Raw genomic sequence first — 56,183 nt, forward strand, 5'->3', positions numbered from 1 at the left:
GACTCGCCGACCCTCTCGGGTACCTCGGCTCCGCCGCCTCGCTCATCGACCGCGCGCTCGCCCGCCACCCTCACCGGGGCCTCTGATGACTCTTCACCACCGAGCCGAGGGACCCCTCGACGCACCCTCGCTCTACCTCGGGCCGTCGTTGGGCACATCGCTCGCCGTCTGGGACAAGCAGGCCCCCGCGCTCGCCCGGCAGTATCGAGTCGTCCGCTGGGACCTGCCGGGCCACGGGGCCTCGCCGACCGGCCTGCTTCCCACTCCTGCCGCCATGGCAGACCTGGGACGTCTGGTGCTCGACCTCGCCGATTCCCTGGGCCATGACTCCTTCGCGTACGCGGGCATCTCGCTCGGCGGAGCGGTCGGCACATGGCTGGCCGCGCACCATCCGTCCCGGATCACCTCGCTCACCCTCGTGTGCTCATCGGCACGGTTCGGCGAACCCCAACCCTGGCTGGACCGAGCCGAGTTGATGAGGACGAAGGGGGCGGAGCCGCTCGCCGCGACCGCGCGCGACCGCTGGTTCACGCCCGCCTTCGCGGCCTCGGGCGATCTCGCCGTCGACTCGCTGCCCGCCGACCTTCGATCCGTTGATCCGGAGAGCTACGCGGGCTGCTGCGAAGTGCTCGCCGGCCTCGATCTGCGGCCCGACCTTGCCCGTATCACCGCGCCGACCCTTGTCGTCGCCGGCCGCGACGACAAAGCCACGCCGCCACCCCACGCACGGGCCCTCGCCGACGGCATCCGCGACACCCACCTCGTCGAACTGCCGCGCGCCGCCCATCTGGCCAATGTCGAGCAGCCCCGCGCTGTACTCGACGCCCTGCTCACCCGACTCGGATCCGCCCCGGACGGCATCGGCCCGGACCGCGGCGGCGACGGGATGGCAGTGCGCAGGGCGGTGCTCAGGGAAGAGCTCGCGATGCACGTCCGCGCCGCCCTGCGCAACGGCCTGACTCCGGACGAGATTGCCGACGTCCTGCGCGAACACGATGTGAACCACCCCTGGGAAGAGGATCGCTGATGCACACCACCGTCGGCATCATCGGCGGCGGCCCCGCCGGACTGCTGCTCGCCCGGCTGCTGCGCAACGCCGGCATCGACAGCGTGACCCTGGAGTCGCGCGACCGCGCGTACGTCGAGAACCGCCAGCGTGCAGGCATCCTCGAACAGGGCACGGTGGACGCCCTGCGCTCCGCCGGAGTCGCGGAGCGCATGGACCGCGAGGGGATGGTCCACGACGGTATCGAGCTGCGCTTCGACCGAGGCGCCCACCGGCTCGACTTCCCCGCTCTCACCGGCGGCAGGAGCGTGATGGTGTATGCGCAGACCGAAGTGGTGAAGGATTTGATAGCCCGCCAGCTCATCGACGGCGGACCGCTGTTGTTCGAGGCGGAGGTGCGCTCGGTGGAGGGCGCCGAAGGCGACCGGCCGGTCGTCCACTACGTGCACGAGGGACGGGAGCAGACCCTCACCTGTGACTATGTCGTGGGCTGCGACGGCTTCCACGGGGTGACGCGCAACGCGGTCCCCGAGTCGGTCCGGACGACGTACGAGCGTATCCACCCCTACTCCTGGCTGGGGATTCTCGCCCAAGCACCCCCGGTCTACGACGAGTTGATCTACGCCCACTCGGCGCGTGGCTTCGCCCTGGCCAGCATGCGGTCGCCCGCCGTCAGCCGGCTCTACCTCCAGGTCCCCAACGACACCGATCCCGCCGACTGGCCGGACGAGCGCGTCTGGGACGAACTGGACGCCCGCTTCGCCATCGGCACCGACCCCGGCTGGAAGCTCGAGCGAGGTCCCGTCTCCTCCAAGGCGGTTCTCCCGATGCGCAGTTCGGTGACCGAGCCGATGCGCTTCGGCCGTGTCTTCCTGGCCGGGGACGCGGCGCACATTGTCCCGCCGACGGGCGCGAAGGGCCTCAACCTGGCGGCATCCGACGTGATCGTCCTCGCCCGCGCATTGATCCACGAGCAGAAGTCGGGCTCGCCGGAGTTGCTCGACGCCTACTCCGACACCTGCCTGCGCCGGGTCTGGCGGGCGGAGCACTTCTCGTACTTCATGACGACGATGCTCCACACGGACCCGTCCCAGTCTGCCTTCGACACCCGTCTGCAGCTGTCCCAGCTGCAGCGCGTGGCGAACTCGCCGCACGCGGCAGCGGAGTTGGCGGCCAACTACACCGGGCTGCCGATCGCGTGAGGCAGGGCGACAGCCGGGCCCGGGCGCACGGAAAATGCCGAGCAGGCTTCCCTCGCCGATGACTAGGGTGCATGCGTGATCAACAGCGAGGGGGCCCTGCTCGGGGCCGAAGCGGCACGTCGCCTGGCTGAGGCCGACTGCTGCGAGATCGAACCAGGCCTCAGCGACGACGAGTTCCACCGCATCGAGACGACATACGGCTTCCGTTTCTCCGACGACCACCGCGCCTTCCTGGCAGCCGGCCTGCCGGTCAGCCAACCGCCTGACGAGGCAGCGACGTGGGAGAAGCCCTGGCCGGACTGGCGCAGCGGCGACGAGGACGATCTGCGGTATCGCCTCGCCTGGCCCACCGACGGAGTCCTGCGAAGCGTCGAACACGGCTACTGGCATCCGGCGTGGGGCACCCGTCCCTCTGTACTCGAGGACGCTCTTACTGAGGCGCGGAACCATCTGGCCTTGGTGCCGCAGCTGGTTCCGGTCTATGCGCACCGGTTCCTGCCCGCGGGACAGGGGACCTTCGGGCGGCCTGTCCTCTCGATGTGGGGCACGGACATCATCTACTACGGCGTCGACCTGGCCGACTACATCAGCCATGAGTTCGTCGAAGACGAAGACGAAGACGAAGACGAAGATGAAGACGAACACGAGGGTGAACACGAGGATGCCCCCGCCAATCCGCCGGCGTCGGTGACGTTCTGGGAGCATTTCATCCAGTGAAAGACCAGAGGCCGGCCGGATGCGGGATTGCTTTCGGCCGACCCTGGTCTGTCCGGGGGCGGGGAGAGGTCAGCCGTCGGCGGCCGTCACCGGCGACGCCTTCACCGCCCGTGCGGACGCGCCCGCGCCATGGCTGCCCAGCCGGGCCGCCAGCGGGACGAGGGACACCGCGATCGCCCCGAGCAGGCCTGCCAGAGCGAATGCAGTGAAGCCCCAGCTCTCGTTGCCGCCCTGGGCCAGCGCGCCGCCCATCCACGGGCCGAGCACGGCACCCGTACGCCCGACGCCCGTCACCCAGCCGAGGCCCGCTGCGCGTTCGCTGCCCCGGTAGACCGTGTTGGTGGCCGCGTACACCATCACCTGAGCGCTGAACAGCCAGACCCCGGTGAAGGCCACGACGACGTAGGTGATCCCCAGCGGCAGGTGCGACTTCAGCAGGAGTGCGCCCGTCGCGGTGAGGAGGAACCAGATCGCCGAGACCTTGACCGCGCCGAACCGGTCCGCCGTACGCCCGGCGATCAGCATGCCGACGATGCCGCCGGCGTTGATGACAAGCAGGAAGCTGACGGAGGAGGTGAGTCCGTAGCCGGAAGCCCGCATCAGCTGCGGCAGCCAGGTGGACACGCCGTACACGAGGAGCAGACCGCAGAACGAGGCCAGCCAGAGGAGGGGCGTCGCCCAGCGGGACTCCGGCCGGAACAGGGCCAGTACGGCGTCGAAGCGGCCCTTCGCTCCGGAGGCCGGGGCCTCGACGGGGGTAGGGCGAGGAAGACCGAACCGGTCGGCGACCGCGTCGGCCCTGTCCGGCTCGCCGCGGGCGAGCAGCACACCGGGGGACTCGGGCAGCACCTTGTACAGCAGGGGCACGACGATCGCCGCGGGGAGCACGCCCGCCCAGAACACCCAGCGCCAGCCGACCGAGGGTGCCACCGTCAGTCCGAGCCCCGTGGCTGCCATGCCACCGAAGTGGTACGAGGTCATCAGCAGCCCGGTGGTCAGTGCGGCGCGACGCGGCGGCGCGAACTCCATCACCATGGCCAGACAGAGCGGCATGAGTCCGCCGAGGCCGAGGCCCGCGATGAAGCGGCCGGTTCCGAACAGCGCGGGGGAGCCGGCCGTCGCACAGACGGCGGAGGCGATGGAGAAGAGCGTCACGCTCACGATGAGCACGGGCCGGCGGCCGAGCCAGTCGGTGATGTTTCCGGCGACGAGTGCGCCGATGAGCATGCCGAAGGTGGTCCAGCTTCCGATGGTGCCCGCACTGGCCGGGGTCAGCCCGAGGCCGGGGTCGTCGAGCATGTGCGGCATGACGGCGCCGTAGATGTTGACATCCATGCCGTCGAAGAAGACGGCGAGCCAGCAGAGGGCGAGGACGGGGAGCACGCTGCGGAATGTGTGCGTCGGTCGTTCAGGGGCCGGGTTCCGCGCGCCCGGTGTACCGGTGGAAGTCATATGTGTCCCTGGAAGCGAGCGAGAGCGACTGTGTTCGTCTGGTGAACTTCATTTCACTATTCGATTGCGATGAGTGTCGGGGCGAGGCGGGCGGGTGTCAATGCGCCGGTGGCGGGAGTTTGCCGTCCACTGGGCGAAGGGAGCTGAACACACGGCTGGGGCCCCCGAGTCCCGGGCTTCAGCCCGCGCGGGAGTGCTGGAAGCCTCGTAGATTGATCAGTGGGCAGGGCCATGGACCGCAGGAACGGGCAGGCGCGTGATGGCATGACTCTCGACTACGCAGCGCTGTTTGCCGCCACACCCAGCCCCTACCTGGTGCTCGACACAGACTTCTTCATCGTCGACGTCAACGACGCATATCTTCAGGCCACGCTCCGCACGAGAGAAGAACTGGTCGGGCAGTACGTCTTCGATGCCTTTCCCGACAATCCCGCGGACCCCGAAGCCGACGGGGTGCCGAATCTCGAGTCGTCGCTCCACCGCGTTCTGAACTCCCGTAAGCCCGACTCGATGGCCCTGCAGAGGTACGACATCCCACTCACCGACAGGCCCGGTCGGTTCGAGGAGCGGTGGTGGTCCACGATCAACACCCCGGTCCTGAAGCCGAACGGCACCGTCGCATGGGTCATTCACCGGGTCGAGGACGTAACCGCCTTCATCCACGCGCGTCGCCCGGGCACAACCCACAGCACGGGGGGCGAGGAGATGGAAGCCGAGCTCTACGCGCGGGCACGCGAACTGCAGCGACTCAACGAAGAACTGCGCCAGGCACACGCCCGTGAACGCCACGTCGCGCTCGCACTGCAGGAGGCCATGCTCCATGTACCCGATCTGAGCAAGCACACGGACATCGCGGTGCGCTATCTGCCCGCCATCGGATCGCTGAACGTGTGCGGCGATTGGTACGACATCGTCGATCTTCCCGACGGCTGCTTCGCCGTAGCGGTCGGTGACGTGGTGGGCCACGGGCTGCAAGCCGCCACCGTCATGGGAATGCTTCGCAGCGCGTTGAGCGCCGCGGCCCGGGCAGTCGAAGGTCCGGCCAAAGCACTGGAAGTGCTGGGTCTCTACGCCCGTTCCGTCGACGGGGCGCTGGCCGCCACCGCCGCCCAGGTACTGATCGACACCGGTCGCCGTCTGATCACCTACAGCAGCGCCGGCCACCCACCGCCCATCCTGCTGCATCCGGACGGTGCCTGCGAGCTCCTGGACCGGGCCACCGACCCGCCGCTGGGCGCCCGACCCGCACATGCTCCCCGCCCCGAGAGCAGCCGCGCCTACATCCCCGACTCCACCCTCGTGCTCTACACCGACGGACTTGTCGAGCGCCGAGGCGAAGATATCGACATCGGCCTCACCCGCCTCACCGATGCCCTGACCCACCACCGGCGACTCGGAGCGGAAGGCCTCGCTGACGCCGTACTGGCCCGTCTCGACGTGAGTGGCGGGGCCCGCGACGACATCGCCCTCGTCATCGTTCGACTGTGACGCCGCCCGTCTCGATCCCTTCCGGAGCTCCGCGCTCCGGCCTCCGGAGATCGCTGCCGGAGCCGAACCCGGTGATGTTGGGTTTCCGCATCGCAATGGTCATCGGTGCGGCGCATGATGGTGGGCATGGCGAAGCCGACCATCCTGACCGTCGACGACGATCCGGGAGTGTCCCGAGCCATCGCCCGCGACCTCCGGCGCCGGTACGGCGAGCGGTATCGCGTGCTCCGCGCACCTTCGGGTGAAGAGGCATTGGAAGCTTTGCGGGAGGTCAAACTGCGAGGCGAGCCGCTCGCGGTGATGATCGCCGACTACCGCATGCCGACGATGAACGGGGTGCAGTTCCTGGAAGCGGCCATGGACCTCTTCCCGCTGGCCAGACGGGTGCTTCTGACGGCGTACGCCGACACCGGCGCAGCCATTGATGCGATCAACATCGTCGATCTCGATCACTACCTGCTCAAGCCGTGGAGCCCGCCGGAGGAGAATCTCTATCCGGTGCTGGACGCGCTGCTGGAAGTGTGGGCGAGCGCGCCCGACCCGGAGGCGGGGGAGACACGGATCGTCGGCCACCGTTGGTCGGCGCCGTCTTTCGCGGTGCGGGAATTCCTTGCCCGCAATCTTGTGCCCTACATCTGGATCGCCGCGGACGACCCCGAAGGCGGGCGGCTGCTGGATGCGGCCGGGCTCAGCGCCGACGACGTGCCGCTGGTGATCACGGCCGACGGCAAAACCCTGCAGGCGCCGAGCGAGGCCGAGCTTGCCGCCCAGGTGGGGCTGAGCACCACCCCGGCCTCCGACTTCTACGACGTTGTCGTCATCGGCGCGGGCCCCGCAGGTCTCGGCGCCGCCGTATACGCGGCCTCCGAGGGGCTGCGCACGGTACTGGTGGAGCGGAGCGCAACCGGAGGGCAGGCCGGCCAGAGCAGCCGTATCGAGAACTACCTGGGTTTCCCCGACGGAGTGTCCGGGGCGCAGCTGACGGAACGCGCACGTCGGCAGGCCACCCGTTTCGGCGCCGAGATCCTCAGCGCCCGAGAAGTGGTGTCGCTCGAGGCGGCCGGGGCAGGCCGGGTGCTGCACTTCAGCGACGGGACCTCGATCGGGGCGCATACCGTGGTGCTGGCCACGGGGGTGTCGTACCGGCGGCTGGCGGGGCCGGGCCTTGATGAGTTCACCGGAGCGGGCGTCTTCTACGGCTCGGCCTCCTTCGAAGCGGCCAGCTGCACGGGGGAAGACGTGTACATCGTCGGCGGGGCCAACTCCGCCGGCCAGGCCGCCGTCTACTTCTCCCGCTACGCCGACCGCGTCCATCTCCTGGTCCGGGGAACCGACTTGACGCGGTCGATGTCGCACTACCTGGTACAGCAGATCGACGACATCGCCAGTATCCAGGTTCACCCGCACACCGAAGTGGCGGGCGGAGAGGGCGACAGGCATCTTCAGCGCCTGATACTGCGTGACAACCGCACGGGTGCCGTCACCACGACCGATGCCTCATGGCTCTTCGTCTTCATCGGCGCGGAACCGCCCACGCAATGGCTCGACGGTGTCGTCGACCGTGACGAACGGGGTTTCGTGCTGACCGGTCCCGACCTGCTGTCCGGGGGAGCGCGTCCCGCGCGCTGGCCGCTGTCACGGGACCCCTACCACCTCGAGACCAGCGTGCCCGGTGTCTTCGCCGCCGGCGACGTACGGGCCGAATCGGTCAAACGGGTCGCATCCGCGGTGGGGGAGGGCGCCATGGCCGTCTCCCTGGTGCACCGTTACCTGGAGGCGCAATGAATGCCCCGAGCCCGCGCGACAGGCTCAGCCCGGCCGAACTGCAGACCCTGTTCCTCTTCGAGGCCCTCGACGACGAGCAACTGGCCTGGCTCGCCGAGCGCGGCCGCGTCGAGGCGCGACCCGGTGGAGCGCCCGTCTACTCCCAGGGCGAGGCCGCCACCTGCTTCTTCGTACTTCTCAGTGGCACGGTCGCCCTCGTCCGCCGCCTCCACGGCGACGACATAGAGTTCGGCCGCACCGATCAAGTAGGCGTCTACAGCGGAGCCACTCAGGCCTACCTCGGGGACCGGGTGGACCAGGCCTACCCCAACACGCTGCAAGCCATCACGGACGTCGAACTCTTCGTGCTGCCCGCCGAAGAGTTCGCCTACGCGGTACGCACCTGGTTCCCCATGGCCCTGCATCTGCTCGAAGGCCTCTTCTTCGGCACCCGTGCCAGTAACACCATCATCGGCGAACGCGAACGCCTGGAGGCCCTCGGCTCGCTCACCGCCGGACTCACCCACGAGCTCAACAACCCCGCGGCGGCAGCCGTACGCGCCACCGACTCGCTGCGCGACCGGGTCACCAAAATGCGCCACAAGCTCGCCCTCATCGCCGACGGCCGTGTGGACGGCACCCGTCTGCACCACCTGGTCGAGATGCAGGACGCAGCCGTCCAGCGCGCCTCCAACGCCCCCAAGCTGTCGGCGATCGAGGCCTCCGACGCCGAGGACGAAGTCACCGACTGGCTGGAGGACCACGACGTCGGCCGGCCCTGGGACATCGCCCCCACCCTGGTCGCCGGCGGCGTCGACGCCTCATGGCTGTCCGAGGCGACCGACAGCCTGGGCGACGAGAACCGGCAGGCCGCGGTGGGATGGCTGACGTACACGATCGACACCGAGCTCCTGATGGGAGAGATCGAGGATGCCGTCAACCGCATCTCGGGTCTGGTGGATGCGGCACGCCAGTACTCCCAGCTCGACCGTGCCGCTCAGCAGCCCGTCGACGTCCATGAACTCCTCGACGCCACCGTGGTGATGCTGCAGGCCAAAATCCCCCCGGACGTGCGGGTGGTGAAGGAGTACGACCGCGGCTTGCCGCCCATTCCGGCGTACGGCGCGGAGCTCAACCAGGTCTGGACGAACCTCATCGACAACGCACTCGGCGCGATGAACGGCAGCGGTACCCTCACGATTGCCACCTGGCGCGACGGCGATCGACTCTTCGTCGAGGTCCGCGACACCGGCTCCGGCATCCCCGCCGACATTCGCCCGCGGATCTTCGAGCCCTTCTTCACTACGAAGCCGGTGGGCGAGGGCACCGGTCTGGGCCTCGACATCTCCTACCGCATCGTGGTCAACAAGCACCATGGCGACATCAGAGTGGACTCGCGGCCGGGCGACACGAGATTCCGCGTCTGCCTGCCGATCACACCGCCCTCGAACCCCGAGGAACCGCCGCACGGTGCTGCCGAGAACTCCCGAACCGAACCTGCCGTCCCGACAGGAGAGGTGCCCGCAGGAGAGGTGCCCGCATGAGAAAGGAATCCCCTGCCGGAACGGTCCTGCCCCGGACGCCCCGTCGTGTCGCCGTCACTTGCTTCGGCGACGTTGGGGGTGCGGTGAGTCGCCGGGAGATCCAGAGTGGAGGTCGAGATGGCACGAGTTCTTTACACGGCGGAGGCAACCGTGACAGGCGGTCGCACAAGCGGCCATGGGCGCACAAATGACGGAGTCTTGGACGTCCAGCTCCGTGCGCCGAAAGAGATGGGCGGCGATGGGGGTGGCACGAACCCGGAGCAGCTCTTCGCAGTGGGTTATGCGGCCTGCTTCGAGAGTGCACTCGGCGTGGTGGGGCGTCGCGAACGCGTCGAGGCGGGCGACGTTTCGATCGACAGTCGTGTCAGCCTCCTTCCCACCGCGGATCGTGGTTTCAAGATCGCGGTGGAGCTCCATGCAACCCTGCCGCAGATTCAGGATCCTGAGCAGGCAGCGCGGATCGTCGCTGCCGCACATCAGGTGTGTCCTTACTCGAATGCCACACGGGGCAACATCGACGTCACGCTGACCGCCAACGGTCACGACGTCGGCTCGCTCGGGGGCGGGTGAGCCGACGTCGCAGAAGGTCCATCACCGCGCATTCACCCTCGCCGGGTGGATGCGCGGCGATCTGTGACGGTTATCGGTCCGTCTCCCCAGCGGGAATCGGCGCGCCGTCAGATGGTCGCCAGGCGCAGCGTGAGCGCGGCAATGGCGAGGACGAGGGGAATGGCCGCGTTCGTAGCGGGGTCCCGGACGCGCAGATGGGAGCCGACCGCGCCGATGAAATAGAGGATGACGCCGATGGCGGCGGCGACGCCGAGCGGCCACCAGAAGAGACCGATGAGGAGGCCGGCGGCGCCGGCGATCTCGGCGGTGGCCAGGAGCCACAGTTTGTCGACGGGGAACCCGACGGTCTGCATGACCTTGAGCTGGGCGGGGTCGCTGCGGAGTTTGCCCGTGGCCGAGAGCACCAGGAGCGCGGCGAGCACGGCGGAGACGACGGTGGTGGCGATGAACATGCGAGGGTCCTTAGAGCTGGTCGGGAGCGGTGTTGAAGCTGGGCAGCACGCAATGTCACCCGACTGTTCAGGCGGTCGACCGGCTCACTGTGAGCGTGGCCGTTGGTGGGCGCGGCGGCTGGTGGCTGCGGCGGACGACCGGCTCGCCGGGGCGGGCTGCGGACCATTCGGCTTCCACCAGGTCGGCGAGCTCGGCGCTGGTCGAGGTGGCGGGCAGGATGCTCGCGTCCAGACGGAACAGGCTCATCAGTGTTTCTCCAGGTCAGTGCGTTGCGCTCCGGGATGGTCCCGGTGGCGTGTCGGCGGGTTCGCCGGACGCAAGCGTAAACGGACTTTACCCCGCTTGTTATTCCGGCCGTAGAGTGAGTCCTGTGGATCGACCCGTTCTGCCCCTGGGAGCGCCGCGCGTCGAGCGCGCAGACGCCGTACGCAACCGGCTGCATCTGCTGGCCACCGCCCGCGAGATGCTCGCCGAACAGGGTGCGGACACACTGACCATGGACGGACTGGCCGAACGAGCGGGCCTGGGCAAAGGGACAGTGTTCCGCCGGTTCGGCACCCGTGCGGGGATCTTCCAGGCGCTGCTGGACGACGACGAGCGGGCCTTCCAGGAGCAGGTGCTGTCCGGGCCGCCGCCGCTGGGCCCGGGCGCCGCGCCGCTGGACCGCCTGATCGCCTACGGCCGGGCCCGAGTCGGCTTCCTGATCCGGCACCGCGAGATCGCCCGCGCCGCCCTGGACGGCAGCCAGCCCGTACCGGCCGGATCGGAGACGCCCTTCTCCCGGATGCACATCCGCATGCTGCTGGGGCGGATGCACCTCGGCGCCGCCGACCTCGATGTGCTGGCCGTACAGCTCACCGCCGCTCTGGACGGCCCCCTCCTGCTCTACCTGTCGGCGTCCGACCTCACCGAAACCCCGGTCCGGACCGAGGAACGGCTCGCACAGGGCTGGCAGGATCTCGTACAGCGCGTCTGCCGACCTTGATCAACAAGCCCGACCCGACCCGACTCCAGCCTCGGACGGGGTGTGGGTACGGCCTAAGTCGCTCTGTGGGACGGCGAGTTCATACCTCGGTCGCCTGTGTGTAGACCATGGACGACGACCGATGTGGTCCCGCCGGCAAGACTGGACACCGTGTCGCGGAACGGTGGGACAGCGAGCGGTGGACGAACACATGGGGAGACGTAGTGCGCGGCCACGGGATCAGCAGGGCGCAGTTTCTGGCCAAGGCCGCACGCCTCGAGCAGCCGCAGCCGCAGCCGCAGCCGCAGCCGCAGCCCCGCCGGCTCCGCGACTCCGGCGGCGTCCGGCGTGACCTCTGCTGTCCCTCGGCCGGCCGACGCGGTCGAGCAACCCCGGGTCAAGCACGTCATCCCCCACCCCGGTCCGAGCCGATCAGGGCTTGCTGAAGAGCTGTTCGAGGACGACAGCCACCCCGTCTTTCTCGTTCGACACGGTGTGCCGCCGCACCGCGGAGAGCACCGCGGGATGGGCGTTGGCCATGGCGAAGCCGGTGCCTGCCCATTGCAGGATGGCCAGGTCGTTCGGCATGTCGCCGAACGCGACCACCTCCGAGGAGTCGATTCCGCGCGCGGCGCACAGGGCAGCGAGGGTGCTTGCCTTACTGACACCCGGCGCGCTGATCTCCAGCAGACCCACCCCGCCCGAGTGGGTGAACTGCGCCACCCCGGCGGCCGACGCTTCCGCGGCTGCGAGCAGGAAGTCCGCATCGAGCTGCGCCGACCAGGCGAGCAGCTTGGTGATGGGTACATCGGTCAGCCACAGGTCCAGCAGGGACGCCACTGCCACCTCGGTGTCGGCGCCCCCGGGGAACCGAAGTCCGAACCCCGGCTCGTACAGAACCTGATGGCCGGTCTCTACGGCGTAGCCCAGTCCGGGTGCGGCTTCCGAGAGCACGGTGGCCACCTGGCGGGCGGCGGCCACCGGCAGGGCCCGAGTTTCGACGACGGTGCGCACCGCGACGTCGTAGACGAGGGCACCGTTGCTGCACACCGCCGTTCCGACCAGGCCGGTCGCGGTGGTGAGCATGTCGACGAACCGGGGTGGCCGGGCGGTGACGAGGACGATCTCCGCACCGGCGTCGACGGCGCTGCGCAGGGCGCGCGCGGTGCGCTCCGAGAGAACGCCGCCGCGGCGCAGGAGTGTGCCGTCGAGATCGGTGGCGATCAACCGAGGAGGTTTCATCGCCCGATGTTACTGAACCGCCCGCTACTCGGAACCGGAACTGGGATAGAAAGATGGGTATGGAACTCACCCAGATACGCCTTCTGGTGGCCGACTTCCCCGCCGTCTATCGCTTCTACCGGGATGTGCTGGGACTCAAGCCGCAGTTCGAGGCCGAGAGCGGCCCGTACGCCAAGCTCAGTCCCGATACCGGACATGCCGCGATCGCACTGCAGGACCGAGCGCAAATGGCCGGTGTGCTGCCGGGATTGGAGGGTGATCCGAACGGATACCGGGCTCTGGTGGTGCTGCGGGTGGACGACCTGGATGCCGCGCACGCCGAGCTCGCCTCGCGGGGGGCGGAGTTCACCCGGGACCCGGGACCGATGGGCGACCGGATGCGGGTCGCGTATCTGAAGGACCCGGAAGGGAATCTGATCGAGCTTCAGGAGTGGCTGGCGTTACGTGAGCGGACCCACAGCGCGCCGGCGTAGGAGGTGCAGCAGCTGGTGGTCACCTCAGGCAGCCCAGTTTGCCGGGCGCGCCGTCGGCGCGTTGAGCCGCACCGGGACGTATCGTGCTCTGCCGACAGGCCAAACGCCCCCGCAGGAGGCCGAAGTGGATCGAAGAGAACAAGCAGATGGTCCGAATCACCGTTACCCCCGAGTGGGCGAAGCTACTGGATTTCGAAACCACCGTCCCTAGTGCTGTGGAGCGGTTGGTGCGTGAACGTGCCCAGGAACAGCGGAGCTGAGCGGTTGCAGCAATGGAGGCCCCCACCAGTCCTGGACTACGACAGTGCCCTGAAGCAGCGTCCGTTCGCCTCACGGGTCCTTCTCTGTTCACCCAGGGCGGCGGCGGCCGACGGGCAGCGCGCCGGCTGAGAGATCAAGAGCGGGCAGGAGAGTGATGACGGTGCCCCAGAGTCCAGTGGTTACATCCGCCTGGGTTGTCGAGCACCCCGGGCCGATCACGTCCGCCCCGCTGCGGCTTGTGGAGCGCGAGACTTCCGCGCCCGGCCCAAGCGAGCTGTTGCTGCGCGTGCGCACCTGCGGGGTGTGCCGGACCGACCTGCATCTGGCCGAGGGTGACCTGGCACCCCACAGGCCACGCTGCACGCCGGGCCACGAGGTCGTGGGCGAGGTGATCGCCGCGGGGTCCGCCGTTCAGAACTTCCGCGTCGGTGACCGGGCAGGGGCTGCCTGGCTGGCGGAAACCTGCGGGCAGTGCCACTACTGCCGTACCGGGCGGGAGAACCTGTGCCCCGATTCCCGCTATACCGGCTGGGACATCCACGGTGGCTTCGCCGACTACATGGTCGTGGACGCTCGATTTGCCTACGTCCTGCCGGAAGGGTGGGGTGACGAGGAAGCCGCGCCACTGCTGTGCGCGGGGATCATCGGCTATCGGGCGCTTCAACGGGCAGACCTGCCGCGCGGCGGTCGCCTCGGTATCTACGGGTTCGGAGCCTCCGCGCATCTGACCGCCCAGCTCGCCGTCGCGCGGGGTGCTGAGGTCCATGTCGTCACTCGGTCGCCACTTGCGCAACGGCTGGCGCTGGAGCTCGGGGCGGCGTCCGCCGGAGAGGGCGCACCCCCGCGGCCGCTGGATGCCGCGATCCTGTTCGCCCCGGCCGGGCGCCTTGTGCCGGTGGCGCTCGAGGCGCTGGACCGCGGCGGCACACTCGCGATCGCCGGTATCCACCTGAGTGCCATACCTCCGCTCGACTACGACCAGCATCTCTTTCAGGAGCGGACCGTGCGCAGCGTCACCGCCAACACCCGCGAGGACGGCCGTGCCTTCCTCGCCGAAGCAGCCCGGCTGCGGCCTACGGTGCGGGTCACGCGCTACCCGATGCGCAGGGCCGACCAAGCCCTGGAAGATCTGGCGGTCGGTCGCGTCACCGGGGTCGCGGTACTCGTCACGTCATGATCCACTGCCGCGTGGCCCGCCCGCTCGGGCCCCGCCCAGTGGTCAGTGCAGCAGCATCTCGTCGTCCGGAGGAAAGGGGGCTCCCGAGTCGGGGCCGGAGTCGCACAGCCTGACGGGTCCTCACCGATGCTGCGAGATACTCCGGGTTGGCGGCGCCGGGGTGTGGCCGGGCTGTGGGCCGTATGCGGTCAGGAAGCGGTCGCGGAAGGAATCCATCCGCCAGACCGGGGCCTTCGGGCCGGGTTTCAGGCCGTCCTGCCAGCCCCAGCCGGAGATCCGGTCCATGACGGCCGGGTCGTGGGCGACGATCGCGATGGGTACGTCCCGGCTGGCGTGGGCGCCGGTGACGATCGAGGCGGGCTGGTGGTCGCCGAGGAAGACCAGCACCGTGTTGTCGTTTCCGTACTTCTCCACGTAGGAGACGAGGCTGCTCACCGAGTATTCGATGGAACGCCGGTACTCGGTGCGCACCTGGTCGGCGTCCTTCCACACCTCTTTGGGGTCCTTGCCCTCCTTCTTGATGGCGTTGTAGACGGAGCCGTCACCGAGCTTGTCCCAGCCGATCGTCTTGGGGATGGGCGCCCAGGGGTTGTGGCTGGAGACGAGGATGATCTCGCTCATCAACGGCTTGTTGCCCGGTTTGCCGTGCTCGAGGCGCTCGAAGGCCGAAAGGCTGTACTGGTCGGGGACGGGTGCCCAGCTGAACTTCGGGCCCTTGTACCCGAGCTCCCGGGAGTCGTAGACGTTGTCGAGGCCGTAGAACTGTCCCTCCGGCCAGGACCGCGTGACGCCCGGCATGATGCCCACCGTTCGCCAGGCGTTGGCGCGCTGGAAGGCGCCGGTGAGGGTCAAATGGTCGCTCGAGGTGACGCTGCGGTAGCGCTGCTGGTTTTTGATCCACAGGCCCGACATGAAAGTGGAGTGCGCCAGCCAACTGCCACTGCCGAAAGTCGGCGAGGTGAGGAAGGCGCTCCGGGAGGAGAACCCGGCCGCGCGCAGCCGACTGGTCCCGTTGGCGAGCACCGTGCCGACCTGCGACGCCATTGCCGGGTCCTCGACCGCGCTGCGGCCGTAGCTCTCGATGAAGGCGAAGATGACGTCCTTGCCGCGCAGTCCGGTCAACAGCTGGTCGGCCGGGGTGTCGCTGAACTTGTCGACGCCGGCTTCCTTGGCGAACTCCCGCTCGTCCTCGATGCCGGCACGTACCGCCTGCGCGCGGTGCTGGGCGAGCTCGGCCGTGTTCCTGGAAGCGACCGGCACGCCGGCAATCTGCACGCCCAGCGCCACACAGGTGATCCAGGCGGTCCCGAGTATCACGGTGGTGCGGGTCGCCACGGCACTGTGCCGCGCTATGAGGCGGCTCAGCCGGACGACCGCCAGCGTCATGAGGAGGAGCAGGGCGAGGACGAGGACCACGACCCCGATCACGGCACCGATTGCGCCGGCCGGGCCGACGGAGTCCTTGAGGAACGACTCGGCGTCGTCGAACAGGATCCAGTCGAGCACCAGGTCGAACGGCCGGTCGAGAACCCAGTAGAAGCCCATGTCCAGGAGGTTCAGGATGGTCACCAGGCCGAGGCCGACCCCGGCGATGACCGCTCCCACCCTTCTCGCTTTCGGCGGCAGGACGAGCAGCACGGCAGCGCCGAAGATCCCCTCCACCGGGATGCGCGCGAACGCGGCGGGCGTGAGGCGGCCGAGTTCGTTCGGCACGAGGAGGGCGAAGAGCACAAGCACGGCGGCCAGGGCGGTGGTCACCCACCCCACGGCCTGTGCCGCGGCCGGGTGCTTGCCCCGCCGGCCGCCGTCTGTGACAGCCTCGTCCGGGTCGGCCCGGTCGGCCCGGTCGTCACTGGCGGCGTCACTGACGGTGGCGTCCTCACGATCGCCGGTGCCGTCACTCACGGCGGCGTTCTGACCCGCGACGGCATCGTCCGGCGTGGGGCCCTCCGCCATCTTGTCCGTATTCGGACGCCGACGAGGGCGCGTGAAGAGTGACAACCCGAAGGTCCTTCCATGCGAAGCCCGGTGGTGGCACGGCGGACCAGGCCTGGGAGCTCGGGCCGCCCCTATCTGTACGGCCTGTCGGCGGCTTCCGTTCAATCACCGGTTCGCCCAAGCGGGGAGCGTACGCACCGGCGAGGGTGAACTGGTTGGCGGGGGCAGCCTGCAGGCCGGGCAAAGCCCGGCAGGCGGTCGTGGCCCCCCTGGGCGACGATTCCCGCATCACCTTCGAGATCGCGGACGCGGACACATGGCTCGACACCTACAGTGGCCCTCGCCTCTCCCTCGCGTACGTCGCCTGCCGCCCGGGGCATGTTCCACCGCCTCATCGACCTGCCGCAGCCGGGCGGCCGGTAGGTCGCGTAGACCTGATGCCGCAGGCCACCCGGCCTGCCGGCCACCAGCCATGTGCCGATGCCCTACTCGCACACCTGCCCGAGCAACCCAACCCGCCTGTCACACCGCTGAGATGGGCGCCCAAGCCGGTGGTACGCGCACGGATCTGACGGTCTATCGTGGGCGGCATGTCCGCCCCTGAGCTGATCCGTATCGTCTCCCGTGACTCGCCCATGGCCCTGGCCCAGGTGGAGCGCGTCCGCGCCGAGCTGGCCGCGCTCCACCCCGCCACCACGACCGAGGTGGTCCCGGTCAAGACAACTGGCGACAAGTGGATGGGCGACCTCTCCCTGGTCGAAGGGAAGGGGGCGTTCACCAAGGAGGTGGATGCCGCCCTCCTCGCAGGCGAGGCGGACCTCGCGGTGCACTGCGTCAAGGACGTCCCCGCTGACCGGCCCCTCCCCGCGGGCACGACCTTCGCCGCATTCCTCAAGCGCGACGACATCCGAGACGCCCTCATCCACCCCGACGGCCTCACGCTCGACGAACTCCCGGCCGGCTCAAGGATCGGCACCTCCTCCGTGCGCCGCGTCGCCCAACTCGCCGCTTTCCACCCGCACTTGGAGTGCGTGCCGTTCCGCGGCAACGCCAACCGACGCCTGGAGAAACTCGCCGCCGGCGAAGCCGACGCTCTCCTCCTCGCCGTTTCCGGCCTGGAACGCATCGGCCGCACCGACGTGATCACCGAGGTCCTCTCGCCCGAGGTGATGTGCCCGCCGATCGGAGCCGGAGTCCTCGCCCTGCAATGCCGCGAGGGCGACACCACCCTCATCGACACCGTCAGCGACCTCGGCGACCCTGACACCCACCGCGAGACCACCGCGGAACGTATGTTTCTTCACGTCCTCCAGGGCCACTGCAACAGCCCCATCGCCGGCTATGCCAAGGCTCATCGCAACGGAGACCTCTCCCTGCGCGCCTGCGTGTTCACCCCCGACGGCAAGACCGTCCTCAACGCCCACGAATGGGCCGGCCCCCTGGACCCCGCCACCCTGGGCACATCCGTCGCCGTCACCTTGCTGCGCCAGGGCGCACGAGAGCTGATCGACAACATCGCTCACTGAAGATCCCCTTCAGCTGCCATCAGCTGTGTGAGCGTTGGGTTACTGAAACGCAGGTTCAAGCCCAGGCCTCCGCTCCTCACTCGCTGGCTTGACCGTGCGGGGCTGTGTGGCTCTTGGGGCGGCTCAGGTGGCGGTGGGCAGCTGGACGATCGACGCGGGTGGGACGGGAGCCGCAGGCAGTTCGAGGGGTGGCCGCGACTTCGGCGGGCCGGGGGCACCGGTGCCGGGAGCCGCGCTCCGGGTGCGGTAGGTCGCCAGCCCCCACTGCTGGTCCACGATCAGCGCCAGTCCGTGGTCGGCGAAGTCGGGCAACAGCCGTTGGATACGTGCCTTGAGTGCCCGAAGCGTCATGGGCAGGCAGGTTGTTCCCAGGAGCAGTCTCAGATGGTGGCAGCAGACGGGAGCCTGCGCTCTGGCGATCAGGTCGAACAGGAGGCGCTGGCTGGCGGTACTCCCCGCTGACCCACGCGGCTCCGGCATGGGCGGGCGGCGTCTCAGGTCGGCATGGATGCGCCAGGCCAGCTCAGCGGCCGGTCTCTGCCGGTCGAGGACGTCGAACGCCCCGGCTGTGAACGCGGCGACGGCATCCCGCCCTTCGGGCCGCAGGACGGCGACGGGGGCGATCAAAGAGGCGGCCCGGACGAGCCTTGCCAGCCCGTCGGCCTCCGTCGTGGGCACATCGAGCAGGATCATCGCCGGTCTTCGTTCCAGTACGGAGGCGCAGGCCGACTCGCTTCCCCAACGCACAGCGGCGCCGAGCGCGAGACCCGCTTGGCCCAGCCTCACGGCCAACGTCGAACTCGAGGTCTCGTCAACCGACACCAACGTCGGCATGTGTGCGCGGACCGGTGGGCACGGATGGATGCGCCGTGTTGTCTGGGTTTGCATCGATTAGGGCCTTGTCCTGGACGTGGTCGGTTTCTGCGGCACTCATTGCCGCTGCCGGAGAGGAATTCGGGTCATGCCATTGCGGACCACTGACGGTGAAGGGCAGGTAGCGGCTCCCTCCCCAGCGGCAGGGAACAGCCCGCCCGGTCAAACACCGCAAGGCTCGGAGCGGGCCGCAACGAGAGTGTCGATCTCACGGGCGTGAACTACGGCAGGCAGCGCACCGGGCGGGCGAGGAGCCGGCAAGAACTCCGCACCGGGCCACCGGGCCACCTGTCTGGCTGTCTGACAGCTTCACGGGGCGATCCTGCGGTCCGTGAGGAGGCGCTGTCAAGGGCTACGGCGTGCGATCACGCACAGTTGCAGCCTCGGAGCCGGCGAGCCAACGAGCTTGTGCATGGTTGGCGGTGGCGCGTCGACGAGCATGAAATCGCGTGGGCCTCACATTCGGTGTCCGGCTCTCAGGGTGGTGACTTGCTGCAGTCACTTCCTGGCGACGCTGCCGGTCGTTGCTCACTCGGCAGAATCCCGCACTCTATTCGGAGTTGGGCCAGGCCCTCGAGCACGGCGGCCCGAACTACCACTTGTCGACGAGCCATTCGGCGCCCGGGACACACGACGGAGGACTGGGTGCCGGCGGCACTTCACTCGTACCGGCAGGTCCGTACGAGACTTACCAGCTACTTCAGCGTTCTATAAACACGGTCAGTGTGGGTAGCATCCGGCATCAACACAGGTACGAGGAAAGAGAGCTGTCGTGCCGGAGAACAACCCCACCCTGAAATCCCAATATGCGAAGCAAGTCGCTACCGACATCGAGGCCAACGCGAGGGAACAAGAACGCCTCAAGTCCGAGGCTGCCGCACTGCATGACCAGCTCGAGGCGCTGCAACAGGATCACGAGCTGCTGGTGAGCATGCAGGCAACCCTGGGGGCCGCCCCTGCCAAGGACACCACAGCGGCAACGACCTCAGCGGTTCCCAGGGCGCGGCGCGCCAACGTGGTTGCCGGCAAGGGCAAGCGCCCCAAGAATGGGCCGAAGAGAAAAGCCGATGCGAAGGCACAGCCTGCCGGGCCACCGCTGCGTGAACTCGTCGTCGCCCTGCTCGCCGAGCACCACGAACCGCGGTCAGCGGCCGAAGTCACCAAGGAGCTGGCGCAGGTGCACCCGGAGCGCACGGTGAACGTCACACTGGTGCGCAACGCCCTGGAAGCATCGGTCGCAAAGAATCAAAGCGAGCGCACCAAGCAGCAGAAATCCGTCTACTACAGCGCTCTCACCGGCAATCCCTCGGCGGAACAGCCGGCTCCTTCGTCCGGGTGAGACCTGGCTCGGCTTTTGACCTCCGGAGCTGACGGATTGCCCAGCGGGCTTGGGACATTGCGTTGGCTTCACTATGTGTCCCAAGGCGACGAAGCCGATGCCAACGGCCAGAAAAGACGGGGAGCGGGCGCTCCGGCTGAGCACCATGAGAATGGCGCCTGCTCCCCAGAGCCAAGGGCAGATGACGAACACGGTCAGCGCCGGCGTGGCTCGGCCGGGCTCACCGCCCCGCCGGCTGGGCGGGCAGTTTGAAGATGTGCTGCGGGGTCACGATGCTGGTGATCGCCTGGCCGAAGAGAGTGCTTGGTTCAGAGCCCTTGTAGCCGATGTCCGTGTTGAGGAGCACGACCAGGGTCGCCTTCGACTCCGGCAGGTAGACGACCAGGGACTCGTAGCCGGGCAGCGAGCCATTGTGGCCGATCCAGCCCGCGACGTTGAAGATGCCCAGGCCGTAACCGGTGTTCGGCAGGCCGCTCGGGCTCATCTTCAGGCGCTGGGCCTGCGTGGCGGGGCGCAGCAGAGTGCCGGTGGCGAGGGTGCCGGCCCACGAACGCATGTCGTTCAGGTCGGAGATCATGGCTCCGGCGGCCCAGGCCCAGGAGGGGTTCCAGTCCGTCGCGTCCTCGGTCTCGCCGGTCGCCGTCTGGTTGGTGTAGCCGTGGGCGTGCGGGGCCGGGAACTCCGCGGCCTTCGGGAAGAGCGTATGGTCCAAGCCCGCCGGTCCGAGGACGTTCCGGTTGATGTACTCCGCCAGTGGCTGACCGCTGACCTTCTCCACGGCGAGGCCGACCAGGATCAAGTTGGTGTTGCAGTACTCGAACTTCTCACCGGGCTGGAACTGCACGGGGTGCTTGAAGGAGTACGCGAGCAACTCCTGCGGCGTGAACGGTCGTCGGGGATCGGTTGTCAGTGCCTTGAAGAAGTCCGGATCCATGGTGTAGTTGAAGAGTCCGCTGCGCATACCCGCCAGCTCGCGCAGAGTGATCCGGTCTCCGTTGGGGACACCGTCCACGTACTTCCCGATCGGGTCGTCCAGGCTGATCTTGCCCTGGTCGACCAGCATGAGCAGGGCAGTCACGGTAAAGGTCTTGGTTTCGCTCCCGAGTCGCATGTTCAAGCCGGTGGACATGCGCGCGCCCGTCGCCTTGTCTGCGACGCCGAACGCGCGGACGTAACTGCCCTTGCCGGGAGCCCACAGTCCAACCGTCACGCCGGGCACGTGCGCTTCGCGCATGACCTGTGTGACTGCCTTGTCCAACTGCTTGGCCACAGCGGGAGTGAGCTGCGGAAAGTCGGACGAGGAAGAGGAGGATACGGCTGGTGCCGGGGCGGGTTGGGAGTACGCGGATTCCGCGGACACCGAGATCACCAGCAGCCCGGCCGCCACGGCGCCCGCCGCCCCTCTGCGCAGTCGTGTGTGCAAGCGCGTCATGAGCCGGCTCCCGTCACGAGAGGACAAAGCTCCAAAAGAATCGTAGGCCCTGGTCACAGGTCCAGCGACTTGAGCGGTGTGCCGCGCGCACCGTGGGGAACACCTGCCTTCGTGCTCCTGACGCTGCGGTTGTCGCGGGCGTAGGTTCCGAACCTGTGGCTGTTGGACGAGCTATGGCTGTTGGACGGCCGCGCGCTGGCGGGCCGTTCGTACGGCGGCGGAGAGATGGTCGATGTCGTAAGCGCCGTGGTGGCGTACTCCGTTGATGAAGAAGGTCGGCGTCCCGGACACGCCGCTGTGGTCGGCGGATTCCACGTCCTCGGCCACCCGCGCGGCGCCCACCCGCTTCCGCAGGTCGCGCTCGAAACGTTGGACGTCCAGGCCGAGCTCCGCCGCGTAGCCGACCAGATCGGAGGCCTTCAGGGCGTCCTGGCGTTTGAGGAGGAGATCGTGCATCCGCCAGAAGGCACCCTGGGCGGCTGCGGCACCGGACGCTTCAGCGGCCAGTTGGGCATGGGGGTGGACATCGGTCAGGGGCAGATGCCGCCATACGTAGCGGACATCCCCGAAGTCGGCAAGGAGAGCGCGGATGACGGGTTCCGCCTTGCCGCAGTAGGGGCATTCGAAGTCGCCGTACTCGACCACGGTCACCGGTGCGTCCCGGGCTCCACGGATGTGATCGCGTTCGTCGTCGACAGTCGCGGCCAGGTCGACGATGCCCTCCGTCGCGCCCAACAGTGCACGAATCTGCGTACGGCGCGGTAGCAGTCCGATCACGGCCGTGACCGCCCAGGTGAGGGCGAAGGCACAGACGACCGCTGCGAGGATGCCGATCTTTGCTTCTTCCAGCTGGTCGCCGGTGAAGGCGAGAGTCGCGATCAGCAGGGACACGGTGAACCCGACGCCCGCGATGGTGCCGCCGGCCGCCGTCGCGCCCCAGCCGACCGGCGGACGCACCCGTCCGTGGCTGAGCCGGCTCGCCAGCCACGACATAGAGAGGACCGCAACCGGCTTGCCCAGGACGAAGGCGAGCAGGATGCCCATGGTGACCGGCGACCTCATCGCAGCCGACAGCTGCTCGGCGCCGATGGGGATGCCCGTGTTGGCCAGCGCGAACAGCGGCACGATCACATAGCTGGTCCACGGGTGGAACATCCGCTGCAGCCGTTCGTTCGGCGAGATGGCCGATGCCAGTCCCTGCCGTACCGAGCGCTCGAGCTCCGGTGTCGGCTGTTCACGGAACAGCCGGAACAAGCCGCTCGCGCGCTCCAGGTCGCTGCGGGCCGCCGGATACGCATAGGTGAGCAGCCCGATGGCCAGACCGGTGACGACAGGGTCGACGCCGGACTTCAGCAGTGCCGTCCATGTCGCGACGGCGAGCAACGCGTACACCGGCCCTTGGCGTACACCGGCGGCCCGCAGCAGCAGAACGACGCCGAAGAGGCCCAGTGCCACCACGAGGGCAGCCATGGCGATGCGGTCGCTGTAGGCGACGGCGATGACGCCGAGCGCGACGAAGTCGTCGACGACGGTGACCGTGAGGATGAAGGCACGCAGGCCCGTCGGCAGGCGCGAGCCGAGCAGGGCAAGCATGCCCAGGGCGAAGGCGGTGTCCGTGGACATCGCGGCGCCCCAGCCGTGCACCGAGGCGTGGCCGCTGTTGATGCCGAGGAAGATGGCCACCGGTACGAGCATGCCCGCGATGCCGACGAGCACGGGCAGTGTCACGCGTCGCCGCTCGCGCAGCTCCCCCATGTCGAACTCTCGGCGTGCTTCGAGTCCGACGACAAAGAAGAACAGCGTCATCAGACCGTTGTTGACCCAGTCGCGCAGGCTGAGCGACACGCCGTGGGAACCCAGCTCGATCGACAGGTGCGTGCCCCAGAAGGCTTCGTAGGAGGCCGGCCCGATATTTGCCCAGGCAAGCGCCGCCACCACCGCGACCAGCAGGAACGTGGCACTGCCCGTCTCCGTCCGCAGGAAATCGCGCCACGGCGTTCGCATGTCGCCGCCGCAAACGGTCTGCCCGGACAGGCCGGGAGCCGCTGATGGTTCGGTCACTTCGTGATTCTCTCCCGCATCCAGTGGTTGGGCCTGCTGTCGCGCACTCGTCACCGTGTCGCACGCCGGGTCGCATCGCCCGACACGCCTCATGTCTCAGGGTTCGATGACGAGCAGTTCGATGTGGCCGCCGCGGAGCGTGAACTGGTAGCGCAGATCGACGACCCCGCCCGGGAAGTTGCCTTCGAGACGGTGAGTGGCGATGTAGCGGGTGCCGTCGACCTCTTGGGCACCGGTGATCTCGATGGTGTACGTGTATTCGCCGGCGGAGCGGGTCAGCCACTTCTCGATCGCTGCGCTGCCGTTGTAGGTGTGGCCGTCGTCGATCACCGTCGCGTCAGCGGCGAACGAGGTGATCGCGGTGGCGGTGTCGTGGGCGCGATGGGCCTTGAGGTAGCGGGTGATCGCCTCGGGGAGTGCGGTCGGCTCGATGGGCCGGCCCTGGGCCTGGTTGGCGTTCATGGCGGTCCTGACTGTGGTTGTCGGCGGACTTCGGACGGCGTGGTCTCAGGCCGCGTGGTTTCAGACGGCGGGGGTGGTGCCGCCGTCGATGACGTGTTCGGCGCCGACGATGGCGGAGGCGCGGTCGGAGACGAGGAAGGCAACCAATTCGGCCACTTCCTCGGGCCGGTTGGGGCGGCCGAGCGGAATGCCTCCGAGCGAGTCCATCAGCTGCTCCAGCGCCGCTTCGGGAGCGATGCCGGCGCCCTGCGCGATCCGGTCGACGAGGTCGTCGGCGGCGGTGGTCTGTACGAAGCCCGGAGAGACGGTGTTGACGCGCACTCCGTGCGGGGCGACCTGGTTGGCCAGGCCCTTGCTGTAAGTCGTCAGCGCGGCCTTGGCGGCGGCGTACGCAAGGGTGCCGTTCCACAGAGGCATGCGGCGCTGGATCGAGGAGACGTGCACGATCGCCCCTGTTCCGGCTTCGATCATGCCGGGCAGCAGGCCGCGGTCGAGGCGCACCGCGGCCAGCAGATTGGTGTTGAGCTCCTTGGCCCAGTCGTCCTCGCTGAGAGCGGCGAAGCCGCCGGACGGCGCGTCGGACCCGCCGAGATTGTGCACCAGGATGTCGACTCCGCCAAGGCGCTCGAGCGCAGCGCCGACGACGCCCGCGGCCCCTTCGGGGGTGGACAGATCTGCGCCGACAAAGAGCGTGGGGTCGAGGTCATCGGGCTTGCTGCGGGCCGTCACCAGCACGGTCGCGCCGGCCTGGCCGAGGCGCTCGGCGATGGCAGCGCCGACGCCCTTGGTGCCGCCTGTGACCAGAGCACGCCTGCCGACGAGGGATTCACTGAGAGGGGACATCACACGGGATCCGATCCCGGGCGCGGGCTTGCACAGCACCGCTCCCGTCGTAACTGCTAAAATAGAAGCTAGTAACTTCGACTTTAGCAGCAACTCATTGGGGATGGTCACCTTGGCGAGCCGGATCAGGCTGGAGGACCGCGAGTGCCCGCTGTCCACGACGGTGCAGCACGTCGGCGAGTGGTGGACGCTGCTGATCCTCCACGACGCTTTCGACGGCTACACCCGCTTCGACCAGTTCCAGGACAGTCTGGGCATCTCTTCGAGCATGCTCACCGCCCGGCTCAAGACCCTGGTCGCCGACGGCCTGCTGGAACGCCGCCCGTACCAGACCAACCCCGTACGCCACGAGTACGTCCTCACCGAACTGGGCCGCTCCCTGCGCCCGGTGATCGTGGCGCTGGCCGCATGGGGCAATGCCCGCCTCGACCCGTCCCAGCGCAGCATGATCCTTGTGGACGCGAGGAGCGGCGAGGAGGTCGAACCCGTAGTGGTCGATGCCGTGACCGGCCACCGGCTCGATGACAGTGGCGCGTACAGCTTCACCGCGGGCCCCGCCGCCAGTGACGCAATGCGCGCCCGCTACGCCAACAACCCCGAAGGTCGCAGACGACCGGCGTAGCCGCTTGAGGGGCGAGGCGTGCACCGGCGCCCCCGGCGCCGGTCGGCCAGCCGAGTCAGCTGCTCGCCGTGGGTTGCTCGGCGGGCTCGGGCACGATGCGGTGCAGACCCTTGCGGTCGTAGTACGTGGTCATGGCGAAGCCGAAGACCAGGGCGGCCACCAACCCGATGCCCATCATGGTCCAGCCCCGGGTGAGGCCGGCATCGGCGCGGGCGTCGAAGTACAGGATCGCCCGGACGCCGTCGGTGAGCTGGCGCATTGGCTCGAAGTAGGACAGCACGCGATAGAAGGTGGGCAGTGCCTGCAGCGGGATGGTGGCTCCGGAGGACGGCAGCGACAGGGCGATGAAGACAAACATGCTCATCAGCTGCCCGATCCCGCCGAACGCGGCGTTCAGGGCCTGCACGCCGACCCCCACCGTGGCTGAGGCGCACACCGAGAAGATCCAGAGCAGCGGGATGTGGGAGGCGTCCATCCCCAGGATCGCGACACTGGCGAGGAGGATCAGACTGGACGTCAGCAAGGACAGTGCGGCCGACATCGCGCAGGTGACCATGAGCGTCTGCGTGCGCGAGATGGGCACCGTGGGCCGCTGTCTGCGCAGCGGCCCGATCTCGCTGGCCGCGTAGCCGAGGCCGACGTCGACGCTGTTGCTGATCACGTTGCCGCCCAGGAAGCCGACCAGAACCAGCAGCAGCGTGTAGTAGAAGGCACTCAGCCCGAGGCCACTGTGCGTGCTGATCGGATGACCGACCTTCACCTCGACCGAGACCGGATCGGCGAGCAAGAGCCGCTCGGCGTTGGTCACTCGGCCGTCTCGGTCCCGGAGGCGCTCAGTGAGCGAGCGGCCCAGTTGCTTCGATGCGGCGTGTGCTGCCTGTTGGGCGATCGAGGTGGCCAACGACGCGCCCAGGCTGCCGGCCGAAGGATTGGTCAGCACGGTCATCGTCGGTCTGTCCGGGGCCTTTTTCCCGGTGGACTCCAGCGCAGCCACCGAGGCGGAGAAGTTCTGTGGCACCTCGAGGACGCCGTACAGCTTGCCCGAGGCCAGACCGTCTCTGGCCTCGGCCGCGTCCAGCACTCGCCAGGAGACCTGGTCCCTGGGGTCGGGTGAGGTCTTGATGCCCGCGGTGATTCGCGCTCCCAGGTTCACCCGCTGTCCCATCACCGTGGCGCCCCGGTCGGCATTGACCAGCCCGATGGGCATGCGATGCAGATCGCTGCGCGGGTTGAGGATGCCGCCCAAGTAGATGAGGGAGAGCAACAGGGACACCACTCCGACAATGACCGTGGGCAGCACCCAGATCTTCGGGTTCCGCAGCACCCGCCCCGCGGTCGTCCCCGGTGGGTGTTGGTTCGAAGGCATGACTCTCCTCGGGAAAGCAGCCGGTGTACTGAATGTCCGCACTCGGCCTTTTGCGACAGTTAAGTGAGGCCCGTAGGTGACGGCGAGACGCCTCGCCGGGTCGCTCGCGGGACGTTGTCGTCGGCGGAGTGCGGAGCCGAGGTCGCAGGCGCCATTCCGGTTGCATGAGAGCCGACCAGTTGACGGTGGGCATGCGGCGGCAGATCGAGAACCTGCTCATCCTGGCTGGTGGTGAGATCCCGGACCCTTGCTCATCGCCAATGCGGAGACGGTAACTTCCGGCTGACGGTCATGAGGTGCGGTGGCGGGTTCGGCGGGCGGAGCGGTCCGCGTCCCGGGCCCGCTCCCGCGCCTTGCTCAACGCCGGTGCGGGCAGTGCGCTGCGGCCCTCGGTCTCTCAAGGTGCCCGCTTGTTCATCCAGGACGTGTCTTCGCCGCTGTGTCCCAAAGATCCAGCCTCCCAGGCGCGCGCATCGCGGCGGGCATCCCGCACATCTCTCCACACGGCTGTTGCGGCGCGAGTACGACTTCTGCGCCGTCGTGCTTTCCAGTCGATCCAGGAGGCGAGCGCAATGAGCGATACAAGAGGCACCAGGAAGAACCACATGACTTGATGGTGCAGCAGTCGGCCGGCGCAGGCTAGATCCGAACGTACCCGGACTCTGCAACGTGAAGCCGCGAACGGTACGGGCATGCAGGGGAGTTGGTGGACCTCACCTACAAGACGACCGCCTCACGGTCACGACGCCACCCCGGACGACGGGCGCTATACCTTGCGTTGGAGCAGAGCCACGGTCAGACCCGAGAGGCGTTCCGTCCCGTAGTTCTTGTACAGAGTGCGCAGTACCCATGCCTGACTTGCCGGGACCGCATCCAGCGGATCCGGCTTGTTGCCCGGAACCACCAGCCAGATCCGGCTCTCGTCCTTCAGGCACCTGGCCGGCTCCAGGCAGTAGACCGGAAACAGCTCGTCGTTGTCGGCAGCCGGGGTGGCCAGGAAGACTTCCCGCATCTTCACGCCGCGCGGAAGGTAGTAACGAACCCCCTGGTCGAGCATCCAGGCCGGGCCCTCCCTGTTGTAGACCACCGCGTCCCCAGGGCGGTGGTACTTCATGATGACTTCCGCGGCTCCCACGTAGTCTGTTGGTACGTCGTCGTGGTGTGCGTACTCCTCTCTCAATTTGTGCTGGTCAGAGAGTACGAGCAGAGCGATTGCGGTCAGGGCTGCCGTGACCGCCACCCGGGACGTCGTCGCCGCGGCGAGCCCGGCCCCCGCCAGCACCGCCCAGGCCGGCAGGGTGAACAAGAGGTACTGGAAACGGAAGTAGGAGATGTCTCCGAGGGAGGCCACCCACACCACCAGTGGGGGCAGCACGGCCAGGGCGGCGCACAGCAGGAGGGCGTCGCGGCGCTTCTTGGGTGCCACCACCGCCAGCGCGATCACCGCTCCGGCACACAGGCCCGAGGCGAACACCTTCGGCCAGATATCGACCAGACCCCACGCGTCCGGCCGAGGGACGTACCAGAGCTGCCGGGACACCTGCGACCTGCCCGACAGCACCACCGGGATCACGCAGGCCGTACCAGCCAGGACCGCGAGGCAAAAGCCCCACAGTGCCCAGCGCTCGTGCCGAGCTCGCAGGACCGTTGCGACCAAGTGCGGCAGCAGGACGGTCAGCGCCACCAGATGCAGCAGTCCGACGACCGCCACACAGAGGGAATACCCTGCCCAGCGTCTCCAGCTTCGAGGCACGTCCAAGGCCCGGAGCAGCAGGAGTGTTGCCAGGCCGACTGCCAGGACCACCAGGGCATAACTGCGGGCCTCCTGGGCGAACCGGCTCACGGCAGGGATCAGGGCGAACAACAGTCCGCCGCACATCCCGGCACGTCGGCCGAACAGCCTCTGCCCGATCAGTGCCACAAGAGCTGCTGTTCCGGCCATGGCGAGCGCAGAGGGCAGGCGAAGGGCCAGGGACGAATCTCCGAAGACCGTCATCCACCCGTGCATCAGAACGTAGTACGTGCCGTGCACCGCGTCCACGTTGTGCAGGGTGGCCAGGATTTGCCCGAAGCTGCGCTTGGCCACGTCCCAGGTGACCAGCTCATCAGTTACCAACTGCGGGGCGTCGATGCGGAACCCGGTCACTGCCAGGGTGGCCAGCGTCGGCCACAGCCACAGCCACGGGCCGGCCGGCCACCTGGTGGGTGGTTGCTGCGCTTCGTTCGGCTGAACCTCTGGACCTTCAGTGGAACGGGTAAGAATCGCCATGGGACAGCCATATCGCTGCCGCGCAGCCTCCCGGGCCAGCCACAGGGTCATGGAGCCGCATTTCGCCCGATCGAGTGCGCAGGCACACGACCGCGCGGCGGGACATCGCACGGCGGCCGTTGCGATCACAGCGCAGGACATCCGTATGACGATGGCGTCGCCGGGCTGTTCCCGGCCTTTGCTCTACCGACGACGCTTTGAAGTCGAGCGCCGTCGGACCGCCATCGCGGCTCCGGCACGATGAGGCGCCGTACGCCAGTCTTCATCCCCGCCCTCCGCGCCAGCGGATGGCGACGGCACCGGCGAAGTCGCCGGCGTGGGCGAATCCCCCCAGCACCACCAGGTCGCCGTCCTCGAGGCGCTGCGAGCGGATGGCACGGTCCAAGGTGATCGGGATCGCCGCTCCGAATAGATTCCCGCATTGATCGAACGTGTGCAGGTGCCGTTCGGCCGGCAGTTGCAGAGCTTCGCGCCAGTTCCGCAGGAACGTTCGGTTGGGCTGGTTGGTGATGAACACGTCGATCTCGGTGGTGGCCACCCCGAGACGCCCGCACAGGTCCGTGACCACCTCCGGCACGAGGCGGTTCCCGCGTGCCAGGACTTTGGCGACGCCGGCCTCGGTGAATCCGATCCGCAGCTGGGACTCCCCGGGCTCCCAGTACTTGCGGCCGTCGTCGAGCATCACGGTCATGTCGCCGGCGTAGGCACCGATGTGCCGGGTCTCCACGTCCAGCACCGGGGCGTCGGCCGAGGTCGTCACGTACCCCACGCCGCAACCGTCACCCGGGATCGCGGCCTGGGCGAGCCTGCGCACCTCGGACTGGGTGAACCACTGGCCTGCGGCGCTTTGCGCATTGCAGATCAGGGCGGTCCTCGCATCGGTGGTGGTGAGCAGCCGACGGGCCAGCTTGAGCATGTACACGAATGACGCGCAGCCCGCGTTGGCCACGTCGATCAGCCATTCCGGGTGCAGTCCCAGCCGGCGTGCCACTTCGGTGCCCGCGCCCACGAACGGGAGATCCGGCACCTGGCTGTGCACCAACAGCACATCCACGTCGCGGATCTCATCCCTGCCGTGCCGTTCGATCAGGGGCTGAACCGCGCGCTCGATCATGTCCGCGTTGGTCTCGTCCGCGGCCACGTGGTGACGTAACGGCGGGACCTTGAACATGGGGTGGTCGCGGAGCTTGTCCTCGGCTCCGGGGTACTCGGTGTAGAACTCCGCGGGGACCGGCTCGCCGGGAAGGTAGCTTGCGACATCGGTGAGGCTGACCGTGTTCACCGCATCACCGCCGTCGCAGGTGCCACATTGACGGGCAGGCCGCCGCGGTGGCGGTGCTCCAGGATGGCCTTGAGGTTTCTCATCTCCACGGTGTGGCCCGCGTAGAACAGATCCCAGTAGTCGCCCACCCACGGTCGCTCCGGGCGGGGCGCCGTCTCGGGGTGGGGGTTGTCGTCGTAGTACGGGTGCCGGCAGTTGGTCCAGGTGATCACCGACCCCGGCTTGTTGAGCACGAGCGGGGCCGGGACGACGCGCATCAGGTAAATCATCCACAGCTTCTCGCCCTGGTCCCAGGAGCAGTGGTAGTCCACCGTCATCGCCTCGGGGTTGGCCACCACCTTGCAGTAGATCCTGGTGTCGTCCTCCAGCCGGTCGTGGCCGACCCACAGTCCTGGGGTGCCGGCGGGCGCGAAGTCCCGCAGGCTGCAGGTCCATTCCTCCAGGTGGTGGCCCTGGCGCAGGTAGTCGTAGGCCTGCTCCGGCGGACAGTCGACGTGCTCGTGGATGGTGCAGTACTGCCCGTAGACCTGGTGGTGCGGATAGACCGCGCGGGTGAGGTCCATGCAGTGGGCGGTCAGCTCCTCCTTGCCGGTGTTCTCGATCCGCATCAGGCCGGGGATGTCAGCCAACGTGGACGGGTCCGCGCTCATCGGAACTCTCCTCGCTCTCGGTGCTTTCAGTGCGTTGAGTGCTTTCGGTGAAGGACAGGAAGGGAAGGAAGGGCGGGATCTCCCGGGCGTCGCAGTCCAGCGAGATGAACGCCGGGCCGCTGCGCGCGTTGCTGCGCAGCAGCGCCTGGCACAGTTGCGCGGCGTCGCCGGCCCATGTGGCTCCAAGGGCCGGGAAGGCGGCGGCCACCCCGGCGGCGATGTCTGTCCGGGCGAACAGGTCGTTGCTGCGGACGCCGCCCTGGAAGAGCTCTTCGCGGATGGCGCACATGCCATGGGCGTTGTTGTTGAAGATCACGAAGGTCACGGGTGCGGCGTACTCAATGGCGGTGTGCACTTCCATCCCGTGCATGAAGAACGCTCCGTCGCCGGCGAGCACGTAGGTGCGTTGGCCCGTGGCCAGCGCGGCGCCGATGCCGGCACCGAAGGTGTAGCCCATGCCGCCCATGCCGACCGCCACCACGAAGCGGCCGTGGCGCGGTGCCGGAAGCAGATGGACCGCGCTGGCCCCTGCGTTGCCGGCGTCCACGAAGACGTGCGCGTCCTGGGGGAGTGCCGCATCGACCGCGGCGACCGCCTCGGCGTAGGAGACGGTTCCATCACCGGCCTGCGCAACCGGCGCCGGTGGGGGCGTCGGTAGGGGACCGGCGTGCTCCGGGCAGGGAAGCGGGCGTGACGGGAGCTGCCGCGCCACTGCACGCAGCGTGTCCCGCAGGTTCCCGCCCAGCGCGATGCCCGCCACGAACGGCGGTTCGGGATCGATGCAGACGACCGGGGTGGCGGCCAGGGCCTGGTCCAGTCCGCCGCGTGCCAGTACCGGCAGCCGGGTGCCAACCAGCACGCAGAAGTCGGCCCGCCGCAGACAGTCTTCGACATTTGCATGCCCCATCACCCCGGCTACACCTGCGAACCGGGGGTCCCGGTTGTCGAACACATCCTTGGCGTCCGGAGTGACCGCCACCCAGGCCCCGAGCCGCCGGGCCAGCTCCGCCAGCTCCGCGCGCGCATCCGCGGCGGCCACCCCTTCACCGGCGATGACGAGGACACGGCTCGCGCCGCGAAGCGCGGCCGACACAGCATCCCGGGCCTCGGCTTCGAGCCCCCCAGTGGATGCGGCCGCCGCGGTCGCTGCCGGCACGAGCGGCGTCGGCACGAGCGGCGGCGGCGTCACACCGCGAACGGGCACCTCGATCTGTGCCTGCTGCACGTCCTTGGGCAGCAACAGCACCGCCGGCCCCTTCGGATCGGTCTGTGCCGCCGCGACCGCCCGGGGCAGCAACTCCGCGAACGCGTCCGCGTCATCGACCCGGGCGCACAACCGGGAGACGGGTGTGAACACTTCCATGGCGTCGAATGAGCCTGCCTTGCCGCTGGAGTCCTGGAACGCCCCCCGGCCCTCCTGGCCGGTGGGCGGCTGTCCCACGAGAGCCAGCACCGGCACCCGTGAGGCGTACGCCTCCGCCAGACCCGGCACAAGATTCATCGCGCCGCCGCCCGAGGTGGCTGCGACAACGCCGAGGTGCCTCGTGGCGCGGGCGTATCCGTCGGCCATGGTGGCGGCGGAGAACTCGTGCTTGGCGACAACGCCGCGGATGGTGCTGCTGCGGTGGACGGCGTCGTACAGGTCCTCGATGTTCGCACCGCCGACGCCGAAGAGGTGGGTGACGCCGGCCCTGGTCAACTCTGCGACCAGGTAGTCGACAAGGCGTACCCCGCATCCCTCGCGAATCTCGCGTGGCGTGGCTGTCATACGGAGCTCCTGTCAGCTTGGTCGGGCTGGACCATGAGGCCGGACGGCGAGATGATCTGAAAGCGGTGTCGGTACTCGTTCGGGGTGAGTCCCAGGGCTCGTCCGAAGGAGCGGAAGAACGTCTCGGGGGCCGCGAATCCGCAGCGGCGCGCTACCTGGCCGACCGTCAGATCGGTGGTCTCCAGCAGCTCGCGGGCGCGGGCGATACGCGTCCGCTCGACGTATTGGCCGGGGGGCGTGCCCACCTCGCGCCGGAACACCCGGGCGAAATTGCGCAGGCTCATATTGGCCCGCTGGGCGATCTCGGCCACGGGCAGCGGGTCCTCCAGGTTGTCCAGGATCCACTCCTGTGCGGCCCGGATCGGCGCGTGATCGGCCAACTGGGCGTCGAGGACGGCACTGAACTGCGACTGTCCTCCGTGCCGCTTGAGGAACAGCACCAGAAACCGTGCTATCTGCAGCGCGAACGCCGCGCCGTGGTCGGCCTCCACCAGAGCGAGGGCCATGTCGATGCCGGTCGACACTCCCGCCGAGGTGACGAACCGGCCGTCCCAGATGAAGATCGGCTCGGGGTCCACCGTCACGTTCGGGTAGCGGTAGGCCATCTGCTCGCAGTACGCCCAGTGCGTGGTGGCGCGCCGCCCGTCGAGCAGGCCCGCCTCGGCGAGCAGAAATGATCCGCCGCATACGGACGCGACTCTCCGCGACCGGGCGGCGGCCTGGCCGATCCACGAGACCAGCTCACGGTTCCCGAGCGCGTCGTTCAGGCTCCATCCGCCCGGGACGAGGAGGGTGTCGATCGGGCCCCGACCCGCCTCCAGAGGGGCGGCTTCGATCACCAACCCTGAGCTGGTCCGCACCAGTGGCGCATCGGTGGAGACGAACTCGATCCGGTAGGGGGCACCCGACTTGGGGAGCAGCCGGTTGACGGTATCGAACACTTCAATGGGTCCGGTGATGTCCAGGGCCTGCGCACCGGAGTAAACAACCACCACAACACGTCGCTCTAACACGGTCACAGCCTGTATCCGGCGTCGAACTGGCCGCAATGACAGCTTGTTGACGAATCCGGCCAACAGGTAGTCAGCGACTGCTGGAGCGAGGCGCTGACCAGGCAGTTCGCGCACATGACTGGCAGGCGTGGGTGAGGTAGGTCACAGCAAGTCCCGCCGCCCGCGCAGGGGCGGTGAAGGGGCGGAGGCCAGGGGGTGTTGCTGATCCGTTCGCGATCCGCCGCCTAGGTCCCCGAGTCGGTATTTGTCACCGGCAATGGGATCGGCAGAGCAACTGCCACCGGACACGCCGCTGAAGGCACCGGAGGACACCTTCGATGAGTTGGTCGAACGCCGGGACGAATCCGCTGTACTCCTGAAGGGTGACGCAGAGTTTTTCCGACCTTTGTCGCGCATTGGCGGGGAAGGGATTCGGAGGCCCAAAAGATCGGCGGCATCCCGCGCGGGCGCCGCACGTCAGAAGTGGAGTCGGCCTTGGCGCCTGTACCGAACGGCCTCTACATGATCGCCCGTCCTGGCGAGCAACTGCTCACGCTGGACGGAGAGGAGCCCAAGACACCCGTTGTCCTGCTGCCGCCCACCGGCAACCCCGGCGAGCAGGAGTGGCAACTGGAGGAGCTCAGTAACGGCAACTGCACGATCCGCAATCTCAGGACCCAAACGTATCTGTCCTTCGACGGCGACCCGGAGATGAACAAGCCGGTCGTCGGGTACCCCGAGCCCCGCGAGTGGACGCTCTACCAGAGCGCGCAGCCGCACACCTTCCACGTCGTCGTCCCTGGAGGCCCCGTCGACGGCCAGGAGCTGGCCCTGGACCTCGGCCTGCTGAAGATCTTCCCTCCCCGAACCGCCCTGAGGCCACTCGACGTCAACGACCGACGCCAGGCGTGGACCTTCCAGTTCACGGAGTAGAGGCGCGAACTGGGTGCCCGGGTCGGCGGCCGACCCGGGCACCGCCCCGAAAGTGCGGCCCTGCGACGACAGCCCGGCTGCGGTGATTCACCGGGAATCGCCACGACCCAGTACGGCCAGGCTTGATGGTGGAGCTCTGGCCACTCGATAGGGGGACAAATGGTTCATACGTTCACATATGGGCTATGTCCTTCTGTGCACGCATATGCCAAACTCGGGAAGGTTCTCTGTGACAAGCACTCGCGCAGCACAACAGCGCCACGGCGCGGTCATCCAGCCGCGCTCACGCGCGGACATCTACTTCGGCGACTGGCGCGCCCATGGCCTGGAGGCGGGCAAGTTCTTCCCCGCCACTCAGTCCGGCTTGCGCGACCCGTACGCCGCCGACGACACGAGGAGCGCGACGCCGCCTCCAGACGGGAAGATCGCAAGCGCCGGCCAGGACTTCGCCGCCGAGCTCGACGAAGCCCGCACCGACTGGCAGAAGACACCCGTTAAGGCCGGCCAGCAACTGGAGGTCGCCTGGACGTACCACGCCCGGCACCCGACGCGCCGCTGGAACTACTTCATCACTCGCAACGGCTGGGACCCCAACCAGCCGTTGACCCGCGCGCAGTTCGACCTGGCGCCCTTCCATCAGGTGCAGAACGCCTGCCAGCCGTTCTGGTCCTGCGGCGATGAACTCATGCCGCCCGACCCCACGACGCACAACCTCCCCCTGCCGCAGCGCAGCGGCTACCACGTCATCCTCGCCGTATGGGAGGTCGCCGACACCGGCAATGCCTTCTATCAGGTGATCGACACCGACTTCAGCTGACCCGCTCCAACGGCGTCCGCCCACTCTGCCCGCGCGGCGCACCAAGACCGTACCCAGAGGTCGCGCACGTGTGGGCCGAGTCCCGGCTGATTCCGAGGTCTTCCTGGCTACGCCCAGAATCGTCGCCACCAGCGGTTTCCTAACCTGGGGACCCGCTGGTGGCGACCGGACCGACGACGTCGGCGTACGGAGGTTCACCGGGAATGTCCACGCTTCTACGCGGGACCTTCGCTGGGCGGTGGCCGTGCTTAGGTGCGGCGTCTCGCCGAACGTGGCCCGGAAGGTGCGCGTGAAGTGCGCCTGAGACACATGGGCGATCCGGGCCAGGGCCGGGATGTCCAGCGGCTGCGCGTAGCCGCGGTCCATCGCATCCTGTGCCCGAAGCATGCGGCGGTTGGACTCTTCTGCAGCGCGGCTCACGGCGCCATCACACCACGGTTCTCCGCCGTCCGTGACAGATCCGGTGACCTGTCCGCTCCGCCTGACCAGGTCGTCGTGCCCATGGCCGACACGCCTCCGCGGCTCACGGAAGCCTGTCGGCCATGGTGGCCAGTCGGTGCGTCACATCGTGATGCCCGGCTGGGACCTCGCCGGTTGACGGTGTCAGGCCTGTGCGTCCTCAGGGATGGAGACCAGCCACCTCGTGTCACGGCGCGGCCGCAGGTAGAAGACCCAGTACAAGGTGGCGACGGCCGTGATCCCTCCGGTCCACAGCAGGTAGGTCATTTCCTGCTGGCTGAGGATGTACGCGAGCACGGCGATCAGCAGGACCGGCATGGCGGGCCACAGAGGCATCCGCCAGGCGGGCTGGGCGGCGTGCGATCCACGGCGGGCGAGCAGTGCGGCTACGGCGACCAGGAGGTACATGCCGGTGACGGAGACGCCGGTGACGCCGTAGAGGGTGTCCAGGTTCACGAAGCACAAGAGCGCTCCGGGAACGCCCACGACGAGCGTGGCGACCCAGGGGGAGCCGAAGCGGCCGAGCTTTGAGAGCGCGTTGTTCACGGGCTGGGGCCAGGCCTTGTCGCGGGCCGAGGCGAACAGGACGCGGGAGTTCTGGATGACCATGACGATGCCCGCGTTGATGATCGCGAGGGCTACGCAGAGGCTGACGAAGGTGCCGACGGCAGAGTTGCTCCACGCGGTGACCATGCCGCTGATGTCGCCGCTCGTGAGGGCCGCGAGGTCAGGGGCGCCCATGGTGATGGCGATGACCGGCACCAGGATGATCACGGCGGAGATGGCGAGGGTGGTGAGGACGGTGCGAGCCACGTTGCGGCGCGGGTTGTCCAGTTCCTCGGAGAGGTAGACGGCGGTGGAGAAGCCCTGCGTGACGAAGAGGGCGATGGCCAGCCCGGAGACGATCAGCATCGCTGTGACCGGGTCGGTCTTCCCGTCGGAGCCGGCCACCGTCAGGTCGACGAGGCTGCCCGCGCCGCGCTCGGAGTGCGCGAAGCCGAGGACGGCGACGACGGCTGCGGCGATCACTTCGAGCACCAGGAAGACGCCGGTGATCCAGGCGTTGGCCCGCAGGTCGAGCAGGCCGGCCAGGGTGGCGAGCAGCATCACGCCGGCGCCGGCGTAGGAGGGGTTGAGGTGGACGATCGGGGCGAGGTAGTCCGCCGTGCCCATGGCGATCACCGGCGGCACGATCACCACGACGAGGAGGGACAGCACGAAGACGAGCCAGCCTGCGAGCCGGCCGGCCAGGGTCGACACCATGGCGTACTCTCCGCCGGCACTCGGGATGAGGGTGCCGAGTTCGGAGTAGCAGAAGGCGACGGCGATACAGAGCAGCGAACCGATCGCGATGGTGAGCGCAGTCGCGGTACCGAGGCTGGAAAACAGGTCGGGGACAACGACGAAGAGCGTGGAGGCGGGCGTCACGCAGGACAGCGTGAGCAGAGTGCCGCCCACCACACCGATGGAGCGCTTGAGCTTCTGAGGACTGCTGCCATCCGCCGCCTCGGGCACTTCAAGGACTGCGTCGGGGACGGGGGTGCGAAGCGTCTCGGTCATGGAGTGGTGGTTCCGATCGATTCGTGCGACGGGTGTCGAGCGGGAGCGCTATCGCCTCCGGGCGGCTGTGTAATGGGTAGAACCTGCTCCCGAGGCGCCATGGAACCTTGCGGAAACCGCAACGTCAACGCCCATTTGCCTACGGAATCCGTAGCTGCATCTCAATCAGATTTTCGCCACTTCCATGGCAGTACACGCCATGGGATTCGATTGGGCAGACTCAGATCGGTCATGACCATGTAATCGAAGCCATTCTGGATCTCTGGCTTGCGTCACCCGTTTTATGTGGCTGTTGCGATATCCGAAGCAGCAGTCCATAAACTCGGCGTGATCTGTCCACTGTTCGGACCGCGCCCGCAGCCTGCCGGTCGCCGCGTTGCACGGCACTCACCGCGACGGTCGGCACTGTGACGATGCCTCGGCGGTCCGGCCAGGGCCGGGCCTCTCGGCGCACAGCATCGGAAGCTGCCTGTCCAGCGGTATCGGAGCACCATGAAGGTATGGTCCGAGCCAACGAGGAGGTCGAATCACTCCTGGAGGAGTACGCCGACCTGATCGCGATCAGCGGTGGGGATGCCTTCAAGGCGCGTGCCTACGAAAAGGCCGCCCGTGCCGTCGGGGGCTACCACGCGGACGTCTCGAAGCTCGACGCCAAGGGTCTGCGGGACATCCCCAACGTGGGCAGATCGATCGCCGACAAGATCGCCGAGTATCTGCAGTCCGGTCACGTCGCCACCATCGAGGAGACCAGGGCATCGATCCCCGCCGGCGTCCGCGAACTGATCACCATCCCCACGCTCGGGCCCAAGAAGGCCATGGTCCTGTACGAGGAGCTGGGCATCACCTCCGTGGACCAGCTGCTGGACGCCATCCGCGAGGAGACGCTGCGCGACCTGAAGGGCTTCGGTGAGAAGACCGAGGAGAACATCCTCCACGGCATCTCTCTGATGCAGGAGGCCGGCGGTGGCCGGATCCTCATCAGTGCCGCGATGGACATCGCGGAGCACATCGTCTCCGAACTGTCCGGGATCCCCGGATGTGAACGGTGCACCTACGCGGGATCGCTGCGCCGTATGAGGGAGACGATCGGGGACATCGACATCCTGGTGGCGGCGGAGCGGTCGGCCCCGTTCATGAAGGTCCTGAGCAACCTCCCGGACACGGCCGAGGTCATCGCGCACGGGGATAAGAAGACGTCCATCCGTACCACCAACGGCCTCCAGGTGGATCTGCGGGTCCTTCCGCCCGCATCCTGGGGAGCGGGGCTGCAGTACTTCACCGGATCCAAGGCGCACAACATCCGCACCCGCGAGATCGCGGTACGCCACAAGCTCAAGCTCTCCGAGTACGGGCTCTTCCACGCCGAGAGCGGCAAGAGGATCACCGCGGACACCGAGGAGGACATCTACGCCAAGCTCGGCCTGCCCTGGATACCGCCGCCCCTGCGTGAGGACCGGGGGGAGATCGCGGCAGGACTGCGCGGCGAACTCCCCGACCTCCTGGCCGAGAACGACATCAGGGGTGACCTGCACACCCACACCGACCTCACCGACGGCCTCGCCCCACTGGAGGACATGGTCGCCGCCGCTGGCGACCGTGGCTACGCGTACTACGCGATCACCGACCACGCTCCGAACCTCTATATGCAGCGCATGACCGACGAGAAAATTCTCGCGCAGCGCGAGCGCGTACGCGAACTCGACCGGAAGCACCACGGGATGCGGCTTCTGCACGGGACGGAACTCAACATCGGCCCGGAAGGGGAGGTCGACTGGCCGGACGACTTCCTGGAGGGCTTCGACCTGTGCGTGGCGTCTGTCCATTCACACTTCAACCAGAGCCGACAGGCGCTCACCCGTCGGCTCGTACGCGCCTGCGAGAACCCGAACGTTGCCGTCATCGGCCACCCCACCACTCGCCGGATAGGTAAGCGCCCCGGCATAGACGCCGACTTCGACGCGGTCTTCGAAGCCTGTGCGAGAACGGGCACCGCCCTGGAGATCAACGCGCATCCGGAGCGTCTCGACCTCTGCGACGAGGACGTTCTGCGCGCGAAGCGGTACGGCGTGAAGTTCGCGGTGAACTCGGATGCGCACTCCACCACGCATCTGCCGTACATGCGCTACGGAGTGGGCACGGCGCAGCGCGGATGGCTGACGAAGGACGACGTCATCAACACATGGCCGCTTACCAAGCTGCGACGTTTCCTGCGCAAGGTTGGCGCTCGGGCGTAGGAGTCAGGAGTCACGAGCGCCGCCGCCCTGCCGCTGGTGTCGGCCATGAATGCGGCGCCGGCTGCGCGGCTACGCGGGGCGCCGGTGCAGGGGGCGGGGCTTTGGACGGAAGGGGCTGGGGAGGGGCAGCGTCGCCCAGATGGTCTTTCCGTACGGCAGCGTCGGGGACCAGGACCACGTGTCGCTCAGCGCGTCGATCAGTGCAAGCCCTCTGCCCCCGAGCGCCAAGGTGTCGGGGTCGCGCGGGCGCGGCGGTTCCGGGCTCGGATCGGCCACGGCGCAGACGAGATGTCCGGGATGCCGGAACAGGCCCAACCAGAGGGGGTAGTCCTCGGCGTCCGCCGCAGTGTGTGTCAAGGCGTGCTGGACGGCGTTGGTGACGAGTTCGCTGACGACCAGCTCCGTATCGGGAACAAGCGGTTGCAACGCCCACCTGTTCAGGGTCATGGTGACGAACTGCCGTGACTGACGCGCGTTCTGGAGCTGGCCGTCCAGGCCGCAGGCGGCGAACAGGCCGGGGCCGGAGCATTCGTCGTGGCCGAGGTCTCTTGAGTCCGCACACAGACCTTGGGGCAGCGGCATTGTCTCGTGTCCGTCACACCGACGAGGCACCTCTTGCTCGACCCTCATCGTCGAAGAGGCTGACATGTGAGTCGTCACTGGTCATGTCCCCCTGCAGGCTTCGGTGTTCGATGCTGCGGCAGCCGATGAAGGACGAGTATTGTCGAGCGCACCCTGAGAATGCAATTGCATCTGAGATTGCATGGCTGGTTCCGGGGCGAACGAATGTACGAGCAGGGAGGGGCTGGCGGGCATGGAGTTCTCCAACGGCATACAGGTGGGTGCGCTGAATTCGGTGACGTGGATCAAGAGCAGTTACAGCAACGCCACAGGAAACTGCGTGGAGATGGCGGCTCTGCCGGACGGGAACGTAGCCGTGCGCAACTCCCGCGATCCGCAAGGGCCGACCCTCGTCTACACGAGGGAGGAGATCGCTGCCTTCGTGGCGGGAGCCCGGGCCGGCGATTTCGACTCCATGATTGGCTGAAAGAGGGTGGTGGCCGACCGGTTCCCCCTGGCTTGCTCCTGCTGTGCTCGATAATGTCGTGGTCTTCTCATAATCCGCAGGAGCGCGCGATGGCTGCAGCTGTACCGAGCCCGTCGTTGTTCGTCGAGTCGCTGGGCGCGGTTGAGAGCAACCCGACCGCCCTGAAACTCATTCTGGGCGGCAAGTTGCGCCAACTGCGCATGAGCGCTGGACTCGACCCGTCCGGCGTCGACACCAGGCTGGGCTTCTCCCGGTCGAAGACCAGCCGGATTGAGCTCGGTCGGCACGGTTGCAAGCCCGCTGACGCTCTGGCCCTGCTGAGCCTGTACGGGGTGAGCGATGAGGAGCGTGTCGCTGAGTTCCTGCGGCTGGTGGAGCAGTCACGTCGGCCGGACTGGTGGCGCTCGTTCAGCGATGTCCTGTCCGACTTCTTCGCTCCGCTGGTCGCCCTGGAAGGGGCGGCGGCCACCATCCGTACCTACGAGCCGTTCTATGTACCGGGCCTGCTGCAAACGCCCGCGTACGCACGTGCGGTCATCAGCTCCGGCCCCGCCCACCTCTATCCGCACGACGTCGGGCGACGGGTGGACCTCAGGCTGGAACGGCAGCGGCAGCTCGAACAGCCGGACGCGCCCCGTCTGTGGGTGCTGATCGACGAGTCCGTGCTGATGCGCACGGTCGGCGGACCGGAGGTGATGCGCGGGCAGCTCGAGTATCTCGCCGCGATAATGGAGCAGCGCCGTGTGGTTCTGCAGATCGCTCCGTTGGATGTGACCGCCTCGGCCGGCGTCGGCACGGGCGTGACCTATCTGCGCTTCGCACTCGGCGAGCTCAAGGACGCCGTTTACATCGAGCACCTGACTGACAGCACGTTCAGTCAGAAACCGCAGGTCGTCGAGCAGTACCGCGACATGCTGGACCGGCTCGGGGCGTGCGCCCTCACTCCCAAGGAGTCGATCGAGATGATCCGGGAGCGCCTGTCCGGCTCGTGACACGGCAGCGTTCCGGGTGGGATCCCGCGAGGTGCATCCCACCCAGAACTGTCGATGCGGATGGCGAGTTGGACGCCGGCGCTAAGGGAGTCGAGCGACGCCGCCCCACTCGATCCATTCATCAGTCAGCTGGGCGGGCGCGAGGTCGGAGTCCGGTCGCCAGGTCGACACTTCCACCAGGCCCGGTTCCAAGATCTCCAGCCCGGTGAGGTACTCCGCCACCTCGTGCTCCTCGCGGACGCGCCCCCAGTGACCTCCGGTGGCTTCCGCCATGAAGTCGGTGACGAACTTCCGGATTTCCGGCCGGTCGCTGACGAGCTGGCAGACGACAAGGAAGCTTCCAGGCGCGAGACGTTCCGCTACCCGACGGACGAGGGCGCCCGGGTCGGACTCGTCCGGGATGCAGTGCATCACCGACACGAACAGAGCAGCGACCGGCTGGCTGAAGTCGATCAGCCGTGTCGTCTCCTCGTGACCGAAAATGGCTTCCGTGTCCCGCATGTCGGCCTGGATGACGGCGGTGCGGTCGTTTTCTTCCAGTAGAGCTCGACCGTGTGCCAGCACGATCGGGTCGTTGTCGACGTACACCACTCGCGAGGCCGGATCGACCGCCTGGGCGACCTGATGGACGTTGTCCTGGGTCGGGAGACCGGAGCCGTGGTCGATGAACTGGCGCACGCCGTACTCGGCGGCCAGCATACGTACCACACGCTGCAGAAAACGACGGTTGTTGACGGCCAGCGTCTTCGTGCTGGGAACCTGAAGCAGCAACTGCTCGCAGGCCTCACGGTCGGACTGGTAGTTGTCGTCGCCCCCCAGGTAGTAGTCGTACATACGCGCCACGCTGGGCACCTTCGTGTCGATGGCGTCCGGGCGCCACGACTCGCGTTTCATCCAGTCCTCACCCGCATCTTCGGCAATCAGCTCGTGTAAGGCGACCATGCTATGAGCAGCCGGGAGGGCGGTGCAGGCGATGCGCGGGACGAGCGAGATTGAGGCATGTTTTCGGCCACGCCGCGGAGTTGAAGAGACGCAGCCGATCGGCTCCAAGGCCCCCATGCGCGGGTCTTATGCGACTTGGTGCACGATCTGGAGGTGCGTGGGCACAGTGATGCGCTGATGGTCAGGGTTGTTCGGCGCTGTGAGCGTGAGGGGGGGTTGGTCGGCAGATGTCCGGTGGGACAGGTGTTCGGCATGACGTTCTTGAGAGGGGCCGGGACGGCGGGGGCGAGGCTGTCGCTGACGAGGGGCCGGGCGTGGCGCGTGAGGGCGTCCGGGGGCGGTTGTACGGTGCGTTGAGCTGGCTGGTGCGTTTTGTGGGGGGCACGCTGCTGGGGGAGTGGCGTGGTGTTGTCGTGGAGCCGGTGCGGGGGCTTGTGCGCCGTGGGGTGGGCGGGGTCTCGTTGGCGTTGCTGGCGACGTTCGCGGTCATCTTCTTCCACGCGATTCACGTGACGCCGAGGGGTGCGGTGGTGGTGCGCCTGCTCGGCGAGGTGCGCGCTGACCTGCCGCTGCCTCTTGCCTTGTTGCGGACTCCTGTGTCGCTGTTTGTGCCTGCGCTGGATCTGCCGGTGTGGGCGGGCATTACGCAGTTGTTCCTCGCGTTCGCGCTTGCCGAGCTTTCGCTGGGCCGTACCCGGACTCTGGTGGTTGCGTACGCTACGACGCTGGCCGGCACGCTCAGCGTGCGGGTGATGATTGCGCTCGGTCCGGGGTGGTGGGGGCTGGGGCTGCCGCCTGAGATCGGGCAGGTGCTTGACACGGGGCCGTCTGCGGCGGTGGTGGGCCTGTTCACCTACCTCGCGGTGGTCCGGCGGGCGCCTGTTCTGTTCGCTTTCACCGGTGGCTCCATGGTGCTGGAGTCGGTCGTCAAACCCAATCTGGCTGCTCGTGAGCACCTGATCGCGATCGGGGCCGCGATCGTGTTGGGGCTGCTTCACGGACGCTTCCGACTGCGTCCGCCCAGGGATGAGGCGGTGCTGCCGGACGGGGGACGGGTCGGACTTGGGCGACGTTTGGTGCGTGGTTCTGGATCATCTTCCGCGCGTGAGCCGCGGAAGGCCACCGAAAGCGCGACCGGGTCCCGCCCCCACCGCAGGGTGTGAGGCCGGTTCGGCGGACCCGGGGGTGGTCGCCGGGAGCGGGCGCTCGCGCAGGAGCAGACCGGCGGTCACCGCCACCGCGGCGGCGGTGAGGCCGTGGACCCCGTACGTGGTGCCGGCTGATCCGTCATTGCTCAGGATGATCACCAGGTCTCCGGCCGGAACGAAGGTTATCGCCAGCATCGCCCAGCCCAGCGCCCTGCGGTGGCCGGACAGGAGGAGCGCGAAAACGACCAGGCCGGTCGCGATGTCACGCACGCCCTTGACGGCGAGGAATGCCGTGCCGTCCCGTCGGGGCCAGGTCGGGACACCGAATCCGGCCGCGGTCGCCTGAGGGGCGAGCAGGTAGCTGAGCCCGATGTAGATGATGAATGCGCCGCCCAGGGCGGCGAGGCCGGTGGCGAGGTGCTTCAGGTTCATTGCAGATCTCCGGGGAGAAGGAACGGAATGGTGTGCGCCGAGGTGATCGCCATGGGGTGCGTCAGCTCCGACTGGTGCGCTCTGTAATGCCTTCTGTAATGCCTTCAGCGGCGGACGTGGCGGACGGCGGATCCTGCGGGCGTACTGAGGGCGGCCGACGGCGTACCAGAGCAGACGGGCGGGGAGCGGCAGGGGGCCGAGGATCATCGAGCGCTCGGTCCGATCGTTTCCGCAAGGAGTCGTGACTCCCGGCGGAGTCCGCGGTGGATGACCACCATCTCGTGAGTGTTGGGCCGAGTCACCGTTGAAGCGTTCGTCGTGTCCATGCGAGAAGCCTTGTCGGAGGCTCCTTAAGGGACTTGGAACGGACTTGGAGGAGATGGGACTTGGAAGATCGTCGGCCGTCTACGATGTGAGGTGAGATGGTGTGCATACGCGTGCTCGGTTCTTTCGGAGCCGAGCGGGACGGCGAGCCCGTCCCACTCGGGGGCCGCCGGCAGCGCTCGGTCCTCGCCCTGCTGGTATCGGCGCGCGGCCAGGTCGTGCCGGTCGACCGGATGATCGAAGACCTCTGGCAAGGGGCGCCGCCCGCCCAGGCCGTGACCTCATTGCAGGCGTACGTGTCGAACCTGCGTCGACTCCTCGAGCTCGGCAGGGCCCCGCGTACACCGGCCAAGGTGCTCGTCAGCGCGCCGCCCGGCTACGCGCTGCGCCTGCCCGACGACGCGGTCGACGCCTGGCGTTTCGAGCGGCTGCTCCGCGCCGCCCGCGAGGTCCTCAAGCCCGAGCCGAGCACCGCCAGGCGCCTCCTCGAGGAGGCGCTGTCGCTCTGGCAGGGCCCGGCGTACGCGGAGACGGCCGACGAGTCGTGGGCCCGCGCCGAGACCGCGCGCCTGGAGGAGCTGCGGCAGGTCGCCCGGGAGCTCCACGTCGCCGCAGGGCTGCGCTCCGTCGACGTCTCCGGAACCGTTCCCGAGGCCGAACTGCTCACCCGCGACGAGCCGTTGCGTGAGGAAGGCTGGCGCCTCCACGCCCTGGCACTCTGGGCCGTGGGCAGGCAGGCCGATGCGCTGGCCGCTCTCCGCCGGGCCCGTGCGGTCCTCGCCGACGAGGTCGGCCTCGACCCCGGCCCCGCCCTGACCGAACTCGAAGAGGCCGTCCTCACCCAACGCGTAGAGGTCCTCCACGCCGCAACGAGTCCGAGCTGGCGCTCCTCACCACTGCCGCCGACCAGGCGCTCACCACCGGTCCGGGTGTCGCACTGGTCACCGGAGAAGCGGGTCTGGGCAAGTCCGCGTTGCTGGAACGGCTGGCGCACCGCCTGCGCTGTGACGGATGGCTCGTCGCGATCGGCCGCAATACCGACGCCGAGGGCGCCCCGCCCGCCTGGGCCTGGGCCGAAGCCCTCCGTACTGTCGCCGCCGCCCTCCCGCCCCCATCCGAGTCGGCCGCCGCCTTGGCCCCCCTCCTCCGCGACGGAACATCCGGCGCCGAATCCCTCGTCCACGAGGATGCGGTCGCGGGGCGGTTCCGATTGCATCGGGCTGTCCGGCAATGGCTCGCGACGGTGGCGCGTGAGCGGCCATTGGCGGTCATGCTGGACGACCTGCACTGGGCCGATGCCGAGACGCTCGCGATGCTGGCGGGCCTTGTCGACATGCCCTCGGGAACGCCCATCCTGGTTGTGGCGGCGTACCGACCGGACGAGATCGAGGGGCGGCTCACCGATGGGCTCGCCGTTCTGGCGCGACGGTCGCCACCGAGCTGGAGTGGCGCGAGCGGGCCGAGCTGGGGCAGGAGCTCGACCGCCTCGGCATCAAACACGATGTGCCCATATACCGCTGGTACGGGCTGTTCACCCAGTCGACCGCCGCGGCAGTCGAGGGCGACGTCGCCGGGGCGTACCGCCTCACCGACGCATGCCTGGAACTCGCCCGCACCTATCGGATGCCGGAGCCCCTCGCGGTGGGCGAGAGCATGCTTGCGACGTTCGCGCACATCGAAGGCAGAATCGCAACCGCCGAGCGTCTCTATGCCGAGGCCACCGCCCGGATGGTGCGCCGGAGTTCACCGCACGCCGCCAGGCTATCTGCTGATCGCCACGGCGACGATCAGGGCGGGCCAGGGACGGCTCGGCGAGTTCCTGCCGCAGGCCAGGCAGGCGTTCGACGCCTACGGCCCGCTGACCGAGGACCTGCTCGCCGCGGCCCTGGCCGCCGCCGACCAGTTGGACGAGGCCCGGCAGGTCCTGGCACAGGCCGGGCCGATCCGAACGGACTACTTCTTCAAGGTCTTCGCGACCTTCCGCGCGATGGCGATGGTCAGGCTCGGCGAGAAGAAGGGCGCCGAGGAGCTGTACGCGTCACTGCTGCCCTACCGCGACGCACCGCCGCCCTCCTCGGGTTTCACGTTGGCCATCCGGCCGGTCGCGTACACGCTCGGCGAACTCGCGAGGCTCCTCGGCCGCGACGACGAGGCTGCCATCCACTTCGCCCGCGCGGCCACCATCGCCGAACGGTGGAACAGCTTATGGGGGATCACGGGGTGATGGTCGTGAGGAGGCCGCCGAGGGCGTCAGGCGGAAGACCGGGCCTGGCTCTTCTCATCAGGGGCTCGGTAGCCGGGAACGGAAGGCCAGCGGACTGTGATCACGACAGATTCTTCCTCCGCGTACCAGGAGTGCTCCACATCTCGGCTCCACACGACGTAGTCGCCTTGTTCGGTCAGGAGCACGCTGCGTCCAGGCAGATCAACGCGGAACTGGCCACTGATCAGGACGAGCAGAGCTGTACGCGCCTCGCCCGTCACCCACTGGGCACGCTCTTCACCGCGCGGGTGAACACCCCACTTGATCTCAACGGCCTCGCTGTGCCGGGGATCGCCGGTGTCCTTGAAGTGTCCCAGCAGCCATCCTCGGTCCATCGCCGCGTCTCGGCCTGCCTTGCCCACGTACACACTGTCGTTCATGCACGCGGACGGTAGCAGCCAACCACCTTGCTACCTGCGATGGGCGTGACCAGTGCTTTCGCAGCAGACTCCAGTGCTGAGAAGAGCCGAGCTGCTGTTCAGGGTCACGGGTTCGATGACGCCAGTGGCGGGGGCTGTGCCTGGTCCAGGGGCAGATGGGCATGAACGTGACCGTTGTGCTGGTCCGTGGCGAGCCTGGCGTCGTTTCGGCGCAAGGCGGCGATTGCCCCGAGGTTGGTGGCGGTGGTCTCGGCGACCACGAGGCGTGCGTCTGCTCCCGCCGCTTCGTTGAGGAGCGCCCGGAGGGCGGCGGTGCCGATTCCGCGCCCGCGTGCGGAACGCGCAAGCCACATGCCTGTTTCGAGCACCTCTTGACTGTCGCGGCAGGCCAGCCGTGCTGATCCGACGATGTGCCCGTCGGTGAGGATCGCGAATGTGCTTTCTCGGAGCGGACCGGATAGTCCTGGCCGGCGATCCCGATGCCAGGCCCGGAAGGCGTCCTGCCGTGCCGGCGTCCAGCCTGGCGGACCGGCCACGGGTGGCATGACCTCGCTGGGTGCCGCTTCGTTGACAGCCACCGCGAGGAGCCCTTGGAGCATCTCCTCGTCGACGTGACGCAATTCCACCGTCACGATCACAGCGATTCCTCTCCACTCTGTGAGCCAAGCCGATTCTCAGGCCGCTTGGTGCTGTCTTTCGATCATCGCGTTCTGCCGATCAGCGTGCCAGCGGTTTTAGGGGTCGGCGCAGGAAGCTCGGCCGGGGAACCGTGACCGACCTGCTGCGAGGCGTAGAAGTCGTCCCGGTGCATGCCATGCGCGCACCGCTACGACTGCTGAAACGGCAGAGCACGGCCTCGCGGGAAACGATCGACAGTCCGGCGCGAAGCGATCTTCAAAGCCCGGGGCGCGGCGGCGAGCTGCGTGGCCGTCAGCAGTCCCGCCAGCAGGGTGCCAGCTCGTGCCGTTCGCTGCTGGCGAGGCCCTCTGATACCGGTGGGGCCCAACTAGGGGGAACGACACATGAGACACCAAGGGACAGCCCGTACGGTAGGCGGGTCCGCGGCGCGCAGGGACCCCGACATATGTCAGGTCCGTTCGGGCGGGGCCGGGTCAGCGTGTGTACTCCCGCTGCTTTCGCGTCGAGCAGCCTGCCCGAGACGCGGGGTCCGCACCATCCTTTCGATGTGGTTCAAGATGACCACCAACCGGACTGTTCTTCGCGGGTACGTACTGCCAACGAATCCCTGACGCAGGTCACTAGCCCGTTCGCCGTCCTTCTGGTGTTTCCTCCGGCGTGACGGTCTCTGCTCCGGTGACCTGCGTAAACGATCAAGCGAGAGCAGCCACTACGCCTGCCTGGGTGACGGATATGGCGATGCGTCATGTTGCGGAGCTGACGGACTGTCGGTTGCCTCGGGAGCGGAGCACAGCAGAGGCGCCGCGCAGACAGGCCGGACACTGCTCCGTTGGAGGATCCTCGTGCGTAACACACATGTTGGTGTAGGTATCGGCCTGGTTCTCGGTGCCCTTTGCCTGTCGGTCCCGGCCGCTTTCGCCACCGGTGACTCAGGCCTTGACATCGGCCCGGGGAGCGTTTCCCCGGGCTCCACGGTCACCGTCAGCACCACGGCCTGCGGCCCGGACGTGACCTATGGCAAGGGCGAGTCGGAGGCCGGAGGGGCGTTCCACCTCTTCGAAGGTGACGGTGAGGGTGTGCTCACCGGCGAGTTTCAGGTCCCGGAAGGGACTGAGCCCGGCAGCGACACAGTCACCGTGAAGTGCCCGCCGCGGACCAAGGTCACGGATACATACCAGGTCAGTGGCCGCCGGCCGAGCGGCTCGGTCGAGGCCGGCTTCGAGCCGGCCAAAGACAGAAGTAGGCAGTACGCCCTGGGCGGTGTGCTGCTCGCCGGAGCCGCCGCCGCGGGTGTGGTCAGGAGACGCCGACGCCTGAGCGGCATGGGAACCTGACTGCCCAACTCCCACCGCATCGGTCCGGACCTGCATCGGCCCGGGGGCCGCGAGGACCCCACGCCACCCCGCCGCGAAGCAGAGGCTCAATCGCGATGGAAACAGGGCACAAGACCAGCGCTTGCCCACACTCGTCCACCCCGTCAGTGAGGTTCCTGGCCTGCGCACTGATGGCCGGTGCCGTGCTGGTGATCAGCGCGGCACGCGACGAGCAGCCACCGCAGCCGTCGGCTGCCCAGGCCTTCTCCACCTCTGTACGTCCCGCCCGCAGCGGCACCGCCTCAGCCGCGGGCCGCGCCGTCCAGCCGCTTCCTCCGTCGAGTCCGGTCCGCCTCAGGGTCCCCGCCATCGGCGTGGACGCCCCCATGACAAGACTGGCTCTCGACGCGGCAGGGAGGCTACGGCCGCCGCCGGCCGACCACCCCAGCCGTGCCGGCTGGTACGGCGACGGCACTGTTCCCGGCTCGGTAGGAACAGCCGTCACCGCCGGGCACGTGGACACGCCCACCGGCCCCGGCGTCTTCCACGGCCTCGGCGCCCTGTCCAAGGGCGACACCATCGAGATCAGCCGGGCGGACAGGCGTGTGGCCGTGTTCGCCGTCGACGCCGTGGAGGTCTACGACAAGAAGAAATTTCCGAACGAGAAGGTCTATGGCGGCTCCGACGTGCCTGAACTGCGGATGATCACCTGCGGCGGCAGTTACACCAAGCGCACTGGCTACCGGGGCAACGTCGTGGTCTACGCGACGCTGACGGCGGTGAAACAGCCCCCCGGACCATCAGGGTCCTCCGCGCTGAGGTGAGCGGCGGGTGATCGGGTTGGATCCGACGGCACCGGCCCGATGATTCTGCGCCGCGGCGAGAGTCCTGTCTCCGACCGCACAGTTGAGAGGGTGGACCCATGACCGATCTGCGCGACACGCTGGAGACGCACGTCAGCAAGGGCTCGGTGCCGGGAGCGGTGGGCCTGGTGGCCCGCGGTGACCGGGTCGAGGTGCAGGCGGTGGGATCCGTCGACGTCGAGGGCACCGCCCCGATGGCCAGGGACTCGATCTTCCGCATCGCATCGATCACCAAGCCCATCGTCGCCGCGGCCGTCATGATGCTCGTCGAGGACGGCCGGATCGCGCTGGACGACCCGGTCGGGCAGTGGCTGCCGGAGCTGGCGTCACCGAGCGTCGTCCGTACGCCGGCCGGGCCGGTGGACGACGTGGTCCCGGCGGTCCGGCCGATCACCGTGTTCCACCTGCTCAGCTCCCGTGCCGGGTACGGCTTCCCGTCCGACTTCTCGCTGCCCGCGGTTGCGCCGCTGTTCCGCGAGCTGAAGCAGGGACCTCCGCAGCCGCAGAGCGTCCCCGCGCCGGACGAGTGGATGGCGGCGCTGTCCCGTATTCCGCTGCTGCACCAGCCGGGCGACGGCTGGCTGTACAACATCAGCTCCGACCTTCAGGGCGTGCTGATCGCCAGGGTCACGGGACGACCGCTGCCCGAGTTCCTGGACGAGCGGCTGTTCGAGCCGCTCGGGATGGCCGACACGGCATTCGCGGTACCGGCGGCCAAGCTCGACCGGTTCACCGGCTATTACCGGACCGATCCCGAGGGCGGTCTCGAGCTGGTGGACGCCGCCGACGGGCAGTGGAGCAGCCCGCCGACGTTCCCGAGCGGCGCCGGCGGTCTGGTCTCGACCGTCGACGACTGGCTTGCCTTCGGCCGGATGCTGCTCGCCGAAGGGACGGCGGGCGGCCGCCGGCTGCTCACGCCCCAGTCGGTGCGGCAGATGACTGCCAATCACCTGACCCCGTCCGAGCGTGAGTCCGCCGGGTTGTTCCTCGAGGGCATGGGCTGGGGTTTCGGCGGTGCGGTTGATATCGAGGCCGTCGAACCGTGGAGTGTGCCGGGACGCTACGGCTGGGTCGGCGGCACCGGAACAACAGCGCACATCACACCGTCCACCGGCGTGGTCACCATCATGCTCAGCCAGCTGCAGATGGGCGGACCGAGCTTCCCCGCGCTGATGCGGGACTTCTGGCGGTACGCGGCCGACGTCTGAGGTGGAGCGTGGTGCCTGGCTGAATCCCCGCCGATGATGAGTGTCCGGCACCCAGGCCTGTTCGGCTCGACATCGATCGGGCCGTGGCCGCGCGGGCCGGTGTCGGCAAGGACACGATCTACCGACGGTGGGCGGGCAAGCCCGAGTTGGTCTTCGAGTGGCGGAACAGCATCCGTCCGTCCCCACCGCGACCGCGGTCGTCATAGCCGCCATTCTCACTGTTGCGGCAGCGTACGCATGGTCGGCAGCCGGGCTGCTGCGTCCGTTGCCCAGGCTCTCGCCGGTACTGATCACGATCACCGCGATCTACCTGTTCCGCGGCCTCGCCCTGCTGCCCGAAATTCCCCTGATCGTGTTCTCCCCAATCACGCTGCCCCCCGCGGGAGCTCGCCTTCCCGGCCTTCGCCCTGGCGACCGGAGTACTCCAGTCGCAGGACTGCGTGGCAATCCGTCCCTGCTTCCCGAGCGGATCCAACGGCGCCTTGCCCCACGTGAGACCGCTCGACGCCCGGGCTGACGCCGGGGTGACTGAGCTGAAGCGCGACCGCGTCCAGTGCTGTGACCGGAAAGGTTCACCGGGGTGGTGCCTTCCGTTTCTTAGTCGGGGGCGTGAGTGAAGCCAGCGCCGTAGGCTGCACCGCGCCGGCGGCGGCCGAGCCGAGCAGCAGTTCGGTCAGGTCATGGGGCTGCGCTTGCTCATCGGTTGGAGCCGCTGCGGTGATTCGGTCCAGCCGGAAGCCTCGGCCGGCCTGTCGCGCGCGGCACCAGGCGATGAGGTACCACCGGCCGTCGGCGGTGAGCAGTCCGGCCGGTTCCACCGCGCGGTCGCTTTCGCGTCCTGCCGCGTCGATGTAGGACAGCCGCAGGACCGTGTTTGTGGTGAGGGCCTGCTCCACTGCGGCGCGGACCGTGGAGTCGGTCGGCGAGGGCAGCGTAACGATCCGTGCGGCGAGCTCCTGTGCCGCCACCGAGGCGGGACCGGTCATCGAAGCCGCGATCTTCTGGGCTGCCGTGCGGGCCGCACCGGCGTACGGGGCGGAGGCGTCTGCCGCGGCGAGCGCGACGGCCAGTGCCGAGGCTTCAGCGGCGGTGAACCGAGTCGGGGGCAGGGTCATCTCCGGGTCGATCGACCAGCCCCCGCCTCGCCCGGGTGTGGTGCGCACCGGGACACCGGCCTCCATCAGCGCCTGGAGGTCACGCTGCACCGTGCGCGTATTCACCTCGAATTGCGCGGCGCTCGCCGCGCGCAACTCTTCCACCAGCGCATAGAGCCGAGCAGTGCGGTTCACGCTGCCGACGCTACCCTCCCGTGGTGGACAGGAAGTCCCGCTCGCGCCGCAGTTCCCGCTCGGTAATGGTCAGCGGGAACAGGGTGAAGCCGTGCATCGCGCCGGCGACGACACCGAGCTGCACAGGCGCACCTGACGCCTGCCACCGTTGGGCCAGGAACAGCGAGTCGTCCAAAAGTGGATCCTCGGTGCCGACGACGCCCCGGGCGGGCGGCAAGCCGGCCAGGTCGGCGAACTGCGGTGAGACCTCGGGATCGCGGCGCTGTTCCGTCCCCAATGCCGGTGTGAACAGCTCGTAGCTGCCCCGCAGCGTGTCGGTATTGCTCAGCAGCCGCTTTGATCCAAACGATCGCTGGCCTGGTGTCATCGACAGGTCGTAGGGGCCGAAAGGCAGGTGGGCCGCCCGGAACGCGCCGGTGATGCCGTGCCGGTCGCGAAGGCGCAGCAGTGTCACGACACTCAGGTGGGCACCGGCCGACTCACCACCGATCAGCAGCCGTTGAGTGCCGAACTCGGCTGCGGCCTGGTCCACCAGCCACCGGGCGGCCGCTTCACAGTCGTCGGGCCCGGCGGGGAACGGGTGTTCCGGCGCGAGGCGGTACTCCACGCTGACCACGGCCAGCCGTGCCTGCTCAGCGAGTCGCCACAGCCTCTCATCCTGCCCGTCCGCGGAGCCGCCTATCTGCGCCGTGCTCCAGGACAGTGCGTCCGTATCGGCCGGGAGGCCCTCAGAACGCTGCTGATCCGGCGTCAGATCACGTTCCAACGGACCAAGACATGGAAGGAGTCCACCGACCCGGATAAGGAGACCAAGCTCGACCGGATCGAGTACGCCGCACGGTCTGGGGCCTGGACCACTTCGAAGGCCGTTCCTGGCCGGGCTGGCACCACCATGTCAACCTCGTGACCGCCGCCCACGAAGAACGCCTGGCCCCAAGAGTCCCCGCGTCGGCCTCACTCTCTACCAAGTCCTCGACACCCTCCAGGACGTACTGAGGTGCTGGACGGGCATCTGGACCACCTGTCATCAGTCCCTGCCCAGCAGGACCCCAGGATCGAGACAGACCTAACGGAGTCCTACGAGAACAAGGGGATCCCACCGAAGAGGCCACGCGGGGGCAGGGCTGTTCCTATGCTGCGGCAATGGACTGGACGGCTGTGGTCGCGGTGGCGTTGGGCGGGGCCATCGGCGTGGGCAGCACCCTGGCCACGGACCGGGTCCGCTGGCGCAGGGACAGCGTGGCTCAAGACCGAGAATCGCTGCGGTCGGTGTACGTCCAGTACCTGGAGGCATTGGCTCAGGCGCGGGACGTCATATCCCATGCGAGCCGGGAGGTGCACCGGTCGGCGGAGGAGCGGGCGCAGATGGCGTGGACGGTCACCCGGGACCACGGGGTGTATGCAAGGCAGTACGCGCTCGAACTGATCGCGCCCGTCGAGGTCGTGGAGAGAACCAAGGGTGTCGCCGACAAACTCGTGACCTATCGGGACGCGGTGGTGCAAGGCGAGACGTGGAGCGATGCCGGCTGCACCGAGGCACGACGGGCACTGCGGGAAGCCCGGCACGCTTTGATGGACGCCATGCGTACCACCCTCGCCCGGCCGCAGTAGGCGCGCAACAACGCGCCCCCCGTTACCGTGAGCAAGCCAGCATCCGCCAACTTGGACCGCGGTGCCGCTGTAACCCCGTGCCCACTGCGAGTTCCGTGCGCTCTGACCGCGGAAATCGGAACTGCTGTCGCAGTGCTTCCCATCGCGGTATCCGTCCCTTGCAGGAGAACGTACCCCGCTGTTTCTGTTACGGTCCTGTATCCCATCTCGCGGAATTTCGCGATCTCTTGAGCCTCTTGCCCTGGACTGATGGGCCAGCCTTGGGATGTGGCGGTGTCAGCGACGACCCATTCAGGGTTTCCGTGATCACTGGGCAATCCGAAGACCGTGACGGTGCAGCGATTGGTGAGTTGGGGAACGAGTCGGTTGGAAGCCGCGACGGTCGATCCATCGGGGATCATATTGAGAATATGACGCGCGGCTGCAATGCGGGGACCGGGTTGCCAGGTTGCGCTTTCTGTGAGCTGCGCGAACGGGAAGAGCGGCAATGTGATGATGGTGAAGGTCGCGCTGATGACAAGAGGCCAGTGCAGGTTTCTTGCACTGTCTCCTACTGGGTTTTCTCGGCGCATCAGAGTGAGAGCGTGGATGAAAGAGCCGAACACGATGGGCATCAGCACGGCGCTGTAATGGAAGCGAGTCCCCCAGTAGTCTTCATTGCCGGAGATGAACCTCCATGCAAGCGTGGGCACGGCAAGCAGCATGAAAGGTGACCGCAGGGCGATAAACGCTGTGGGTGCCAGCAGCATCAGGAGAGTGATCAGCTTCGTTTCCGGGGTGACCAGGCCGAAGGTGTAGTGCAGGAGAAGGCCGAGCGGGTCGTCGTCAGCGCCGTCCGGCACTTTGTCCCAGTAGGTGAATACGCCGTCGGGGTTGAAGGCCGGTATGACCACCAGCATCTCTATGAGCGTTCCCGCAAGGCCGGCGGCTATCGCGAGGAAGCCGAGTCTGCGCCGGCCGCGGTAGGCGATGTAGCCGCCGATGACCGCGATGGTCAGGCCCAGGTCTTCCTTGACCAGCAGAAGGGGAAGGGACCATGCGACTGCCGCGCGCCAGCGCTCGTTGCCGAGAGCTTCGAGGGAGAAGGCCAGCAGTGGTACGGCGAAGCACACCTCGTGGAAGTCGAAGCCGACTGTCTGGGCGATGCCCCAGGAGACGCCGTAGCCGAGCCCGATCACCAGTGCGGCTGCCGTCCCCAGCGCGCGGTGTGCCCAGCGGGTCAGCGGGACGACGGCCACCGCGAGCAGAACTGCCTGTGCCAGGAGCAGAGTGATCGGCGACGGCCATATTCTGTAAAAGGGCGCGATGACGGCAGTGATGGGAGAAAAGTGATCGCCCAGCAAGGGGTAATTGTGGCCCTTAAGGTCTGCTGTCGGGAGATGGCCATGTGCGTAGGAGCGTATGGCCTGCTCGAATATACCAAGGTCGTATCCCGTGGTCAGCATGAGCTGATGCCGACGCAGTGACAGCGTTGTGTACACGATGAAGCACAGTGACGCCATTGCCCAACCCAAGAGAGTGCTACGGGATACGGGCGCCCTCCCCCCTCCCCGTCCTGGAGCGACAGACCTCGCCGCTGCCAATCGTTTGACAGTCGACAAGGTGGGGGGAAAGATTTGCATCAAGCTGCCTTCCGATGAACCGGCGTCAAGTGCGCATGCCAATCCCTTCAGTGATGCGAAAAGCGAGTCTCATCAATGAAGCCTGCTGGCAAGAGGTCGCACTTCTGGCGACCAGTCAAGGGATTGCCCAGCAGGTTTCTCAGGAAGCAGCTCGATGCGGCAATCGCGCACCACGTATTACGGTAACCCCGACGCCGTCGGTTCGCGATACGCGCCAGAACCGGCGCAAAACAGGGCGAGAGTTGGCGGCCACACGCGATGTCGCCTGTGAGTACCGCGGATTCTGAAGGCCGCAACACCCAGTTGTAGTCCATGTGCGCGAGGGCCGCTGGCCCCGCAGCTCAGCAGCTCAGCACCAACCGTGCCGGCG

50 protein-coding genes and 6 pseudogenes (1 of these 56 only partly in view) are annotated in these 56,183 nt (G+C 68.0%); 30 read left to right on the forward strand and 26 right to left on the reverse strand.

Annotated elements, in window-relative coordinates:
• The 4 genes from pcaB to ACFWDI_RS04055 form a co-directional block, all read left to right on the forward strand.
• Window positions 1-86: the end of a 3-carboxy-cis,cis-muconate cycloisomerase gene (pcaB, locus tag ACFWDI_RS04040; protein WP_385301168.1), read on the forward strand. The gene continues 1,312 nt to the left of window position 1, outside the view; 86 of the gene's 1,398 nt are visible here — the last part of the coding sequence; its start codon lies off the left edge, out of view; it ends in the stop codon at window positions 84-86.
• A complete protein-coding gene (locus ACFWDI_RS04045; protein ID WP_385301169.1) occupies window positions 86-1,027 on the forward strand; it encodes an alpha/beta fold hydrolase in 942 nt (313 codons plus the stop codon). The genes pcaB and ACFWDI_RS04045 overlap by 1 nt, the downstream gene beginning before the upstream one ends.
• Window positions 1,027-2,208, forward strand: coding sequence for a 4-hydroxybenzoate 3-monooxygenase (locus ACFWDI_RS04050; protein WP_385301170.1), 1,182 nt, complete (start codon window positions 1,027-1,029; stop codon window positions 2,206-2,208). Before ACFWDI_RS04045 ends, ACFWDI_RS04050 begins: the two co-directional genes overlap by 1 nt.
• Window positions 2,209-2,283: 75 nt before the next feature.
• Window positions 2,284-2,925: a hypothetical protein gene (locus ACFWDI_RS04055; protein WP_385301171.1), complete on the forward strand. Its 642-nt coding sequence runs from the start codon at window positions 2,284-2,286 to the stop codon at window positions 2,923-2,925.
• A 69-nt stretch (window positions 2,926-2,994) separates the two neighbouring features.
• On the opposite strand, the gene ACFWDI_RS04060 is transcribed toward ACFWDI_RS04055, so the two are convergent.
• A complete protein-coding gene (locus tag ACFWDI_RS04060) occupies window positions 2,995-4,308 on the reverse strand; it encodes an MFS transporter (RefSeq protein ID WP_385301172.1) in 1,314 nt (437 codons plus the stop codon).
• Window positions 4,309-4,641: 333 nt separating this feature from the next.
• Here ACFWDI_RS04060 and ACFWDI_RS04065 point away from each other — a divergent pair, with 333 nt between their 5' ends.
• The 4 genes from ACFWDI_RS04065 (at window position 4,642) to ACFWDI_RS04080 (ending at window position 9,743) form a co-directional block, all read left to right on the forward strand.
• Window positions 4,642-5,865, forward strand: a complete 1,224-nt coding sequence (locus ACFWDI_RS04065) for a PP2C family protein-serine/threonine phosphatase (RefSeq protein WP_385301173.1) — start codon at window positions 4,642-4,644, stop codon at window positions 5,863-5,865.
• A gap of 126 nt (window positions 5,866-5,991) precedes the next feature.
• The gene (locus ACFWDI_RS04070) at window positions 5,992-7,650 is read left to right on the forward strand and encodes an FAD-dependent oxidoreductase (protein WP_385301174.1); all 1,659 of its coding nucleotides are present in this window, start codon (window positions 5,992-5,994) and stop codon (window positions 7,648-7,650) included.
• Window positions 7,647-9,173, forward strand: a complete 1,527-nt coding sequence (locus ACFWDI_RS04075; RefSeq protein ID WP_385301175.1) for an ATP-binding protein — start codon at window positions 7,647-7,649, stop codon at window positions 9,171-9,173. The genes ACFWDI_RS04070 and ACFWDI_RS04075 overlap by 4 nt, the downstream gene beginning before the upstream one ends.
• A 117-nt stretch (window positions 9,174-9,290) precedes the next feature.
• A complete protein-coding gene (locus ACFWDI_RS04080; RefSeq protein ID WP_385301238.1) occupies window positions 9,291-9,743 on the forward strand; it encodes an organic hydroperoxide resistance protein in 453 nt (150 codons plus the stop codon).
• Between the two features lie 107 nt (window positions 9,744-9,850).
• Here the strand turns inward: ACFWDI_RS04080 and ACFWDI_RS04085 are convergent, their stop codons facing one another.
• Complete coding sequence (locus tag ACFWDI_RS04085) at window positions 9,851-10,195, reverse strand: DoxX family protein (protein ID WP_385301176.1); 345 nt, start codon at window positions 10,193-10,195, stop codon at window positions 9,851-9,853.
• Window positions 10,196-10,262: 67 nt separating this feature from the next.
• Window positions 10,263-10,442 (reverse strand): hypothetical protein, encoded by a 180-nt coding sequence (locus ACFWDI_RS04090; RefSeq protein ID WP_385301177.1) that lies wholly within the window; start codon window positions 10,440-10,442, stop codon window positions 10,263-10,265.
• Window positions 10,443-10,566: 124 nt separating this feature from the next.
• On the opposite strand from ACFWDI_RS04090, the gene ACFWDI_RS04095 reads away from it, so the two are divergent.
• Window positions 10,567-11,181 (forward strand): TetR/AcrR family transcriptional regulator, encoded by a 615-nt coding sequence (locus ACFWDI_RS04095; RefSeq protein ID WP_385301178.1) that lies wholly within the window; start codon window positions 10,567-10,569, stop codon window positions 11,179-11,181.
• A 411-nt stretch (window positions 11,182-11,592) separates the two neighbouring features.
• On the opposite strand, the gene ACFWDI_RS04100 is transcribed toward ACFWDI_RS04095, so the two are convergent.
• A complete protein-coding gene (locus ACFWDI_RS04100; protein WP_385301179.1) occupies window positions 11,593-12,402 on the reverse strand; it encodes an HAD family hydrolase in 810 nt (269 codons plus the stop codon).
• Window positions 12,403-12,461: 59 nt separating this feature from the next.
• On the opposite strand from ACFWDI_RS04100, the gene ACFWDI_RS04105 reads away from it, so the two are divergent.
• Window positions 12,462-12,875 carry a VOC family protein gene (locus ACFWDI_RS04105; RefSeq protein WP_385301180.1) on the forward strand — a complete coding sequence of 138 codons (414 nt, stop codon included), beginning with the start codon at window positions 12,462-12,464 and terminating at the stop codon, window positions 12,873-12,875.
• Between the two features lie 415 nt (window positions 12,876-13,290).
• On the forward strand, window positions 13,291-14,313 hold the full coding sequence (locus ACFWDI_RS04110; RefSeq protein ID WP_385301181.1) for a zinc-dependent alcohol dehydrogenase family protein: 1,023 nt from the start codon (window positions 13,291-13,293) through the stop codon (window positions 14,311-14,313).
• 120 nt (window positions 14,314-14,433) lie between these two features.
• On the opposite strand, the gene ACFWDI_RS04115 is transcribed toward ACFWDI_RS04110, so the two are convergent.
• A complete protein-coding gene (locus tag ACFWDI_RS04115) occupies window positions 14,434-16,269 on the reverse strand; it encodes a sulfatase (RefSeq protein ID WP_385301182.1) in 1,836 nt (611 codons plus the stop codon).
• A 572-nt stretch (window positions 16,270-16,841) separates the two neighbouring features.
• On the opposite strand from ACFWDI_RS04115, the gene hemC reads away from it, so the two are divergent.
• Entirely contained in the window at window positions 16,842-17,777 is a 936-nt protein-coding gene (gene hemC / locus ACFWDI_RS04120) for a hydroxymethylbilane synthase (RefSeq protein WP_385301183.1), read from the forward strand.
• Window positions 17,778-17,900: 123 nt separating this feature from the next.
• Here the strand turns inward: hemC and ACFWDI_RS04125 are convergent, their stop codons facing one another.
• Window positions 17,901-18,569 carry a hypothetical protein gene (locus ACFWDI_RS04125; RefSeq protein ID WP_385301184.1) on the reverse strand — a complete coding sequence of 223 codons (669 nt, stop codon included), beginning with the start codon at window positions 18,567-18,569 and terminating at the stop codon, window positions 17,901-17,903.
• 853 nt (window positions 18,570-19,422) lie between these two features.
• On the opposite strand from ACFWDI_RS04125, the gene ACFWDI_RS04130 reads away from it, so the two are divergent.
• Window positions 19,423-19,989 carry a hypothetical protein gene (locus ACFWDI_RS04130; RefSeq protein ID WP_385301185.1) on the forward strand — a complete coding sequence of 189 codons (567 nt, stop codon included), beginning with the start codon at window positions 19,423-19,425 and terminating at the stop codon, window positions 19,987-19,989.
• Window positions 19,990-20,209: 220 nt separating this feature from the next.
• On the opposite strand, the gene ACFWDI_RS04135 is transcribed toward ACFWDI_RS04130, so the two are convergent.
• The 4 genes from ACFWDI_RS04135 to ACFWDI_RS04150 form a co-directional block, all read right to left on the reverse strand.
• On the reverse strand, window positions 20,210-21,421 hold the full coding sequence (locus ACFWDI_RS04135; protein WP_385301186.1) for a serine hydrolase domain-containing protein: 1,212 nt from the start codon (window positions 21,419-21,421) through the stop codon (window positions 20,210-20,212).
• A 171-nt stretch (window positions 21,422-21,592) separates the two neighbouring features.
• On the reverse strand, window positions 21,593-23,425 hold the full coding sequence (gene nhaA / locus ACFWDI_RS04140) for a Na+/H+ antiporter NhaA (protein ID WP_385301239.1): 1,833 nt from the start codon (window positions 23,423-23,425) through the stop codon (window positions 21,593-21,595).
• Window positions 23,426-23,578: 153 nt separating this feature from the next.
• Window positions 23,579-23,944 (reverse strand): nuclear transport factor 2 family protein, encoded by a 366-nt coding sequence (locus tag ACFWDI_RS04145; RefSeq protein ID WP_385301187.1) that lies wholly within the window; start codon window positions 23,942-23,944, stop codon window positions 23,579-23,581.
• A 60-nt stretch (window positions 23,945-24,004) separates the two neighbouring features.
• Window positions 24,005-24,787: an SDR family oxidoreductase gene (locus ACFWDI_RS04150; RefSeq protein WP_385301188.1), complete on the reverse strand. Its 783-nt coding sequence runs from the start codon at window positions 24,785-24,787 to the stop codon at window positions 24,005-24,007.
• Between the two features lie 103 nt (window positions 24,788-24,890).
• On the opposite strand from ACFWDI_RS04150, the gene ACFWDI_RS04155 reads away from it, so the two are divergent.
• A complete protein-coding gene (locus tag ACFWDI_RS04155) occupies window positions 24,891-25,409 on the forward strand; it encodes a winged helix-turn-helix transcriptional regulator (protein WP_385301189.1) in 519 nt (172 codons plus the stop codon).
• 55 nt (window positions 25,410-25,464) lie between these two features.
• Here ACFWDI_RS04155 and ACFWDI_RS04160 read toward each other — a convergent pair whose 3' ends face one another.
• The 6 genes from ACFWDI_RS04160 to ACFWDI_RS04185 form a co-directional block, all read right to left on the reverse strand.
• Window positions 25,465-26,775, reverse strand: a complete 1,311-nt coding sequence (locus ACFWDI_RS04160; protein WP_385301190.1) for a DUF3533 domain-containing protein — start codon at window positions 26,773-26,775, stop codon at window positions 25,465-25,467.
• Window positions 26,776-27,541: 766 nt separating this feature from the next.
• A complete protein-coding gene (locus tag ACFWDI_RS04165) occupies window positions 27,542-29,044 on the reverse strand; it encodes a glycosyltransferase family 39 protein (protein WP_385301191.1) in 1,503 nt (500 codons plus the stop codon).
• Window positions 29,045-29,306: 262 nt separating this feature from the next.
• The gene (locus tag ACFWDI_RS04170; protein WP_385301192.1) at window positions 29,307-30,326 is read right to left on the reverse strand and encodes a 3-oxoacyl-ACP synthase III family protein; all 1,020 of its coding nucleotides are present in this window, start codon (window positions 30,324-30,326) and stop codon (window positions 29,307-29,309) included.
• Complete coding sequence (locus ACFWDI_RS04175) at window positions 30,323-30,976, reverse strand: SRPBCC family protein (protein WP_385301193.1); 654 nt, start codon at window positions 30,974-30,976, stop codon at window positions 30,323-30,325. Before ACFWDI_RS04175 ends, ACFWDI_RS04170 begins: the two co-directional genes overlap by 4 nt.
• Window positions 30,948-32,744, reverse strand: a complete 1,797-nt coding sequence (locus ACFWDI_RS04180; protein ID WP_385301194.1) for a thiamine pyrophosphate-binding protein — start codon at window positions 32,742-32,744, stop codon at window positions 30,948-30,950. The genes ACFWDI_RS04175 and ACFWDI_RS04180 overlap by 29 nt, the downstream gene beginning before the upstream one ends.
• A complete protein-coding gene (locus tag ACFWDI_RS04185) occupies window positions 32,741-33,757 on the reverse strand; it encodes a GlxA family transcriptional regulator (RefSeq protein ID WP_385301195.1) in 1,017 nt (338 codons plus the stop codon). Before ACFWDI_RS04185 ends, ACFWDI_RS04180 begins: the two co-directional genes overlap by 4 nt.
• A gap of 474 nt (window positions 33,758-34,231) precedes the next feature.
• Between ACFWDI_RS04185 and ACFWDI_RS04190 the strand changes: the two genes are divergently transcribed.
• Window positions 34,232-34,669 carry a hypothetical protein gene (locus tag ACFWDI_RS04190; protein ID WP_385301196.1) on the forward strand — a complete coding sequence of 146 codons (438 nt, stop codon included), beginning with the start codon at window positions 34,232-34,234 and terminating at the stop codon, window positions 34,667-34,669.
• A 229-nt stretch (window positions 34,670-34,898) separates the two neighbouring features.
• On the forward strand, window positions 34,899-35,486 hold the full coding sequence (locus ACFWDI_RS04195) for a lytic polysaccharide monooxygenase auxiliary activity family 9 protein (RefSeq protein ID WP_385301197.1): 588 nt from the start codon (window positions 34,899-34,901) through the stop codon (window positions 35,484-35,486).
• Between the two features lie 252 nt (window positions 35,487-35,738).
• On the opposite strand, the pseudogene ACFWDI_RS04200 reads toward ACFWDI_RS04195, so the two are convergent.
• Both ACFWDI_RS04200 and ACFWDI_RS04205 read right to left on the reverse strand, forming a co-directional pair.
• Window positions 35,739-35,906: pseudogene (locus tag ACFWDI_RS04200) on the reverse strand (AraC family transcriptional regulator); the annotation flags it as partial.
• Between the two features lie 183 nt (window positions 35,907-36,089).
• A complete protein-coding gene (locus tag ACFWDI_RS04205) occupies window positions 36,090-37,505 on the reverse strand; it encodes an APC family permease (RefSeq protein WP_385301198.1) in 1,416 nt (471 codons plus the stop codon).
• 500 nt (window positions 37,506-38,005) lie between these two features.
• Here ACFWDI_RS04205 and polX point away from each other — a divergent pair, with 500 nt between their 5' ends.
• Window positions 38,006-39,739 (forward strand): DNA polymerase/3'-5' exonuclease PolX, encoded by a 1,734-nt coding sequence (gene polX, locus ACFWDI_RS04210; protein ID WP_385301199.1) that lies wholly within the window; start codon window positions 38,006-38,008, stop codon window positions 39,737-39,739.
• Between the two features lie 69 nt (window positions 39,740-39,808).
• On the opposite strand, the gene ACFWDI_RS04215 is transcribed toward polX, so the two are convergent.
• Complete coding sequence (locus ACFWDI_RS04215) at window positions 39,809-40,321, reverse strand: ATP-binding protein (RefSeq protein ID WP_385301200.1); 513 nt, start codon at window positions 40,319-40,321, stop codon at window positions 39,809-39,811.
• 232 nt (window positions 40,322-40,553) lie between these two features.
• On the opposite strand from ACFWDI_RS04215, the gene ACFWDI_RS04220 reads away from it, so the two are divergent.
• Together ACFWDI_RS04220 and ACFWDI_RS04225 are read left to right on the forward strand one after the other, a co-directional pair.
• Window positions 40,554-40,787 (forward strand): DUF397 domain-containing protein, encoded by a 234-nt coding sequence (locus ACFWDI_RS04220; RefSeq protein WP_385301202.1) that lies wholly within the window; start codon window positions 40,554-40,556, stop codon window positions 40,785-40,787.
• Between the two features lie 89 nt (window positions 40,788-40,876).
• The gene (locus ACFWDI_RS04225; protein WP_385301203.1) at window positions 40,877-41,779 is read left to right on the forward strand and encodes a helix-turn-helix domain-containing protein; all 903 of its coding nucleotides are present in this window, start codon (window positions 40,877-40,879) and stop codon (window positions 41,777-41,779) included.
• A gap of 81 nt (window positions 41,780-41,860) precedes the next feature.
• Here the strand turns inward: ACFWDI_RS04225 and ACFWDI_RS04230 are convergent, their stop codons facing one another.
• Window positions 41,861-42,673, reverse strand: coding sequence for an SAM-dependent methyltransferase (locus ACFWDI_RS04230; RefSeq protein ID WP_362690823.1), 813 nt, complete (start codon window positions 42,671-42,673; stop codon window positions 41,861-41,863).
• Window positions 42,674-43,035: 362 nt separating this feature from the next.
• Here ACFWDI_RS04230 and ACFWDI_RS04235 point away from each other — a divergent pair, with 362 nt between their 5' ends.
• A complete protein-coding gene (locus tag ACFWDI_RS04235) occupies window positions 43,036-43,884 on the forward strand; it encodes a hypothetical protein (protein WP_385301204.1) in 849 nt (282 codons plus the stop codon).
• On the opposite strand, the gene ACFWDI_RS04240 is transcribed toward ACFWDI_RS04235, so the two are convergent.
• Window positions 43,813-44,301, reverse strand: a complete 489-nt coding sequence (locus tag ACFWDI_RS04240) for a DUF4267 domain-containing protein (protein ID WP_385301205.1) — start codon at window positions 44,299-44,301, stop codon at window positions 43,813-43,815. The two genes, ACFWDI_RS04235 and ACFWDI_RS04240, sit on opposite strands and share 72 nt — an antisense overlap.
• Window positions 44,302-44,723: 422 nt before the next feature.
• Between ACFWDI_RS04240 and ACFWDI_RS04245 the strand changes: the two are divergent.
• From ACFWDI_RS04245 to ACFWDI_RS04255, 3 genes and pseudogenes are all read left to right on the forward strand, one after another.
• A pseudogene (locus ACFWDI_RS04245) lies at window positions 44,724-45,404 on the forward strand (BTAD domain-containing putative transcriptional regulator); the annotation flags it as partial.
• Between the two features lie 101 nt (window positions 45,405-45,505).
• A pseudogene (locus tag ACFWDI_RS04250) lies at window positions 45,506-45,937 on the forward strand (ATP-binding protein); the annotation flags it as partial.
• Window positions 45,938-46,333: 396 nt separating this feature from the next.
• Complete coding sequence (locus tag ACFWDI_RS04255; protein ID WP_385301207.1) at window positions 46,334-46,849, forward strand: hypothetical protein; 516 nt, start codon at window positions 46,334-46,336, stop codon at window positions 46,847-46,849.
• Window positions 46,850-46,875: 26 nt separating this feature from the next.
• On the opposite strand, the gene ACFWDI_RS04260 is transcribed toward ACFWDI_RS04255, so the two are convergent.
• Together ACFWDI_RS04260 and ACFWDI_RS04265 are read right to left on the reverse strand one after the other, a co-directional pair.
• Window positions 46,876-47,268, reverse strand: coding sequence for a signal peptidase I (locus ACFWDI_RS04260; RefSeq protein WP_385301208.1), 393 nt, complete (start codon window positions 47,266-47,268; stop codon window positions 46,876-46,878).
• A 104-nt stretch (window positions 47,269-47,372) separates the two neighbouring features.
• Window positions 47,373-47,900 (reverse strand): GNAT family N-acetyltransferase, encoded by a 528-nt coding sequence (locus ACFWDI_RS04265; RefSeq protein WP_385301209.1) that lies wholly within the window; start codon window positions 47,898-47,900, stop codon window positions 47,373-47,375.
• Between the two features lie 849 nt (window positions 47,901-48,749).
• Between ACFWDI_RS04265 and ACFWDI_RS04270 the strand changes: the two genes are divergently transcribed.
• The 4 genes from ACFWDI_RS04270 to ACFWDI_RS04285 all read left to right on the forward strand — a co-directional run bounded on the left by ACFWDI_RS04270 (window position 48,750) and on the right by ACFWDI_RS04285 (window position 51,497).
• Window positions 48,750-49,241, forward strand: coding sequence for a sortase (locus tag ACFWDI_RS04270; RefSeq protein ID WP_385301211.1), 492 nt, complete (start codon window positions 48,750-48,752; stop codon window positions 49,239-49,241).
• Between the two features lie 170 nt (window positions 49,242-49,411).
• Window positions 49,412-50,044, forward strand: coding sequence for a class F sortase (locus ACFWDI_RS04275; RefSeq protein ID WP_385301212.1), 633 nt, complete (start codon window positions 49,412-49,414; stop codon window positions 50,042-50,044).
• A 98-nt stretch (window positions 50,045-50,142) separates the two neighbouring features.
• Complete coding sequence (locus tag ACFWDI_RS04280; protein WP_385301213.1) at window positions 50,143-51,291, forward strand: serine hydrolase domain-containing protein; 1,149 nt, start codon at window positions 50,143-50,145, stop codon at window positions 51,289-51,291.
• An 83-nt stretch (window positions 51,292-51,374) separates the two neighbouring features.
• On the forward strand, window positions 51,375-51,497 hold the full coding sequence (locus ACFWDI_RS04285) for a hypothetical protein (RefSeq protein WP_385301215.1): 123 nt from the start codon (window positions 51,375-51,377) through the stop codon (window positions 51,495-51,497).
• 366 nt (window positions 51,498-51,863) lie between these two features.
• On the opposite strand, the gene ACFWDI_RS04290 is transcribed toward ACFWDI_RS04285, so the two are convergent.
• Together ACFWDI_RS04290 and ACFWDI_RS04295 are read right to left on the reverse strand one after the other, a co-directional pair.
• Complete coding sequence (locus ACFWDI_RS04290) at window positions 51,864-52,580, reverse strand: helix-turn-helix transcriptional regulator (RefSeq protein ID WP_385301216.1); 717 nt, start codon at window positions 52,578-52,580, stop codon at window positions 51,864-51,866.
• A gap of 10 nt (window positions 52,581-52,590) precedes the next feature.
• Entirely contained in the window at window positions 52,591-53,283 is a 693-nt protein-coding gene (locus tag ACFWDI_RS04295; RefSeq protein WP_385301240.1) for an alpha/beta hydrolase fold domain-containing protein, read from the reverse strand.
• On the opposite strand from ACFWDI_RS04295, the pseudogene ACFWDI_RS04300 reads away from it, so the two are divergent.
• The 3 genes and pseudogenes from ACFWDI_RS04300 to ACFWDI_RS04310 form a co-directional block, all read left to right on the forward strand.
• Window positions 53,209-53,409: pseudogene (locus tag ACFWDI_RS04300) on the forward strand (hypothetical protein); the annotation flags it as partial. The gene ACFWDI_RS04295 and the pseudogene ACFWDI_RS04300 overlap by 75 nt on opposite strands.
• Window positions 53,410-53,426: 17 nt before the next feature.
• Window positions 53,427-53,576, forward strand: a pseudogene (locus ACFWDI_RS04305) (IS701 family transposase); the annotation flags it as partial.
• Window positions 53,577-53,723: 147 nt separating this feature from the next.
• The gene (locus ACFWDI_RS04310; RefSeq protein WP_327321443.1) at window positions 53,724-54,191 is read left to right on the forward strand and encodes a hypothetical protein; all 468 of its coding nucleotides are present in this window, start codon (window positions 53,724-53,726) and stop codon (window positions 54,189-54,191) included.
• A gap of 176 nt (window positions 54,192-54,367) precedes the next feature.
• Here the strand turns inward: ACFWDI_RS04310 and ACFWDI_RS04315 are convergent.
• A pseudogene (locus ACFWDI_RS04315) lies at window positions 54,368-55,813 on the reverse strand (DUF2079 domain-containing protein); the annotation flags it as partial.
• Window positions 55,814-56,183: the final 370 nt, after the last annotated feature.

It is taken from the genome of Streptomyces sp. NPDC060064 (genome assembly GCF_042736455.1).
Lineage (GTDB): Bacteria > Actinomycetota > Actinomycetes > Streptomycetales > Streptomycetaceae > Streptomyces.

Excerpts from the sequence above, each read along its gene's own strand:
- ACFWDI_RS04045 (WP_385301169.1), top strand. The coding sequence starts at position 86 with ATGACTCTTCACCACCGAGCCGAGGGACCCCTCGACGCACCCTCGCTC.
- ACFWDI_RS04050 (WP_385301170.1), top strand. The coding sequence starts at position 1,027 with ATGCACACCACCGTCGGCATCATCGGCGGCGGCCCCGCCGGACTGCTG.
- ACFWDI_RS04065 (WP_385301173.1), top strand. The coding sequence starts at position 4,642 with ATGACTCTCGACTACGCAGCGCTGTTTGCCGCCACACCCAGCCCCTAC.
- ACFWDI_RS04070 (WP_385301174.1), top strand. The coding sequence starts at position 5,992 with ATGGCGAAGCCGACCATCCTGACCGTCGACGACGATCCGGGAGTGTCC.
- ACFWDI_RS04075 (WP_385301175.1), top strand. The coding sequence starts at position 7,647 with ATGAATGCCCCGAGCCCGCGCGACAGGCTCAGCCCGGCCGAACTGCAG.
- ACFWDI_RS04080 (WP_385301238.1), top strand. The coding sequence starts at position 9,291 with ATGGCACGAGTTCTTTACACGGCGGAGGCAACCGTGACAGGCGGTCGC.
- ACFWDI_RS04085 (WP_385301176.1), bottom strand. The coding sequence starts at position 10,195 with ATGTTCATCGCCACCACCGTCGTCTCCGCCGTGCTCGCCGCGCTCCTG.
- ACFWDI_RS04090 (WP_385301177.1), bottom strand. The coding sequence starts at position 10,442 with ATGAGCCTGTTCCGTCTGGACGCGAGCATCCTGCCCGCCACCTCGACC.
- ACFWDI_RS04100 (WP_385301179.1), bottom strand. The coding sequence starts at position 12,402 with ATGAAACCTCCTCGGTTGATCGCCACCGATCTCGACGGCACACTCCTG.
- ACFWDI_RS04105 (WP_385301180.1), top strand. The coding sequence starts at position 12,462 with ATGGAACTCACCCAGATACGCCTTCTGGTGGCCGACTTCCCCGCCGTC.
- ACFWDI_RS04110 (WP_385301181.1), top strand. The coding sequence starts at position 13,291 with ATGACGGTGCCCCAGAGTCCAGTGGTTACATCCGCCTGGGTTGTCGAG.
- ACFWDI_RS04115 (WP_385301182.1), bottom strand. The coding sequence starts at position 16,269 with ATGGCGGAGGGCCCCACGCCGGACGATGCCGTCGCGGGTCAGAACGCC.
- hemC (WP_385301183.1), top strand. The coding sequence starts at position 16,842 with ATGTCCGCCCCTGAGCTGATCCGTATCGTCTCCCGTGACTCGCCCATG.
- ACFWDI_RS04135 (WP_385301186.1), bottom strand. The coding sequence starts at position 21,421 with ATGACGCGCTTGCACACACGACTGCGCAGAGGGGCGGCGGGCGCCGTG.
- nhaA (WP_385301239.1), bottom strand. The coding sequence starts at position 23,425 with ATGCGAACGCCGTGGCGCGATTTCCTGCGGACGGAGACGGGCAGTGCC.
- ACFWDI_RS04145 (WP_385301187.1), bottom strand. The coding sequence starts at position 23,944 with ATGAACGCCAACCAGGCCCAGGGCCGGCCCATCGAGCCGACCGCACTC.
- ACFWDI_RS04150 (WP_385301188.1), bottom strand. The coding sequence starts at position 24,787 with ATGTCCCCTCTCAGTGAATCCCTCGTCGGCAGGCGTGCTCTGGTCACA.
- ACFWDI_RS04155 (WP_385301189.1), top strand. The coding sequence starts at position 24,891 with ATGGTCACCTTGGCGAGCCGGATCAGGCTGGAGGACCGCGAGTGCCCG.
- ACFWDI_RS04160 (WP_385301190.1), bottom strand. The coding sequence starts at position 26,775 with ATGCCTTCGAACCAACACCCACCGGGGACGACCGCGGGGCGGGTGCTG.
- ACFWDI_RS04165 (WP_385301191.1), bottom strand. The coding sequence starts at position 29,044 with ATGGCGATTCTTACCCGTTCCACTGAAGGTCCAGAGGTTCAGCCGAAC.
- ACFWDI_RS04175 (WP_385301193.1), bottom strand. The coding sequence starts at position 30,976 with ATGAGCGCGGACCCGTCCACGTTGGCTGACATCCCCGGCCTGATGCGG.
- ACFWDI_RS04180 (WP_385301194.1), bottom strand. The coding sequence starts at position 32,744 with ATGACAGCCACGCCACGCGAGATTCGCGAGGGATGCGGGGTACGCCTT.
- ACFWDI_RS04205 (WP_385301198.1), bottom strand. The coding sequence starts at position 37,505 with ATGACCGAGACGCTTCGCACCCCCGTCCCCGACGCAGTCCTTGAAGTG.
- polX (WP_385301199.1), top strand. The coding sequence starts at position 38,006 with ATGGTCCGAGCCAACGAGGAGGTCGAATCACTCCTGGAGGAGTACGCC.
- ACFWDI_RS04215 (WP_385301200.1), bottom strand. The coding sequence starts at position 40,321 with ATGCCGCTGCCCCAAGGTCTGTGTGCGGACTCAAGAGACCTCGGCCAC.
- ACFWDI_RS04220 (WP_385301202.1), top strand. The coding sequence starts at position 40,554 with ATGGAGTTCTCCAACGGCATACAGGTGGGTGCGCTGAATTCGGTGACG.
- ACFWDI_RS04225 (WP_385301203.1), top strand. The coding sequence starts at position 40,877 with ATGGCTGCAGCTGTACCGAGCCCGTCGTTGTTCGTCGAGTCGCTGGGC.
- ACFWDI_RS04230 (WP_362690823.1), bottom strand. The coding sequence starts at position 42,673 with ATGAAACGCGAGTCGTGGCGCCCGGACGCCATCGACACGAAGGTGCCC.
- ACFWDI_RS04240 (WP_385301205.1), bottom strand. The coding sequence starts at position 44,301 with ATGAACCTGAAGCACCTCGCCACCGGCCTCGCCGCCCTGGGCGGCGCA.
- ACFWDI_RS04255 (WP_385301207.1), top strand. The coding sequence starts at position 46,334 with ATGCCGAGGCCACCGCCCGGATGGTGCGCCGGAGTTCACCGCACGCCG.
- ACFWDI_RS04260 (WP_385301208.1), bottom strand. The coding sequence starts at position 47,268 with ATGAACGACAGTGTGTACGTGGGCAAGGCAGGCCGAGACGCGGCGATG.
- ACFWDI_RS04275 (WP_385301212.1), top strand. The coding sequence starts at position 49,412 with ATGGCCGGTGCCGTGCTGGTGATCAGCGCGGCACGCGACGAGCAGCCA.
- ACFWDI_RS04280 (WP_385301213.1), top strand. The coding sequence starts at position 50,143 with ATGACCGATCTGCGCGACACGCTGGAGACGCACGTCAGCAAGGGCTCG.
- ACFWDI_RS04310 (WP_327321443.1), top strand. The coding sequence starts at position 53,724 with ATGGACTGGACGGCTGTGGTCGCGGTGGCGTTGGGCGGGGCCATCGGC.